The following is a 56,981-nucleotide window of genomic DNA, read 5'->3' as shown; positions in this document are numbered from 1 at the left end:
CCGGTTCTCAAGGTGCACGCTTTGCGGCTCATCCGGTCCGACCGGGCCGCGCGGCAAGGAGATATATTGCCAGACCGCGAAGCCCTGTGGGACGTCAATTCCACTCTTCACAAGTCCTACACAACATATTGCTTTCTATAGATAATAGAAAGACTGGTGCGGATCTTCCGCACGTATCAGATGATGACCCTTTGGTTCAGGAATATATAGAGATCGGTCACCTGTAAGTGTTTATCTACCCGCGCTTTTAGCAATGTAAACCGCGCTTCAGATAAAAAGAGGGAGCGCCGCGCACAACGCGACACTCCCCTAGCGATTCAAGAGAATCTATTAGGCCTCGAGAGCCTTCTTGGCGATGGTAGCCAGCTCGTTGAAGGACTCGATGTCCTCGTAAGCCATCTGAGCCAGGACCTTGCGGTCGAGCTCGATGCCGGCAACCTTCAGGCCGTGCATGAACTGAGAGTAAGAGATGTCGTTCAGGCGAGCAGCAGCGTTGATACGAGTGATCCAGAGAGAACGGATCTCGCGCTTCTTGTTGCGGCGATCACGATACTGATACTGCAGGGAGTGCTGGACCTGCTCTTTAGCATGCTTGTAAGTACGCGAAGCGGCACCGTAGTAACCCTTCGCACGGTGCATAACGGTACGGCGCTTCTTCTTGGCGGCAACAGCGCGCTTAATACGTGCCATGTTCTATCAACTCCTAGACGGTAAAACGAAAAACGGGAACGCGAACTTAGGCGAGACGCGACTTGATGACCTTGCGGTCGGCAGCGGCGATCTCGGTCTCCTGACGGAAGCCACGCTTACGCTTGGTGGACTTCTTGCTCAGGATGTGGCTCTTGAAAGCCTTGGCGCGCATAAGCTTGCCGGTACCAGTCTTGCGGAAACGCTTCTTGGTGCCGCTGTGGGACTTCATCTTAGGCATGAAATACTCCTTAATCGGTTACAGAACACTAGTTACTTGGTATCGCTTGCCGCTTTATCCTCATCGAAGGCGCCCTTAATCGGGGCGAGCAGCATAAGCATGTTACGGCCTTCCATCTTAGGCTTGGACTCGACCGTAGCGTAAGGCTTGAGATCCTCGGCGAGACGCTCGAGAACGTTAAGGCCCTGCTCCGGGTGAGCCATCTCACGGCCGCGGAACATGATGGTGATCTTAACGCGTGCGCCCTTCTTGAGGAAACGCAGAACGTGGCCCTTCTTGGTCTCGTAGTCGCCAACGTCGATCTTGGGTCGGAACTTCATTTCCTTGACCTCGACCTTGGACTGGTTCTTACGAGCAGCCTTGGCCTTCATGGCCTGCTGGTACTTGAACTTACCGTAGTCCATGACCTTGCAGACCGGCGGCTCCGCGTTGGGAGCGATCTCGACCAGGTCGAGACCCTGATCGTCGGCGACGCGCTGGGCATCGCGGATGGCGAACAGGCCGAGCTGAGAGCCATCGACGCCAATCAAACGGCACGAAGATGCAGTAATCTCGTCGTTGATGCGGGTGTCATCAGACTTAGCTATTTTCCCTACCTCCATTCATAAAAAAATAACCCGGCGCTTCTCAGCAACCAGGTCGTACACATAGACATCCTCGATTTGAGGATGAGAATCTAAGTTGTATGACCAGTCAGCTGCTCATTGGCGCCAAAAGGTGGGAACCCTCGGGTTCCTCTTTAGGGCATTGCGGGGACAACGCCTTGCGAATAATAACACGTACAGCGCGTTATCACATTACGTACACGAAAAAGGGGCCTTGACCCCCTTGAACGCTCGCTTGCATGTATGGTGCCCGAGGCGAGACTCGAAGGGCCTTCGCTTCGCGAAGCCCCGGGCTTCGGGCGCGTGGCGCCCTCGCCACGCTCCGCTACAGACAGGCCACAGGCCTGTTTGCTTAACGCTTCGCGCGCTCACGCGAGTTCGGCACGAAAAAGGGGGCCGCAACCCCCCCTGAACGCTCACTTGCATGTATGGTGCCCGAGGCGAGACTCGAACTCGCACGTTGTTGCCAACGGTGGATTTTGAGTCCACTGCGTCTGCCAATTCCGCCACTCGGGCACGCAATGCGTGAGTTAGTTTATCACAGCTTTCTACCGATTAGTCCGAAAATGGAACTTCGAGCATTTCGATGAGTTCGACCGTGCGGAGCATCTCGCGCTGACGGCATCCGCGACCGTCGACCGAAGCCTCACCCATCTGGTTATCGTAAGGGTCCTCGCGCATGCCGTCGAAAGAGGGCTCAAACTCTGCCTGGAATCGATTGTTGGCCACCATACGCCACGGGTCGAGATTGCCAAAGTAGTGACGGCGGCGCCACTCCTCCCCCATCCTGCGAGCAGAAGATCCAAATGACACGTCGGCGTTGAGCCAACCGGTCTGCGGCGTATAGAACTCTGCCCAGTCGTGCGACCCCACCGAATCGGGCGCAACGTACAGGCCGCTCTGCCAACGGGCAGGCACGCCCGCGATACGGCACATGGTGATAAACGTGAGCGCCATAACGCCGCAATCGCCGCGGAGCGAATGCGCGCAGTCATCGGCAATAGATCCCAAAAGCAAGTACGGCGGTTGATAGCGATAGTCGACATACTGCGTCAGATAATCATAGATAGCACGGGCGCGATCGAGCGGATCCTCGAGTCCGTCAACAACACCGGCCGTCAGCTGCTGCAGATACGGCGTAAATGCAATGTGCGGACGATCCTCGGAAATATCCTCGGGCAGAGGCGCGTCCATACGCGGATGAACCGGAAGTGTGCCACCGTAGACATCACAATAAGCAGCATCGATGTGATAACGATAGGTCACCGAGAATGAGCGTTCACTCGAAGAAGACCACGAGGCGGTACGCGCCGAAGCGTTCGCGGAAGCAACAGCACCCTCCGGCGTCATGTCGAGAATCTCGACCCGAGACTGCTGGTGGCAGGTGGCGGCAACGGGAAGCCAAGCGCGAACGGTCTCCCCCTCTAGAGCGCCGGGGACAGACACAGATGCTTTAAGCGTAATGACGCGAGCCAATCCATTTTGCAACTCCATCTCCTTGAGCATCTCGTTGCGCAGTGCAATTCCGTCCGTAGGATCGGGACGCATGCCGGGGACCTCTTTGGGATATACGCGAAGCGAATCGAGGAAGTTGTCGAGAACGAACAGCTCGCCATCGATAAAGCGCCAGTCAATACGCTTACGGTCAATCAGATCGTCAAACTGCCCCTCGGTAAACTCAGGCCACTCCTCGCGAATCATCGCAATAGCTCGATCGCGCGACACCGAAAAATGAAGCGGCGTCTCGATCATGCGATACCGCTCGGCACGAACGCAGGCAGCAAGCGAGGGATCGGGATTTTGGGCAAGTAGGCGGTCGCAAGCCTCAATAGCCTGCGAAAGATACCCCGCATCCTTTAAACGCAGGATCTCGGGTGGCAAGCCAACATCTAGAAAACGGAAGTCATCATTGCAAACATCAACAGAGCAACCAACAGGACCCTCGTCAATAACCTTCCCATCCGAAGGCAGCACATTAATAACAGCCATACCAAACTCCAAGTCATTAGAACTCTTGAAGCCCATTGTAGCGAGATAAAAAAGAAAGCCCCAATAAAGGAACCCTCAACACCGATAAACGGTACCTATAAAAAATGAATTCAGCCCAGTAACCCTGTAGCGAGTTAACAAAGGGGCCCCGTTTCCCCGGAGCTGATTCCGTCGCGCGACTCCTAGCGAAGCCAGTAGCCACCTTAATTCAGACTCGTAACCCTGCGGCGTTAAACGAAGGAAGCCCCGTCCCCCGGAACTGTTTCCTTGGCGCGACTTCTGGCGAAGCCAGGTGAGCGCAAAGGAAACAGTGTAGGGAGACGGGGCTTCCGGCGGGAAGTTTAGCGACGCTTACGCCTTGTTGACGGAGCCAAACTCCTCCATGAGCTCCTTGGTGCGGGCAACGATGTTCTCGCGACCAGGCTTGAGGAGCTTGCGGGGGTCAAAGCCCTTGCCCTGCTGATCCTTGCCAGCCTCGATATACTCGCGAACGCCCTTGGCGAAGACGAGCTGCAGATCGGTGTTGACGTTGATCTTGGAGATACCCAGGGAGATGGCCTTCTTGATCTGATCCTCGGGGATGCCGGTGCCACCGTGCAGGACGAGGGGCAGGTCGCCGGTCTGAGCCTTAATCTCGCCCAGGCGCTCGAAGGAAAGGCCAGCCCAGTCGGCAGGGTACACGCCGTGGATGTTGCCGATACCGCAGGCGAGGAAGTCGACGCCCAGGTCAGCAATCTGCTTGCACTCAGCAGGATCAGCGAGCTCGCCGCTGGAGGTCACGCCGTCCTCGGTGCCGCCGATGCCGCCGACCTCGGCCTCGATGGACATGCCCTTGGAGTGGGCAAGCTCAACGAGCTCCTTGGTGCGGTCGAGGTTAAGCTGGAAGGTCTCCTCGTGAGAGCCGTCATACATGATGGACGTGAAGCCGGCCTCGATGCACTTGAAGCAGTCCTCGTAAGAACCGTGATCGAGGTGAAGGGCGACGGGAACGGTAACGCCCGTGGCCTCGACGGCAGCCTTGACCATGTCGGCGCAGACCTTGAAACCGCCCATCCACTTAGCGGCACCAGCGGTGCACTGAAGGATCAGCGGAGACTTGGCCTCCTCGGCGGCCTGGAGAATAGCCAGGGTCCACTCGAGGTTGTTGGTGTTGAAGGCACCGAGACCGTACTTGCCGGCCTCGGCCTTCTTGAGCATGTCTGCTGCGTTGACGAGCATAAAAGAAACCTCCTGTAAGGTTGCTCCGATAACGCCTGAGATTTTACCACGACATACCCGAGCATAAACGTTCGTTTGTTCACGAATACCATCCGATTGGACAAATTTTGACCGTTTGCCCCACAGAATCGACCCACTGGGGAAAATAGCTTGACGATTGAGCGGTCTTCGTGGTTCGGACGACGGCTTCGAGCCTACATCTGCATAAACGGGTTCTGCATAAGTTCGCGCGCCATCGTGGTCGAATCGCCATGGCCCGTCAAGCAAACGGTATCGGGCGGAAGCATCTTGGCAAGTTTGGAGAGCGAGCGCATAATCGCCGCCTCGTCACCGCCGGAAAGATCGGTACGACCGTGGCTGCCCGGGAAAAGCGTGTCGCCCACAAAGGCGATGTTCCCCCGCTCGGTCGCGGCGAACAGGACGATGCCGCCCGGCGTATGCCCCGGCGTCTCGATCACCTGCAGGCAGACGTCGCCCACCTCGATTGTATCGCCCTCGGCAAGCAAACGCGTCGGCTCACCCGGATCGGGTGTCTCGATACCCCACATGGCGCGCTGCTCCTCGATATTTGCGCGAGGTACCGTCACGTCCTTAGCGCACAACTCATATAGCGCGCTGTCGCCAACGACAGCTCGAACCCCGGCAACCCCGCCAACATGGTCGGCATGACCGTGCGTGCAGACAGAGCCGAGTACGCGCACCTCAGGATGCGCGGTGCGGATATGCTCCACAAGACACTCGCCCTCCCACGCCGGATCGACGATTAAGCACTCGTCATTCGAAATCACGGCGTAACTGTTGGTCTGAATGGGGCCGTTGACGAGCGCCTCAATCGAAGCCGCACCTCGGGGTGTCAGGTCCAAAGTCATATCGCCCATGCGCATACCCTCCTTCTAAAATACGTTCGAGGCACCAAACGATGCCTCGAACGTAACCAATATCTATGATGCTGAGAGGCTCTCGCACCTACACACGGCGCTTGAGCTGAGCTCCGCCTTCGCCGGGCATAAGACGGCGAGCGTCGTAGACCGAATCGACACTGCTGATGGAAGCCAGCAGCGGATCCAGACCACTCGCGTCCGAGATCTCGACCATAAAGCGCAGGGTTGCAATACCCTCGCGGTTGGTCGACGTGGCGGCAGAAAGGATATTGCCGCCCGCATCGCCAATGGCAATGGTGACATCCTTGAGCAGGCCCATACGGTCCAAGCACTCGACCACGATCTCGACCTGGAAGAGGGTGTCGGCAGCGCCGTCCCACTCCACATCGATCATGCGCTCGGGATGTTCCATAAGACCCTTGACGTTGGGGCAGTTGGCGCGATGTACCGAAACGCCACGACCGCGCGTGATGAAGCCGACGATGTCGTCGCCCGTCACGGGGTTGCAGCAATGAGCCAGACGGACCAGCAGGCCGCTGTTGCTCTCGCCCTTGACGATAATGCCGTTACTTGCGCTCTTGCCGCGCTTTTGCGGCTTGCGGTTGGAGCCGCGAGCAGGCTGTTTCACGACCTCGGCGATAGCCTCGGCCTTGGTGAGCTGTTCCTCGGGCTTGGGGTCCAAGATTTGCTCGACCTTATTGCCCACAGCGCGCGGGGCAACCTTGCCGGCGCCGACGGCGGCAAACAGGTCCTCGAGCTGCTTGAAGTTAAACTGCTCCGCTACGGCGTTGAGCGCACGCGTTGATCGCGGCGTAGAGATGCCATACCCGCGCTTGCGCAGGTCCTTGGCCAGTATATCGCGGCCGGCAGCAGCGTCATCGTCTTTGGTCGCGGCGGCGAAGTAACGGCGAATCTTTGATTTGGCCGAAGGTGTCTTGACGATCTTAAGCCAATCGCGCGACGGCTTAGAGCTCTTGTTAGTCAGAATCTCGACACGGTCACCCGTCTTGATTTCGTGCGTGAGCGGCGCCACCGCACCGTTGATCTTGGCGCCGACGCAGTGGTTACCGACCTCGGTATGAACGGCGTAGGCAAAGTCGAGCGGTGTAGAGCCGGCACGAAGCGCCATGACCTCGCCTTTGGGCGTAAAGACAAAAATTTCCTGGTCGAACAAGTCGACCTTCAGTGAGTGCAGGTATTCCTTGGCATCGGTGATCTCGTCAGACGCCGCCCAGTCGAGTGAGTGCTTAAGCCAGTTGATCTGGTCGTCCAGACGCTGCGCATCGTTGGTCTTAGAGGCAGACGATCCGCCCGACTTCTTGTACAGCCAGTGGGCGGCGATGCCGTACTCTGCCTGCTCGTGCATCTCATAGGTTCGAATCTGAATCTCAAGCGGGCGGGCCGTGGGGCCGATAACCGTCGTATGGAGTGACTGGTAGTTATTGACCTTGGGCATGGCGATATAGTCTTTAAAGCGACCGGGCATGGGATGCCACAAGGTATGCACGGCACCAAGCGTGGAATAGCAATCGCGCACCGAATGAGTGATGACGCGCAGCGCCACCAGGTCGTAAATCTCGGAGAACTCCTTGCCCTTGCGCTTCATCTTTTGATAGATGGACCAATAGTGCTTGGAACGACCGTTGATCTGAAAGCCCTCAAGACCAATGCGATTGAGCTCATCGGTGAGCGTCTTGATGGTCTCGGCAAGATAGCGCTCGCGAACCTCGCGCGATTCGGCTACCATGCGCGCGATGCGCTGGTAGGCATCGGGCTCCAGGTAGAAGAAGGACAGGTCCTCGAGCTCCCACTTAATAGAGCTCATGCCCAGGCGGTCGGCCAAGGGCGCGTACACGTCCATGGTCTCGCGCGCCTTAAACAGACGGCGGTCCTCGCGCAGGGCGGCAAGCGTGCGCATGTTATGCAGGCGGTCGGCGAGCTTGACGATGATGACGCGAATGTCCTTGGACATGGCGAGGAACATCTTGCGCAGCGTGAGGGCCTGCTTCTCGTCCATGCTGTCGACTTCGATGTTGGTGAGCTTGGTCACGCCATCGACGAGCTCGGCCACCGTATCACCAAACAGACCCGAAACATCGGTAAGCGAGGTCTCGGTATCCTCGACGGTATCGTGCAGCAGCGCGGCGCACACCACATCGCAGTCCATCTTAAGATCGGCCAAAATGATGGCAACCTCGACGGGATGGTTAATGTACATCTCGCCCGAGCGCCGCTTTTGGTTGCAGTGCTTCTCGGCAGCAAAGCAGTAGGCCTGCTCCACCTTGGAGAAGTCATCCTCATTCATATATTTGAGGCACAGGCGCTCCAGCTTGTCGTAGCTGTCCGCCATAATCTCGGGCGGCAGCTCATCAGCATGCTTATAGTGCTCCATCTCCGAGAACGGCTGGAGGGTGGAATCATGGGCGGTACGGGCTGCGGCATCCATCGAGGTCCCCTTCCCCTAGGCCCGCGGTACGATCGGGCGGTTAACTTTGGCTAGCATATCAGAAGCGCACGAATCGAGCGCCCAGCTCCGGAAAGCCGAGAACTCCATGCGCGAGCGCAAGCCCTCCAAATAGCGAATTGACCTGCTTAATTGCACGCGACCGGGATTTTCGGCCATCGCGATGCGACGCGTATCGTCAAACCCCGAAACGCGACAGAAACCAAGCTCTTCGAAGATTCCCAGGCCGCTTTCCACCGAGCGCTCGTCGACCGGCGTGCGAGCATCGATGGCAAGACACATCTGAGCGATGTCGATATCGCTCGCGCAGAATGAATCGTCCCCCGTCTTGCCGCGGTTGGAGCGCCACATGGTCTGCAGCGCTCGATAGAGCGTGACAAGCTCATCGCGCTCGGGCGCGTAACAATCGAGCAGGCGCTCGTTAATTCGGGCGTCGCGCGACGAATAGAGCAGGTGAATCACGGCGGGCTGGCCATCGCGGCCGGCACGGCCACTCATCTGGTTAAACTCAATCGTACCAAACGGCATGTGGTAGAGCACGACATGGCGGATATCGGGCAGGTTGACGCCCTCACCAAAAGCCGAGGTTGAAACGATGCAGCTGAGACTTCCGTCTCTAAAGGCTTCTTCAACACGGCGGCGATCGGAGCGCGCAAGCCCGGCGTTATAGAACGCGATATGGGTCGCACAGTCAGGCACGCGTTTGCGCAACGTCTTGGCAAGCGCCACGGACTGGTCGCGCGAGTTCACGTAAATGACGGTCTTCTCCCCCGTCGCCACGATCGACACCAGGCGATTTTCGCGGCTCGCAAGGTCACGGTCGTCCTCGAGCTGCAGGTTCTCGCGAACGGTCTCGTCGACCACCGTCCTGGTAATCGGTAATACACGAGCAAGCTCCGCCACAACCGGAGCCGTCGCGGTAGCCGTTGCCGCCATGACAACGGGGTCGCCCAGGGCCTTGAGGATATCGGGCATGTCGAGATAGGCGCTGCGGTCGCCGCCCTTGGCAAGACCGGCATGATGCGCCTCATCGATAACGACAAAACCGATGCGCCCCGAACGCGCAAAGCGATCGCGGTGAATGGACAGAAACTCGGGCGTCGTGAGCACGATGCCGGTGCGGCCCGAAGCCAAGCCGGCAAACACGTCATCGCGCGCCGCTTCCACGGTCTCGCCGGTCAGCACGCCTACGCCAATGCCGAGCGCGGCCATCGTCGAGGAAAGGTGATAGGCCTGGTCGGCAACGAGCGCGCGCAGCGGATAGACAAAGATACTCGCACGCCCGCGAAGAACCGCCTCGCGCGCGGCATGCACATGGAAGATAAGAGACTTGCCGCGCCCCGTTCCCATAACGGCCAGAACACTTTGGTGATCGGCCAGGGCATCGAGCGCCTCGACCTGCGCGCGGTGCGGCTGGTTCGATCCGATAAAGCTGTGAATGAGCGAGCGCGTGAGCTCGGTATAGGAAAGCTGGGCAAGCGTCTCGCGTTTACGCGACTCCAGGCGCAGTCCAGAATCCGCCGGTTGTACGCCGCGGCGAAGCTCACATGCCGGGTCGTCAACGCTGGGTGCCGTGGTATCGCGGACCAAGACATCTTTGATCATGAGCTTGGGCTTCACACGTCCCTGCCAATGCTCGGCAACGGCCTCGAATACCAAGTCGACGGCGCTGTCGCAATTGATAAGCCTATCGATCTGCGGTACGCGGAACATAATGGCAGGCACACTCGCGGCTCCATCCGTCGCCACAAAGCGCATATGCTCGCCGGTCTTACCCACCACGGCACGATCACACATCGTCACGCCCTCGGCAGCCAGCAGCGGCACCTTATTACCCTGGCCAAACGGCTCAAGGCGGGAAATCTGCTCGATGGTCTCGATATTCAATTCGGAAAGGTCGACCGTGGCGGCAACCTCATCGGTGTCCTCAAAGTCCTCGGCGGGAAGCTCGGACAGCACAGCGGAAAGGCGACGACGGAACTCGTCGAGCTTGGACGCCTCGATGGTCACGCCCACCGCACCGGCATGCCCGCCGCGGCGAATCAGCAGGTCGGAACAGCGCTCGACGGCTTCGAACAGGTTGACCTTGCCCACCGAGCGGCCCGAGCCACGTGCTATACCGTCCTCGATAGAGAAGAGCAACGCCGGCACGTGATAGCGGTTGGTAAGGCGGCTCGCCACGATGCCTTTAACGCCCTCGTGCCAGCCCTCGCCACCCACGACGATTGCGCGACCGCCATCATAGGTCTCCTCGACCTTTGCCATGGCATCACGCGTGAGCTCCGCCTCAATCTCGCGACGCTGACGGTTGATCTCCTCGAGCTCGGCCGCCAGTGCACTTGCCTCGATAGGATCGCGGGCAAGCAGCAGGTCGAGCGCCAGCTTGGGATCGGCCATGCGGCCGGCGGCGTTTAAGCGGGGAATGAGCGAGAACGATAGACCGTCCGCCGTAATGGTAGCCAGATCGGCCTTGGCGAGCGCTGCAAGCGCGATGTAACCGGGACGAGCCGTCACGCGCATCTGCTGGATGCCCTCGGCGACCAGTGCGCGATTCTCGGGCGTGAGCGGCATCATGTCGGACACGGTGCCCAGTGCCGCGACCTCAATCAGCGAACGCCAATACGACGGCTTGCCCAGACGCTCGCCCAAAACCTGCACCAGCTTGAGCGCCACACCGGCACCGGCAAGTTCACGCGAGGGGCCCTTATCCTCGAGTTTAGGGTCGGTCAGGGGCACGCCCTGCGGCACCTGATCGGAGGGCTCGTGATGGTCCGTGACCACCAAATCGATCCCCAGGCTCTCCAGATAGGAAACCTCTTCTTTGGCGGCAATGCCGTTATCGACGGTCACGATCAGCTGGGGACGAGCGAGCTCGTTAACGCGGTCGAGCGCCGCGCGCGAAAGACCGTAGCCCTCGTCAAAGCGATGTGGAATAAACGGCGTAACATCGGCGCCAAACGTGCGCAGTGCCTCGGTCAACAGACAGGTCGATGTAATACCGTCGACGTCGAAATCACCAAAGACGGCGATGCGTTCGCGGTTGCGAATAGCACGCTCGACGCGGTCGGCAACGACCGACATGCCCGGGATAATGAGTGGATCGGCCCAATCACGGTCGAGCGAAGGCGTCAAAAATAGCTGGCCTTCCTCGATGGATGTAATGCCGTGCGCAACCATAATGCGCGCCACCAGCCCGGGTATGCCCAGACCAGCCGAAAGCTCCTTTTCGAGCTCGGGATTTTGCTGAGCGACCGCCCAGCGATGCGTCGTCTTAAGCGATGACATAGGCGCCCACCCCCGATAGGGGCAGGTCGCCGCAATACCTCTCACGGTTCATAGCGATGAGTCCTCTGTGTATGCCCGCTTCGGCAGGCAGATCTGTTGAACGGATTTATTATACCGTGCGGCGCGGACGCAAATCGCCGCAGCACGCCGCGGTTTCGGTAAACGATGCCGGTAATACCCTCGAAATAATCGAGCGTTTCTGACGCACGGACACATGTGAGCGTCTAGCATATCCAGTCAAAACGGATTCACGAGCAAAGGGAGTCACAAGAGCATATGAAGCAATGGGTTGGACTGGGCAAGTTTCTCGCGGGGCACATGCAAATCATCGTTCCGATTTGCGTGGCGCTCGGCGTGCTCTTTCCTCAACAGATCGGCGTTCTCAAGCCCATCGTTCCCACCTTGTTTGCCTTTATGACGTTCCAAGGTGCGCTCAGCAACACCTTTCACCAGGTAGCCGAGGTGTTCCACCGTCCGCTGCACCTGATTGTGGCATTGTTGGTCTCGGCGGCGCTTATTCCCATCGCGGCCTATGCCATGGGATCGTTGTTCTTTGGTTCCAACCCCAACCTTGTCTGCGGCATCGTGCTCGAATACAGTGTGCCCGTGGCAGTCACCGCTTTTATGTGGATCAGCATGTTCGGCGGCAACGGCCCGCTCGCGCTCACCATCATCCTGACGTCCTCGGTTATATCGCCCGTAACGATTCCGCTCACGCTCAAGCTCCTGTTGGGCGCCACCGTCGCAATCGATGTTCCGAGCATGATGCAGAACATGGCCTTTATGATTGCCATCCCCGCCGTGCTCGGCATCGTGATCAACGAGCTCACGCACGGCTGGGGACACGAGAAACTCTCCCCCGCGCTCTCGCCCGCCTGCAAGTTCATGATGATGGGCGTTATTGCCTCCAACTCCACCGCCATGAGCGAGTACGTGCTACACATGAACGCGGTGCGCCTGGAAGTCGCCCTCTTTATTCTGGCGTTCGCCATCAGCGGTTTTGTCGTGGGCATTCTGGTCGCCCGCGCGTTGCACCTGCCGTATAGCGAGACGACCACCATGTGCTTTACCTGCGGCATGCGCAATATCTCTTCGGGCGCCGTCATCGCCACGCAATACTTTCCGGGCGAAGTTGTGTTTCCCGTCATGTGTGGAACGTTGTTTCAGCAGGTGCTCGCCTCGCTTATCGGACATCTCTTTGAACGTCTGACCGGCGAGGAGCGCGCCGCCCAGCGCAAGCGGGTCGAGGCCGGCCGCGATGCAATGGCGCGCTAAACCGTCCGCAGTGTGCGGGCGCTCACTTTACGATGTGAGCGCCTCCAGATGTGCGCGGAGTCGCTCCGCATCGACATCGAGCGTGGTCTCAGCATTGACCTGAGCCAGCCGATACCCGACAAAGTAGGGTGAAACCACCCAACGTGGAAGCGCCTTGGCAATGGTCCGGCCGCTCATGTGATAGAAGAACAGGTTGTACGACTCTGCACGACCGCCATGGTGCTCGTGCAAGATATAGCGCAGAGCTACCTGGATTGCGTCGGCGAAGAGATCCGCCTCGGCTTGGTCTCTCGTGTCATCGCTGGCGGCGATTCCCTGCGGGGCTGAAACGTTGATCTCAAAGAACCCCATGATCGGTTCGGTTGAGATGTTGACCGCGATTCTCCCCTGTCGCCAGACATTGATGCCTTCGAAATTGGCAGAAGTCAGCGAAGCATAGCCGTCTTCCTGCTCCAAACCCACAATCTGCATGTGCGGATGGACGAGGCTGCCGCCCGAAAGCGGGCCTTTGTTCTTGTACATGAGCACACTGCAGTACTGTTGGGAATCGATCATCTGCTGCCAACAGCCCAGGGCAAACCGCATCACATGATGCAGCTCATCCGGTTCATAGGTCACCAGGTCGGCGTCGTGATTGGCAGACTCGATCAATACGGTCTGACGTGTGGCCCGCAATGTCTTGAACTTATTCTCGAGCCAGATGCAGTCACCATCGCGCTGGATGATGTTGGCAAGCCCCTCCGTGTCGCAAAAGGGGCACGCGGTGCCAGGGCGACGATTATCGTCGGGCTTACCGCTCGCCTGCTGAACGTCAAATACCAGCGCCACGGGTTATACCTCTAGCGGCACGATCTTGGTGCCATGGAGCTCGGAGACGCCTAGCGCCGCCGCGACCGCGTCGCGATTTGCCGTAGTGATGCCGCCGCCGGGAAGGATGGTCAAACGATCGCCCGCATACTCGATTAAACGAGTCAGGTGATCGAAATTATCCTCGATCGACGTACCGGCAGCGCCGCCATGCGTGAGGATGCGCGTAACGCCGCAGTCGGCAAGTGTATCAATCGCATCGAGCTGAGCCTCGGGCGAGAGCTGGTCAAATGCCATGTGGAAGGTGATGTCGATGGGCTCACGCTTACATTCCTCGGTCGCGCAGCCCGCAGCCATCACGAGGGCGCCAAGCGTAAGCTCGTCGAGCGCCCATCCGCCGGCAAAGGGCTTGCAGCAGCCAAAGACCAGGCCGTCAACGCCGGCGCTCACAGCAAGGCCCAGGTCCATCTCCATCATGCGCAGCTCGTCCTGGTTGTAATGAAAGTCGCCACCACGCGGACGGATCATGCACATCACTCGCGCGTCATGCTCGTGAGCGTAGCTGACTGTAGCGCTAATAACGCCGGCGGAAGGCGTGGTGCCACCGACGGCGAGGTTGTCACACAGCTCAATGCGCCCCGCACCGGCCTCGATAGCCGCCGGCACCCGCTCAAAGTTCTCGGCACAAAACTCGTACAGCATAGATAGACCCCCAAAGACAGCAGATGTTTTCCGACGGGCATTGTCACACATCCCCATGAAGTTGCGGTGGAATAGGGACTGTTTTGGCGTCTAGCGCCCCCATTTAGTCCCTATTTCACCGCAACTTAAAAGGGGGCGCTGACCGGGTTGGTCAGCGCCCCCTTTGTTGAATGGATTAACCGCCCAGATAGGCCTTGCGGACGTTATCGTCGTGCAGCAGCTCTTGACCGGTGCCGGTCATGGTGATCTTGCCGGTCTCGAGTACATAGCCGCGTGTAGCGATGGAAAGTGCCATCTGCGCGTTCTGCTCGACCAAAAGCACCGTGGTGCCGGCCTTGTGCAGGTCCTCGACGATCTGGAAGATCTGCTCAATCAGAATCGGCGCCAGACCCATGGAGGGCTCATCGAGCATGAGCAGCTTAGGGTTGCTCATAAGAGCGCGGCCCATAACGAGCATCTGCTGCTCGCCGCCCGAAAGGGTGCCGGCGACTTGGCGACGGCGCTCCTTAAGGCGCGGGAACTGCTCGTAGACGCGCTCGAGACCCGGAGCCACCGTTGACTTGGGCTGCGTATAGGCACCCATTTCCAGGTTCTCCTCGACCGTCATCTGCAAAAAGGCACGACGACCCTCGGGAACCTGAGCCAGGCCCTTGCCCACCAGTTTATCGGCAGGCGTATGGGTAATGTCCTCGCCCATAAACTTGATGGAGCCGGTCTTGGAACGTAGCAGGCCCGAGACGGTTTTAAGCGTCGTGGACTTGCCGGCGCCGTTGGCACCGATCAGAGCCACGATCTCGCCCTCGTTGACGTTAAAGGAGATGTCCTTGATGGCGTGGATAGCGCCGTACCAGACGTTGATGTTGTAGACGGAAAGCATCGACTCTGCCATTTAGTTCTCCCCCTTATCCTGCTTGCCCAGATACGCCTCGATAACGGCATCGTTGTTCTGGATTTCCTCGGCCGTGCCCTTGGCGATGACCTTACCAAAGTTAAGCACGCAGATGCCCTCGCAAATGTTCATGACGAGCGACATATCGTGCTCGATAAGCATGATGGCGATACCAAAAGTGTCGCGAATCTTAACGATGTTCTCCATGAGCTCTGCGGTCTCGGACGGGTTCATGCCGGCGGCAGGCTCGTCGAGCAGCAGCAACTTGGGGTTGGTGGCAAGAGCGCGAACGATCTCCAGACGACGCTGAGCGCCGTAAGGCAGCGAGCCGGCCTGCTCGTTTGCCAGGTGCTCCATATCAAAGATGGACAGCAACTCCATGGCGCGTTCATGGGCGGCCTTCTCGTGCTTCCAGTACGTCGGCAGGCGCAGCACGCCCTCAAAGCCGGAGTAGCGCTCCTGGTTGTGCAGGCCGACCTTAACGTTGTCCTCCACCGTCATGGTGTTGAACAGGCGGATGTTCTGGAACGTACGGGCAATACCCATGCGGTTGACCTGGTAGACCGACTTGCCCGAAGTGTCCTCACCGTCGAGCAGGATGGTGCCGTGCGTGGGCTGGTACACCTTGGTGAGCAGGTTGAAGACCGTAGTCTTGCCGGCGCCGTTGGGGCCGATGAGACCGGCGATCTCGGTCTTACCGATGGTCAGGCTAAAATCGTCGACTGCCTTAAGGCCGCCGAATTCAATGCCCAGGTGGATGCACTCGAGCGCCGGGCGCTCGCCCAGGTCGCGATCGGGAACGATGGCGCCAGAAGGATACGGGACCATCTTGCCCTTGTTGAATTCAAACTTACTGGGCATCGGCTGCCACCTCCTTCTTAGAAGTAAAGCGGTCCTTAATGCGGCCGAAGAACGCTTTAAGCTGCGGGTTGTTGGTAAAGACCATGACCAGAATCAGTACAATGGCGTAGATGAGCATACGGTAGTCCGAGAACTGGCGGAGCAGCTCGGGAAGCACCGTGAGCAGTGCCGCCGCGATGACGGAACCGCGCATGTTGCCCAGGCCACCCAAGACCACGAACACCAGAATGAGAATCGACGTGTTGAAGTCGAACTTAGTGGCGGAGAGCTGCGAGAAGTTACCGCCGAAGAGGGCTCCGGCAGCACCGGCGAGGGCAGCGGAAACCACGAAGGCGATCATGCGGTACTGGGTGACGGAGATGCCCACGGACTCGGCTGCAATCTTGTTGTCGCGCACGGCCATAATGGCACGACCGGTACGGCTGCGAACCAGGTTGAGCACGATCACGAGTGCGACCATGACCAGGATGGCACCGGCGAGGAAGGTCGAGTACGTCGACACACCCGATGCGCCCTGCGCGCCCTTGATGATGGCGGTGCCGTCCTCGAGCAGATGCAGGTCGTCGATCGTAGAGTTGCCCGTGATGTTAAAGATCACGTGCAGGCCGCGGGAGTCGACGCCCACGATAAGGCAGGTGACGATTTCTTTGATGATCTCGCCAAAAGCCAGGGTCACGATGGCCAGATAGTCGCCGCTCAGGCGCAAGACCGGGATACCAATCAAGAAGCCCAAGATGGCTGCGGCGATAGCGCCGACCACAATGCTGATGATCAGGCGCATCGGGTCGGACGGAACGGCGCTCTCCAGCGCGACGGCGATGACGATTCCCGTATAGGCGCCGACGCTCATAAAGCCCGCGTGGCCCAGCGACAGGTCGCCCGCGATGCCGACGACGAGGTTAAGGGAAATGGCCATGACGATATAGGCCGTGATGGGAACCAGCTGACCGGCGATCATGCGCGGAATCATGTGGTTAGACTGCATAAAGAACACGATGGCGAACGCCACAAGGCACATGGCGTACGTGACAAAGTCGTGACGCGTCTGCTTGTCTTTAAGAAACTTCATAACGCTCACCTACACCTTCTCGGGGACGTACTTGCCCAAGAGGCCGGCAGGCTTGACGAGCAGGACGATGATCAGAACACCAAAGACGATGGAGTTGGCAAGGCTCGTGGAAATGTAAGCCTGCGCCATCGCCTCGATGATACCGATGAGAATGCCACCGACAAAAGCGCCGGGGATGGAGCCGATGCCACCGAAGACTGCGGCGTCGAAGGCCTTGATGCCAGGCATGGCACCCGTCGTGGGTTGCAGCACCGGCGAGTAGGAGCACAGCAGCACGCCGGCGATGGCGGCAAGGGCAGAGCCGATGGCAAACGTCATCGAGATGGTGCGGTTGACGTTGATGCCCATGAGCTGAGCGGCGGCCTTGTCCTCGGACACGGCGCGCATGGCTTTGCCCATCTTGGTCTTTCCTGTAAAGAACATCAGGCCGGCCATGATAACCAGGCAGGCGACGATGGTGACGAGCGAGACGGCGCTTACGTTGAACTTGGCCAAGAACTCCGGCACCTGGAAGGTGACGAGCGAAGTGAAGTTCTTGGGCGTGGCGCCCCACAGAAGCTGCGCGGCGTTCTGCAGGAAGTAAGACACGCCGATAGCCGTGATCAGAACGGCCAGCGGGCCTGCTTGGCGCAGCGGCTTATAGGCCAGACCCTCAATGAGAACACCGAGAACCGTGCAGGCCACGCAAGAGAGAACTACAGATGCCCAGCCCGGGAGGCCGAGATACGACGTGGCGCAGAACGAGACATAGGCACCGACCATGATGACATCGCCGTGAGCGAAGTTCAGCATCTTGGCGATACCGTAGACCATGGTGTAGCCCAACGCGATGATGGCGTAGACGCTGCCCATGGACAGGCCGTTGACCAGGTATTGGATAAAGACCGTCATGTTCCACATCCCCCTTTCGAATAGGTTTCCAGTTGATGTATGAAACAGGGACGTTACATCGTCCCTAGATACCAAGCAAGCAGGGAAGGCCAAAACCTCCCCTGCTTGGGATCAAAACCGCTCTATGTAAGGCGGCCAATTAGGCCTGTACGTACTTGCCGTCGGTGATGACGTACGCCGTGGGCTCCTTCTGGACCTGGCCCTTGTCGTTCCAGGAGAGCTTGCCAGTCAGACCGTCAACAGTAATGTTGCGCATAGCCTCGGGAAGTTTCTCGGCAACCTCGGTGGGGTCGGCGTCGACACCCAGGCCGGCCTCCTTGAGAGCCTCGACCACCGTATGCACGCCGTCGTAGGCGTCGGCGGCAAACTGGTCGGGGGTATCGCCGTACTTATCTTTGTAAGCGTTGACGAAGTCGGCGTTCTTCTCGTCGTCGGCTGAGAACGGGGTCATGAGCAGCAGACCCTCGGCAAGAGAGGTGTCGAAGCCCTCAACGCCCAGGATGCCGTCCATGCCATCGCAGCCCATCATCTTGACATCGTAGCCCATGTCCTTGGCGTTCTTGAGCAGGACGGACGCCGGCGTGTAGTAGATCGGCGCGAAGATCATGGTGGCGCCGGCCTGCTTGGCCTTGGTCAGCTGGTTGGTAAAGCTCGTGGCGGAGTCGTCCTTAAAGGTCTCCTCGTCAACAATCTCGAGCTTAGACTCAGCGGCCTGGGCCTTAAAGGAATCTGCGATGCCCGAAGAATAGGCGTCGCCGGAGTTATAGAAGAGCACGAACTTCTCGTCCGCATACTTCTGCGCCAGGAACTTGGCAGCGTTGACACCCTGGTTGGGGTCGGTGAAGCAAACCTGGAAGACGCAATCCTTGCCCTTGGTAACGTCCTCGGAGGACGCGGACGGGGTGATCATGAACGTCTTGGGGTCGTTACCGCACTCTGCGGCAACGGCAACCGACGCACCCGTGGTGGTCGGACCGACGAGGGCCTGCATGCCCCAGTCGAGCAGGGTGTTGAAGGCGTTGACGGCCTTCTCGCCGTCAGCCTGGTCGTCCTCGGCCTTGCTGACAAGCGGCAGCTCCTTGGTCGAGAAATCCTTGCAGCCAAGCTCGACAGCCTGTGTAACGGACTTGCCGTAGGACGCGTTGGCGCCGGTCAGCGGGCCGATGGTGCCGATCTTAAACGAAGCGTCGCCCGACGCGGAACCGCTGTCGCCGCCGTTGGAGGAGCAGCCAGCTAGAATGGACATCGCCCCCAGACCTGCTGCGCTCGCGATAACGCTCCTGCGATTCATAACAGGGTTCAATGACTTACCGGTGAGGCTCGACATGCGGCTCTCCTCTCAAATCTCGTCGGGTTTCGGTTACCCGACAGGCCATCCTTCGCCGTGTTCGGCGTTCGCAAAATACTAGACGCTTTAGTTAAGGAAAGTGGCGATTATTTCAACTTTTCTTTTGATTTGTTCATTTATCCATAATCATGCGTATTTCTGTCGGTTTATGCAGTTTAGCCACTTTATTGTGTGAAAGTAATGTTTCCGTTCTGTTACAGGCGTCCCCGCCCTGAATAAAACGGCCCCACCGGTCTCGTTATATGCACTTAGGCGGCGATGTACTTGCCGTCCTGAATCACATAGGCCGTAGCGGGCTTTTCGACTTGGCCCTCATCGTTCCACGTCAGCTCGCCCGTCAGGCCCTCGATCTTGATCTTGCGCATGGCCTTGGTGAGCTGGTTGGTAAAGCTCGTGGAAGAATCGTCCTTAAAGGTCTCGGTATCAACGATATCAAGCTTGGACGCCTTGGCCTGCTCGGCAAAGGCGTCGGCAACGCCCGAGCTGTACGTATCGCCGGAGTTGTAGAACAGGGCGACCTTGGCGTCCGTATACTTCTCGGCCAAGAACTTCGCGGCGCTGGTGCCCATGGTGGGGTCGGTGAAGCAAACCTTATGGTGCAAACGTTGACAGTTTGTTACGGAGTTCCGTTTGTAGCGAGCGTGTTTCCAATGTTTCCGCAGCGTTTCGGGGGTGGCGTTTTGTGCTGCTCCCGCTGCCAGGCAAGCACGCGCCCGCACTTCACGCTAGAATGCACTCAACCTTTAAGCGGTTAATCCATCCATAAGATGCACGAAGGAGCTATCTATGAGCGAACCCATGCGCACCGTGAACGTCGGTCTGATCGGTCTGGGAACCGTCGGCGGCGGCGTGGCCCGTCTGATCAAGAGCCACCACGATGAGTACCTGGCAGCCTACGGCATCGACCTTAAGCTGACCCGCGCCTGCGCGCTTGCTTGGGAGCAGGCCGAGGCAGCAGGCATTGAGCGCGAGGCCTTTACGAGTGACTGGCACGATGTCGCAACCGACCCCGCCGTCGACATCGTCGTCGAGCTGATCGGCGGCGAGCATCCCGCAACCGAGATCTTCACCACTGCCTTTGAGCACGGCAAGCACGTCGTCTCTGCCAACAAGGCCCTGCTGGGCCGTCACGTCGAGACGCTTGCCGAGAAGGCGCGCGCGTGCGGCGTGCAGATTAAGTGCGAGGCCAGCTGCGGCGGCGGCATCCCCATCGTGAGCACGCTTGAGCACGACCTGGTAGGCAACAAGATCCTGACCATCGCCGGCATCCTCAACGGCACCACCAACTACATCCTGTCGCGCATGGACGCCGAGGGCGCCGATTACGCCGACGTACTTGCCGACGCACAGGCAAAGGGCTATGCCGAGGCCGACCCGTCCGCCGACGTCGACGGCTTCGATGCCGCCAGCAAGACAGCCATCCTCGCCTCCATCGGCTTTGGCACCCGCGTTACCACCGACGATGTGTACCAGCAGGGCATCCGCACCATCGGTGCCGAGGATATCGCCCAGGCCCGCGAGCTCGGCTACACCATCAAGCTGCTGGGCATCGCCCGCAACACCAACGCCGGCGTCGACGTTCGCGTGCATCCCACGCTCATCCCGGCAGACCATATGCTCGCCAAGGTCAACGGCGCCATGAACGCCGTCTACGTGGTAGGCGACGCCGTGGGCGAGACCATGTTCTACGGTGCCGGCGCAGGCTCCTTCCCCACCGCGAGCGCCGTCGTGGGCGATATCCTGTCGCTCTCCGAGCAGATCAGCCGCGGCGTGGCTCCGCTGCCCGAGATTGAGCCCTATGGTCACAACCTCGCCTTTAAGCCCATGGACGAGCTCCAGACTAAGTACTATGTGCGCCTGAAGGTCGCCGACCGCGTGGGTGCCCTGTCCGAGACGGTCGACATCTTTGCCAAGCACAACATCTCGATCTCGCTCATCAACCAGGTCGAGGACGGCAAGTCGGGCGCCAGCGATACTTGCTCGGTCATCTTCCTGACGCACCGCGCGCTCGAGAAGGACGTCCAGGCTGCCACCGCCGAGCTTGCCAACGTCGACTGCGTAGCCGAGGTCGCCAACGTCCTGCGCATCGAGGACGTTGAGGCTTGGACCGAAGGCGTCATGGCGAACTAGCTCAACGCTCGCCTAGCAATACACGCTTTGAGGGCTCCCGTCCGATGCGGGACGGGAGCCCTTTTGTCTCCTGCCCTAAGCACAACGGCAGAGCACATTTGCGCGAGCCGCTCATCGGTAACGCGGGCTACCGTTCACCGATATGCAAACACGGCCGATTCCAGTTACGGCTACGCTGTGCTGCGAATGTCCGCCCGCGATGAGAGGAAATACCATGTTGCTCGAGGGCAAGAAAGCAATCATCACCGGAGGCACGCGCGGTATCGGCTATGCCATCGCCTGCCGTTTTATCGAGGAAGGCGCCGCCGTCACCGTCTTTGGCTCGCGTCAGGAGACCGCCGATGCGGCCGTTGAGAAGCTGACAGCCGCCTATCCCGACGCCAAGGTCTGGGGCCGCTCCTGCGACCTCACCTCACTCGAAGCCGTGACCGAGGCCTTTACCCAGGCTGCAGCCGACATGGGCGGCTTGGACACGGTCGTCAACAATGCCGGTATCTCCCAGCGTTCACCCCTCTTGGACTACACGGCCGAGGAGTTCGCAAAGGTCATGGACCTTAACGTCGTCGCCGTCTTTAATGGCCACCAAGCTGCCGCCAAGATCATGACCGAGGCCGGCCACGGCGGCACCATCACCACCACGAGCTCGATGGTTGCCAAGTACGGCCAGCCCTCTGGCGTCGGCTATCCAACGTCCAAGTTTGCCGTCAACGGCATGGTCCAGTCGCTCTCGCGCGAGCTCGCCCCCATGGGCATTCGCGTCAATGCCGTAGCACCCGGTGTAACCAAAACCGACATGGTCGCCAACCTGCCTGAAGAGGTTATTAAGCCCATCGTCGCCACCATTCCGCTGGGTCGCATGGGCGAGCCCGAGGATGTCGCCAACGCCTTTGTTTTCCTGGCGAGCGACATGTCCTCCTACGTCACGGGCGCCGTGCTCCCCGTCGACGGAGCCGCCCGCTCTTAAGGGACCACAAGCCTCAGCTCCCAGCCTCAACATAGTCCAACAAAGAAGGCGCGCCGTCTGCATCAACTGCAGGCAGCGCGCCTTCTTCTGTTTGAAAGGGAAGCTGTGTCCCGGAATTCCGACTCAGACCGGGACGCAGCTTCCCTCAGGGCCATGTTTCGGAAAGAGCGCCCCGTTTTGAACGCCGATTCTGGGATACCGTTTCCGCAACGGATCTCTCGCGGAAACTGCATCCCACTCTGAGCGCCCATTCCGGGACACAGTTTCCCAACGGCCCCCGTTTCGGAAACCACATCCCGTTCCGAGCCTTCAAAGCGGGACGCGGCTTCCCCGAGAGAGTATCGACTACTTGCCGTCGTCGTCCTCGGCTTCTTCTCTTGCATAGAGCTCCAACATGCGGCGGCGGTATTCGCGCACGGCGAGCTTGGCGCGCTCCAGGCGGCGACGCTCGCGCGGGGTCAGCTCGGACGGGTCGACCTCATCACCATAGGTCTTATCGGCAAGAAGATGCGCCGCGTCCACGATGCGGGCATCGATGTGGCCGCTCGCCGCCTCGGCGGAAAGACGCTCGGCAATCGTATCGAGCGTAGGCAAGCCCTCGAATACGCGACCATGGCCATGCGAAGTCAGCAGCTCGTGCTCACGTGCGAGCAGGCTCGCCAAATCGTGATGGGCGCGCAGGATGTCGAGCGCATCGGATGGATGCTCGGCAACTTCTGCCACGGCGGCGACCGGCGCGGCGTCGACCACGCGGTAGAAGAGCTGCGCGAGCAACGGCATCAAGAACACCGTGATGGCACCGGCAGCGACCATGACCGACGCAATATCTTGCGACAGCGCGCCCGCGTTGACGGCAACGCTTGTCACGGCAACGATGATCGGCAGGGCCGTGGTGCAGTACAGGGCCACGGTAATGCGACCATACGCCGACACATCGCGCGTCGCAGGACAAATGCTCATAGAAATAAGAATGGGCACGGCACGAATAATCAACAACGCCACGATAAAGCCCACGAGCAGACCCGGGCGCGACGCCACGGCCGTCAGATCGATCTTTGCGCCCGATACGGTAAAGAATACCGGAATCAAAAAGCCGTAGGCCAGGCCATCGAGCTTGGTCTCGAGCGTATGGTTGCCCTCGGGGATGATATAGCGCAAGACAAAGCCGGCGGCAAAAGAACCCAACACGATGTCGAGATCAAAGACGGCCGAGAACGCCACGAGTGTGACCAGGATGAGCACCGTCAGGCGCACGAAGGTCTGCGACGTGGTATCGGCGCGTTCCTCGACAAACGCAAAGAAGCGGCTGCCGACACGCTTGGAGCGGCTTGGGACCACAGCCAGCAACACGCAAACCACCGCAAACAAGCCAAGGATTACGAGCGTTTGGATGCCAGTGCGGGCAGACAGCAGCACCGACATGGCGAGCACAGGGCCGAGCTCACCCCAGGTGCCATACGCGAGAATCGAGTCGCCCACACGCGTGCCAGTGAGCGAGCGCTCACGCATGATGGGCACGAGCGTGCCGAGCGCCGTCGAAGTGAGGGCAAGCGTCACGGCGATACCGTCGAAATGACTGACTGAGAACCACGGGGTAAAGCGCACGGCAAGCCAGGCGATACCAAACGTGACGACCCACGTCGCCAAGCCGTAGCGCCCCTCGACGCCCGTGATGCTCTTGGGGTCGATCTCAAAGCCGGCAAGCAGGAACAAGAAGGCCAGGCCCAGCTCGGACACAAGCGAGACCTCAGCATCTACATGGATGACGCCGAGCATATGGGGTCCCAGCACCGCGCCGAGCACGAGCAAAAAGACCGTCTCGGGAACGGGTTTTCCGGGAATCGCCGAGGCGATAAAAGGACTCGCAAAGGCCACGAGTGCGATGATGGCGAGCGAAACGAATGCCATGTGATGCCTTTCTCTTGTTTGCGCTTCACTGTAGCACCCTCGCCGTCCTCAACGCGCCGCGAGCTGTCGTATCATAGTGAGGTTTACAAACATGTGGCTCAAGGCGACCGCAGGGCAGACCCCGCAAACCGACCGCTGCCGCATACCGTACCGTACGCCCAACCGATCAGGAAGGCAGGAACCAATGGTCTCTCGTATCTACGTGGAGAAGAAACCCGGGTTCGACGTCGAGGCTCAGCAGCTCAAGGGCGAGCTGACCGAAATTCTCGGCATCAAGGGCATCGAGGCCCTGAGGATCATCAACCGCTACGACGTCGAGGGCATCGACGAGGAGCTTTTCCGCTCCTGCGTGCCGACCGTCTTTAGCGAGCCCCAGGTCGATGTGACCTACGACGAGCTCCCCGCAAGCGATGGCGCCGTCTTTGCCGTCGAATTCCTGCCTGGCCAGTTTGACCAGCGCGCCGACTCCGCCAGCGAGTGCGTGCAGCTCATCAGCCAGGGCGAGCGCCCCGCCGTGCGCTCCGCCAAGGTCTATATCATCTCGGGCGCTCTGGACGAAGCCGCCATCGAGGCCATCAAGCACTACGTGGTGAACCCCGTCGAGGCGCGCATCGCCTCGCTCGACCTGCCCGAGACGCTGTACATGGAGACCCCCGAGCCCCAGCCCGTCGAGGTGCTCGACGGCTTCCGCGAGCTCGACGAGGCCGGCCTTGCCGCCTTTATCGCCGATCGCGGCCTTGCCATGGACGAGGCGGACATCGCCTTCTGCCAGCAGTACTTCCGCGATGAGGACCGCGACCCCACCATCACCGAGATCCGCGTGATCGACACCTACTGGTCCGATCACTGCCGCCACACCACCTTCGGCACCGTCCTGGACGACGTGACGATCGACGACGCCGTGGTGCAGCAAGCCTTCGACCGCTACATGGAGATGCGCCACGAACTCGGCCGCGACGCCAAGCCCGTCTGCCTCATGGACATGGGCACCATCGGCGCCAAGTATCTTAAGAAGACCGGCGTCATGACCGATGTCGATGAGTCCGAGGAGATCAACGCCTGCACCGTCAAGGTGAAGGTCGATGTCGACGGCGAGGACCAGGACTGGCTGTTCCTGTTTAAGAACGAGACCCACAACCACCCGACCGAGATCGAGCCCTTCGGCGGTGCCGCCACCTGCGTGGGCGGCGCTATCCGCGACCCGCTCTCGGGCCGCAGCTATGTGTACCAGGCCATGCGCGTCACCGGCGCCGGCGACCCCACCGTCCCGGTTTCCGAGACGCTCGAGGGCAAGCTGCCGCAGCGCAAGCTCGTGACCACCGCTGCCGCCGGCTACTCCAGCTACGGCAACCAGATCGGCCTTGCCACCGGCCAGGTCAACGAACTCTATCACCCCGGCTACGTGGCCAAGCGCATGGAGGTCGGCGCCGTCGTGGGCGCTACCCCGGCAAACCACGTGCGCCGCGAGTGCCCCGCCCCCACCGACAAGATCATCCTGCTGGGCGGCCGCACCGGCCGCGATGGCATCGGTGGCGCCACCGGCTCCTCCAAGACCCAGAACACCGAGTCCATCGAGACCTCGGGTGCCGAGGTCCAGAAGGGCAACGCCCCGGTCGAGCGCAAGCTGCAGCGCCTGTTCCGCCGCGGCGACGCCTGCCGTCTGATCAAGCGCTGCAACGACTTTGGCGCCGGCGGCGTCTCAGTCGCCGTGGGCGAGCTTGCCGACGGCCTGTACGTGGACCTGGACACCGTGACCAAGAAGTACGACGGCCTGGACGGCACCGAGCTCGCTATCTCCGAGTCCCAGGAGCGCATGGCTTGCGCCGTCGCCGACGGTGACGTCGAGGAGTTCATGGGCTACGCCGCCGAGGAGAACCTGGAGGCGACCGTTATCGCCGAGGTTACCGCCGAGCCGCGCATGCGCATGGCATGGAACGGCGTCGCCATCGTCGATCTGTCCCGCGAGTTCCTCAACTCCAACGGTGCGCCCAAGCACCAGGTCGCCCACGTCTGTGCCCGCAGCGTGTGGCAGCCCAGCTGGGCCGGCACCACGCTCGCCGAGCGCATGACCTCGCTCGTCACCGACCTCAACGTCGCTTCCAACAAGGGCCTTTCCGAGCGCTTCGACTCCACCATCGGCGCCGCGACCGTGCTCATGCCCTTTGGCGGCAAGACGCAGCTCACCCCAAGCTCGGCCATGGTCGCCAAGTTCCCCGTGGACGGCGAGACCACCACGGCGAGCGCCATGGCATGGGGCTTCAACCCCTATCTGATGGAGGCCGACCAGTTTGCGGGCGCCTACCTGTCCGTGGTCGAGTCCATCGCCAAGCTCGTTGCCGCCGGCTTTGAGCACAAGCGCGCCTACCTCTCCTTCCAAGAGTACTTCGAGCGTCTGCGCACCGAGGCCGAGCGCTGGGGCAAGCCCACGGCAGCCGTCCTGGGCGCCCTCATGGCCCAAGTCGACCTGGGTGCCGGCGCCATCGGCGGCAAGGACTCCATGAGCGGTTCGTTTGAGGACGAGACCGGCGAGCTCAACGTTCCGCCGACCCTGATCAGCTTCGCCGTCGCCGTGGGCAAGGCCGCCCGCGCCGTCTCACCCGAGTTCAAGGGCCTCACGCACCGCGTCGTCCGCATCGCCCCCGCCACCTATGGCGAGGACTACCGTCCCGACGCCCAGCAGCTGCTCGCCGCGTTTGACGCCGTCGAGGCGCTCACTGCTACCGGCAACGCCCTGGCCATCTCCACGCCCGGCTACGGCTGCGGCGCCGAGAGCCTCTTTAAGATGTGCGTCGGTAACCAGATCGGTATCGAGCTTGCCGAGGATGTAGACGTGGAGAGCCTCTTCACCCCGCTCTACGGCAGCTTTATCGTCGAGCTCGCCGAGGACGCCGAGCTGCCCGAGGTCGCCGACGGCGTTGTCGTCGAGCCCCTGGGCACCACCGTCGAGGGCTATGTCATCGACACCGGCTCCGAGGTCATCGAGCTCGCCGAGCTCCAGGAGGCCTGGGAGAGCGGCATCGAGGGCGTCTTCACCTACCGCAGCGCCGGCGAGACCCCCGAGGTCGAGACCATCGACTTCCGCGCCAAGGATATCCACGTGTACGGCGGCGCCAAGATCGCCCGCCCGCGCGTGATCATCCCCGTGTTCCCCGGCAACAACTGCGAGTACGACAGCGCCCGCGCCTTCCGTGCCGCCGGTGCCGAGGCCGACACCTTCGTGATCAACAACCTCACGCCCGAGGCCGTCGCCGAGAGCACCCACGAGCTTGCCCGCCGCATCCGTGCAAGCCAGATCGTTATGATCCCCGGCGGCTTCTCGGGCGGCGACGAGCCCGACGGCTCTGCCAAGTTCATCACGGCGTTCTTCCGCGCTCCCGAGGTCACCGAGGCAGTCCGCGACCTGCTCAAGGCCCGCGATGGCCTGATGCTGGGCATCTGCAACGGCTTCCAGGCCCTGATCAAGCTCGGCCTGGTGCCCTACGGCGACATCGTCGACGCCACGCCCGATGCGCCCACGTTGACGTTCAACACCATCGGTCGCCACCAGAGCCGTCTGGTGCGCACCCGCATCTCGTCCAACTTGTCCCCGTGGCTGTCGCAGTGCAGCCTGGACGACCCCTACACCGTCGCCATCAGCCACGGCGAGGGCCGCTTTGTCGCCAATGACGAAGTGCTCGCCCAGCTGATCGCCAACGGCCAGGTCGCCACGCAGTACGTGGGCGAGGACGGCAAGCCCAGCATGGATCTCTCCGTCAACCCCAACGGCTCCGCACTCGCCATCGAGGGCATCACGAGCCCCGACGGCCGTGTCCTGGGCAAGATGGGCCATGCCGAGCGCCGCGGCGACAACCTGTACCGCAACGTGCCCGAGCATGTCCCCGGCGACAAGTTCATGCCGATCTTTGAGAGCGGCGTAGCCTACTTCGCTTAAACCTTTCCCATCGGGTACAATCCCCTCGGGTAACAACACCCGCCACCGGCACGCCCGGTGGCGGGTTCTTTTTTATTTGCGCGTATGGGAGAAGAACATCATGGAAAGCCGCAAGCCGTATCTCGCCACTCTGCCCGGACTCATCCTGGGTTGCCTCGTCTGCTGCGCGCTCTGGGGGTCGGCTTTCCCCTGCATCAAGATCGGTTACGAGCTGTTTGGTATCCCGGCGCACGATAGCGCCTCGCAGCTACTCTTTGCAGGTTTGCGCTTCACACTTGCCGGTATCCTGGTTATCGCCGGTATGAGTGCAGCCCAGCGCCGCCCGCTCGTCCCACAGGCACGCGATATCAAGCCCATCTTTATCTTGTCGCTCTTTCAGACCATCGGTCAGTACTTCTTTTTCTATCTGGGCCTCTCGCGCGCCAGCGCCATGTCGAGCTCCATCATCGAGGCCAGCGCCAACTTCCTCGCAATCCTCTTTGCCGCCCTGGCATTTCACACCGAGAAGCTCAGTACGGCCAAGGTGCTTGGCTGTGCGCTGGGCTTTGCCGGCGTCGCGCTCGTCAACCTTTCGGGCGCGGACGGCACCTTTGGCTTTACGCTCGACGGCGAGGGCTTTATCCTAGCCTCCACTGTCGCGGGTGCTCTTTCGACCTGCCTGATCGGCATCTTCTCGCGCAAGCACGACGGCGTCTTGCTTGCCGGGTGGCAGTTCTTGGTCGGCGGCCTGGTCCTCACCGCCATCGGCTTTTTGATGGGTGGCGCGCTCTCCCCCACAGCGATTGTCCCCGCCATCGCGCTCATCATCTACATGGCGCTTATCTCCGCGGTCGCCTACTCGCTGTGGTCGCGCCTGCTTGCCGTCAACCCCGTCAGCCGCGTCTCTGTCTTTGGATTTATGAACCCCGTCTTTGGTGTGGTGCTGAGCGCGCTGCTGCTCGGCGAGGGCGCTGGCACGAGCCTCGTTACCGTCATCGTTGCCCTGCTGTTGGTCTGCGGCGGCATCATCATCGTCAACAAACCCAAAAAAGCCTAGCGAGCTCACCTTTTTAGGGAGGGCATTCGCATACTTTAGCTTAATGGAGCACACTGGTTCTCGTTGATTTCGTACCGAGTCGCGGCGGCAGACGCCCGTCTTGCCGCACCGCGCCTGGGCATTATGGCCGGTGGCCCCCACAAACGCAAAAGGGGCGCACGACCATCGCAACGGTCGTGCGCCCCTTTTTTCTAGCGCATTTGTACGCCGGCTTTCTTTTTCTCGGCCTTGACGCGGTAGAGCTCCGCATCGGCAGCGCGAAGTAAGTCTTGCCAGGTGTCAACGCTATCGCCGACCCACGCGTAACCGATGGACATCCGCAATGCATACGGCACCTCGGCACGAGCGAGCTCGTCGTTAATCACCGAACACAGGTCTATGATGTCCTGCTCCGCCGTCGCCTTTTGAAGCACCACGAACTCATCGCCACCATAACGTGCGATAAAGCCACCAGACGCCGAGCAGACCTCTTTGAGCGTAGCAGATATGACCTGGAGGGCATGATCGCCCTCAACATGTCCATACCGGTCGTTAATCTGCTTAAAGCCGTCAGCGTCCATCATAAGCAGATACACACCCTCGGCCTGGTCAGTACCCGAGAACAGCGACAGCATATAGGTCTCAAAACGGTTGCGATTGTTAAGGCCAGTCAACGGGTCGGTCGAGATCAGCTGCTCCTGGCAGATGATGTAGAGCAGCAGGATGCTCAGCGTTATACCGACGCAAAGGCCCGGTACCGAAAACAAAACCTGGAAGGTACCGCCCACCAGAGCGGGAACCGCAAAAAAGGCGAGGGTGCGATAAATGGCCTTCTTTTGCAGGCTTTCGACTTTTCGAGCCTGAATAAAGGCTTGCAAGGACGTATATATGACGTAGCAGTAGCTCACGATGGGCTGGATCATATAAGCAAAGCCGCGACGATATACGCCCTGCGCATCGATATAGAACATAGCGTGCGTCCAGTAGCTGGTAAATGCCAGCACGACCACCAATGCGGTTGGCAACGTTAAAAGTACCACCCTGTAGGGCGTGGTCAGGAGCCGTGAGCCCTGCATCGTCTCGGAATAGAAAAACCAAATGAGGCACGCGATGGCGAACAGCGAAAACGAAACCGCGTTGGAAATCCAGTTGGCCGTGATGCCTACAGGAGTGCTCACGCCGTCCGAGAGCGTCCAGATCATATCGAAGAAAATGTAGGCAGCAGACGTGTAGCCCAGCATGCTAAACAAAAGCTGCTGGGTGCTCGAGAACAGGGAGCGACGGCTTCGCACGGCAAGCCCGATAAGAATAATCATGCACAGCAGGAATATCTCGATCTTGAGTGCCTTAACCACTAGACGCCCTCCCTTCAATATCCAAGTGGTCAGAATCGCCCGATTCGTGTCTGGGCAATAAACGCCCCTTACTCCGCAGGGGTAAAGGGAATAATAGCAGAGCGCCCGAACGTTGCTGTAAGACAGCTCTCGTTCGGGCGCTCTGACGGCGCGAATTGCACGCCGGAATCAATTATGGTTAACGGCCGTTACTCGCCGTCGATGTCGGTCGCGACGGCCTCCTCAATAGCCTCGACGCCTTCGACCGACAGATCTTCTTCGCCGTGGCAGAACTTCTTATCGACCCAGCCGGTCAGAATCGGGGCCATGATTGCCGTGATGATGACGGCGGTGGCGATCTGCGCATACGCGGTGGGCGCAAGCTCGGCATAGCGCGGAGCGACCTCGGCGAGGGCGACCGGCGTGGTCATGGCCGTGCCGGCAATGGTGGAACAAGCCACAGCCGCCTTACCGTTGCCGCCACACAGGCGCTCGAAGGCAAAGGTAATGGGACCGACGATAAAGAGCGTGATGAGGCCCAGCAGGATGCCCGAAATGCCACCGGCGATGAAGCTCGAAAGGCTCATGGACGCACCGAGCTGAAAACCAATTACAGCGATCGCGGGATTGGCGCCGGGAACCAGCAGGTTCTTGATAAACGGGAACAGGTTGCCCAGGACCATACCGATAACAAGCGGCAGGATGGATCCGATGATGGTGCCGACGGGGATATTGGCGAGACCCGAAACACCAAGGATGATCATCGTGACGGCGGGGCCGGCCGTAAAGAACAGGATACCGACAGCGCCCTGCTCGGACTCATCGCCGAACTCGCCCATGATGCCCGTATAGAGCGCCATGTTGCAAAACGTAATGCCGCCGATGATAGACACGGAGCTCAGACCCAGGAAGTTGTCGTTAAAGAAATATGCCACGCCTAGGCCGAGAGCCGCTGCGACGACCAGCTTGGGGATCAGCACGACGATACCGGTCTTGATGGCGCCCGGCGTGGACTTAAAGCTGATGCCGGCGCCCACAAACAGCAGGATCGCGGCGACGATGGTATTGGACCCACCGCGGCAGGCAGCCGTAAAGAAGCCGCCGATCTCAAAAACCTGCGGGCAGAAGGTGTTGAGCAAAAGACCGACGATCATCGGATAGATCATGATGTCGCCCGGGATGCGCGGAACCTTGAATTTCTTTTGCTCGTTGGCAGTCGCTTCCTGTGCCATGAAACCCCCATTTCCGCTGACGCGGAACAAAAGCCCACGTCATGCTTTGCTACAGTAAAGTTTGACCATGGTACCAGAAGAAATAGACCAGCTCGGTGAAAAATTCGACAAGTTGGGATGGAACGAGATTCGGCGCCCGCGACGCCACCCCTATATAAGGCTCAAGACAATATAGAGTACGATGCCCGAGACGCAGCACCACAGCATCGATTTTGTCTTGACCGCCACGACCACGACGCCGACGGCCGCAATCCAGGGAACCAAGGCAGGCCAGAGTCCCGCGTCGAACGCGCCGGAGCTCACCAAGTCGTTGGCGACCAGCGCGGCAAAGGCAGCGGGCGGGATATAGCCCAGGGCCTCGGTAATGCGGGGCGACAGGGTCCGCCCGCGCAAGGCGAACGCCGGCGCGATGCGAAAGAACGCGATAGCAGCCCACGACGACAGCCACAGAACCAAGAACTCGTTAACGGGCATCGCGGGCACCTCTTCCGTCAAATACAGCATCGCACGCCAACGCAATGGCAATGCCGGCCACGACGCTTGCCGGCACGGCAATATTCGTGAGGCCCAAAAACTTGCATACGGCGACGGACACCGCGCCCGAAACCGCCGCGACAACGTTGCCGCGCGACAGCCGCTGCGAAAAGAGCAGGCAGATAAAGAGTGAGGTGCAGACAAAGGCCGCAATGGCGGTGGGAACATCGACAACGGCGCCGACGATGGCGCCCGTCGTACACGAAACGCCCCATGTTGCGATAAGGATCACGTTGAGCACGAAGGACTCACGCGGGCCCCAATCCTCCCCTTCAACCAACTTGGCAAGCGAGATGCCGTATGCCTCCTCGGTAAGTGTCGCGGCAACAGCCAGCGTCTGACGCTTCGAGGCACCCGTCAGATGCGGCGCGATCGATGCCGAGTAAAGCGCAAAACGCGAGGAGATTGCGGCGACGCTCGCGACGATCGATACTGCAGGCACACCCGCCAGCCACAGGTTGCAGATCATAAACTGCCCGCTGCCCGTCACAAACGTGCTGCTCAGGGCAAAGACCATCCAGGGCTCCATTCCCGTCTGCCCCATGATCATTCCGCACGGCGCGCCTATTGCAACATAGGTAAGCATCACCGGCCAGACGATTCTAACGATTTTGAGCACCATACGCTTCTCATCCTGACAAGGTCTCCGAGCCGCATGTAGCGATACGGCAGAATCATCATCCGACAGCAATCGAGTTCACCTACAATTGCCACCGGATCGAAAGACACAACTTTTTAGGAAGTCATTATGACAGCTATCGATCGAGACCGGGCTCGCGCGGCCTTCAAAAGCTACACCGATGCCTACGACGCCACCAACCCACGCATCGCGCTCAAAATCGAGCATACGTACCACGTGGCCGAGGCATGCGATGCCGTAGCGCGCGAGCAGGGCTGGTCGTCAGAAGATATTGACCTGGCATGGCTTTGCGGCCTCCTACACGATATGGGCCGCTTTGAGCAGCTGCGACGCTGGGACACCTTTAAGGACGCCGAGAGCATGAGCCATGCGGCGCTGGGCATCGAGGTCCTCTTTGGCGAGAATCCCGCCGATGCACCCGCCGTAACGAGCATCCGCGACTTTATCGATGACCCGGCAGAAGATGAGCTCATCCGAGCGAGCATTGCCTATCACAGCGATTTCCGCCTACCCGCGCAGCTCGACGTGCGCACGCGGAGCTTCTGCGATATCGTGCGCGATGGTGACAAGATCGACATTATGCGCACCATCGCCGACAGCACCGTCGACACTATCCTCAAGGTGGACGAGAAGACGTTTCTCGGCAGCCGTTTCTCGTCGCCGACACTTGCCGCCTTTGACGAGCACCGCTGCGTCGCACGCGATGAGCGCGATGAGCCCGCCGACTTCTTGGTGGGGCTTATCTGCTTTATGTTTGAGCTCGTCTATCCAGCAAGCCGCGCGCTGGCGCGCGAACAGGGCGATATCCACCGCCTGCTCGACGCGCCCTTTGGCATTACGCGGCCCTTTACCGACCCCGCCACGCAGGCAACTTGGAGCCGCCTAAAGGACGAGATGCGCGACTGGCTGGCGCGCGCCTAGCGCTCAAGCTGGGCCAGCAGCTCCTCGACGACCTCGACGGCGTCCCCAACAACTTTGTACTGGGCAGCACCGAAAATGGGGGCATCCGGGTCCTCGTTGATGGCGATAATGCACTCCGCCCCACCGATGCCGGCAAGATGCTGGATGGCGCCCGAAACACCGATACTCACGAGAAGCTTGGGCGAAACCGATACGCCCGTCTGGCCAATCTGATGGCGATACTTCAACCAGCCGGCCTCCACGACGGGTCGCGTGCAGCCAAGCTCGGCTCCCAGAGCCCCGGCGAGCCTTCGCATCAACGGCAGGTTTTTCTTGGAACCAATGCCGCGACCCACCACGACCAGGCGCTCGGCATTGGCGATCGAGGGCTGCTGTCCCCACTCCTCGGCGGGAATCGAGATCTCGACACGAGCCTTAGCATCATCCGCAAGTGATATCTGGGTGATCGTGCCGGAGCGGCCGTAGTCGAAGTCGGGAGCCTTAAAGATACCGGAGCGCACCGTTGCCATCTGCGGACGGTGGTTGGGGCAAATGATGGTGGCCATCAAGTTGCCGCCAAACGCCGGGCGCGTCTGCTGCAGTAGGCCCGTCTCCGCATCCATCGAAAGCACGGTGCAGTCGGCCGTAAGACCCGTCTGCAAACGCACGGCAACGCCGGGTGCCAGTTCGCGACCAAAGGCGGTCGCGCCGTACAGAATTGCCTCGGGCTTGCGCTCGGCTACCAAATCACAGATCAGGCGAGCGTAGACTTCGGCATCGCTCTGACGCAAACGCTCGTCGCGACAGACTAGGACCTCGTCCGCGCCGGCGCAAACCAGATGCTCCAGGTCTCCGAGCGAGCCCTCGGGGCTCATGCCGACCAATGCCACCAGACGGCAGCCGCGAGCATCGGCAAGCTCGCGCCCCTTGCCCATGAGCTCGTAGGCCACGGGAGCCACGGCGTCGTGCTCGTCAGTCTGCACGAAGACCCAAATGTCTCGATATGCATCAAGGTCCACCGCACCAGCGGCCTCGTCACGCTCGATCGAGATAGCGTTGAAGGGGCAGGCGTCGACGCACCCACCGCACAGGATGCAGCCGTCGGTTACGTGGGCGCATCGGTTGGGTCGCTCGCCTTCCACTACGATGCCGCCCGAGGCACAGGCGCGAACGCAGCGACCGCAGCCGATACAGGCCTCGCTATCGATAATCAGTCCGCTCATCTATGCCATCCCCTCGATAATCTTGGCAAGCTTTGCCGCCTGCTCGGACGCCGTCCCCTCAACGGTCTCGCACGTTTGGTCACGGTCGGGCACAAACGAGCGCACGACCTGTGTCGGCGACCCGGCAAGGCCGCAACGCGCGGGGTCGGCGTTCACGTCGGCGGCACTGACCACGCGCACGTCCGCCTCCTCTGCCGCGCGAATACCGGCAATACTCGGCATACGCAACTGGCCAATCTCCTTGGCAGTCGTCATCGCGCACGGCATCTCCAGATACACCGTCTCCTCGCCGGCATCGCATCCGTGAATGAGCGCCAGCGAGCCACAGTTCGTAAAGCCCGCGCTCTGCACGCAACTCACGTCGGTCACGCAGGGAATCTCAAAGGCACCGGCAAGCTCGGGACCAATCTGGGCCGTATCGCCATCCACCGCCATCTTGCCGCAGATGAGCAGGTCGAAGTCCTCGTCGAGCGCCTCGATGCCGCATTTGAGAGCATAGGTGGTTGCCAGGGTATCGGCACCTGCAAAGGCGCGATCGGTCAGCAGCAGCGCGTCGTCGGCGCCTCGGGCGATGCAGTCGCGCAGCAGCGACTCGGTCGCGGGGATGCCCATCGACACCACCGTCACGCGCACATCCATGCCAAAGCCGATAAAGTCGTCCTTCAGCGCCAGCGCGCATTCCAAAGCGCTCGCATCAAAGGGATTAATGACCGCCTGCTTGCCATCGCGCACGATGGTATTGGTCTTGGGGTCCATCTTGACCTCGGTGCTGCCCGGCACCGCCTTGACGCACACCACCATATGGAAATCGCTCATCTTCACGCGCCCCCTTTCTGGACGAGCTCATCCAAGAGCTTCTCCGAAAACAGGTTACCGCGACCCAGCTGCCCATCAGGATCGAGCTGGAGCTTGAGTCGAGCCGATTCGACCATGGCCTCGTGACCGTACATCGTCTCCAAGAAGCCCGCCTTGATCTTGCCGACGCCGTGCTCGGCAGAAACGGCACCGCCCATAGCCGTTACCTCCGCAGCCCACTGGGCAAACAGCTCGCCACCGCGACGGTAGTCCTGCGCATCGCGCGGCAGGATGTTCACATGCAGATGGTTGTTACCGATGTGCCCCCAGGCAGCAGATTCAAGCCCGCTTTCGGCCAGTGTGCGGCGATAGAGGGCCACGACATCGGCAAGGCGTGCATTGGGCACCGACATGTCCGAACCCAGTTTGGTGATGGTGGGATCCGTGCGGCGACGCTCGTCGATAAGCATATTGACGCTCTCGGGGACCGCATGGCGGAAGAACCGCTGGCACTCGCGATCGACCTCGGTGCGCGCGACCCATGTCGCATCGTCACTGCCGCCCGCAAGCTCCAGTACCCACCCCAAGTGATACAGCTCCTCAGTCGCCTGGGCTTCGTCGTCGCAGTCGAGCTCCACGTAGACACAGACCTTGGCGTCTTTGTCGAGCGCAGGCAGCGAGGCAAACGCCGTCGACTGCTCGCGCTGGCGACGTAGAATATCCAGGGCGCCAGCATCGAAGTACTCGATGGCAGCCGCATGGGACAGGACGGGACGCACAGAATCGGTGAAGGACACGGCCTTGTCTTCGCTGTCGAAGAAGCAGCTCACGCCCCAAACGACCGCGGGTGCCACCTGCAGGGCAATCTCGAGTTCGGTGATGACGCCGATTGTGCCACACGCACCGATAAACAGATCGATGGCATCCATATCGTCAGCAACGAAATAGCCCGAAGCATTTTTTGTCTTGGGCATGGTATAGCCGGGAAGATCGAGCTCGAGTGTACGGCCCGCTGCCGTCACGAGCGACAGGTGGCGGCCCTGGGCAAAAGCCTCGCCGCGCCGAAGCTCAAGCAAATCGCCATCAGCCAACACGACGTGGAGTCCCGTGATATGTGGGCGCATGGGGCCGTAGGCGTAGCTGCGGGCACCGGAGGCGTTACATGCCGCCATGCCGCCCAGACAGGCAGACGCCTCGGTGGGATCGGTGGGAAAAAACTGCTCGGGAGCCTCTTGGAACTCCTCGTAGGCCTCAAGCGATGCCTGGTCCCAACCAGCGGTCGGCAGCACCTTCTTGCTCAGCTGCTTGCGCAGCTCCGAGAGCACAACGCCCGGCTCCACGCGCAGCAGAAATTGGCCTTGTTCATCGCGGCGAAGGCCCAAATAGCGATTCATACGGGAAGTATTGAGGATATGCCCGCCGTGGGGCACGGCGCCGGCGGCAAGGCCGGTTCGGGCGCCCTGAACCGTTACCGGAACACGCTCGGCATGGAGCTTTTCCAAAATGGCACGGACCTCGTTTTCCGTTGTCGGAAACGAGATGCTCGAGGCCTCGCCCGATGCGCGAGACTCATCGCGACCATACTCTTCGAACTCGTCGGTGAAGGGTTTGATGGTTGCAGACACGCGAACTCCCCCTTTAGCTAACTACAGTGTTTGCAGGGAGATGTTACCGCATCGTTTCGTCGACGTGTTCGAGACCGTCTCCATAATTGGCGATTTTTACGTTCGTGCAATTCGGCGAGCGGCTTGATTTCCTCGGCAGACGATGCTTTTGACACTTATGGCCCCGCCGTCGCCGACCGCGCGATTGACGCTCGAAAAAAGTTGGAGTATTTTTTGCCGCCTTCTACCTGCGGAGACGCCAATCCGTCAAGCATTTGGTCAGAAATTGGTCAAGTAGCGGCTGATACGGTCGGCGTCGACAGCCAAAACCGATAGAAGTTTTGGCCCAGAAGCAGGGAGGTTCCCATGGCATATTACTGGCCCCAGTACGGCATCGCCATCGAAGTCGACGACGATCCCCATCTCCTACCTTTCGACGAAGAGGCATTCCCCGATACGACGGTCTACCACGTTACCACCGATGTGATCTGCGACCCCGAGTCGTTCTCGGCGCTCGCCCACCACATCGCGCATATCCACGACATCGAGCTCCCTCCCGACTTCGACGAGCTCGTCTACTCGCGCCGTCTGATGCTTCACATGCTCTTTGGAGCGGACCCGTCCACCTTTGCGCGCGTCTATACCACCAAGGATGCCGCATGAGCGCGAAGAGGCCACCCCACTTTGTAGGCCTGGGTCGTCGCAAGAAGTTCATCGTTGCCTGTTTGGCCATCGTCTGCGCCCTTGTCGCCGTAGGACTATACGCTTGGCAGTCGCAGCCCGTACCCGAGGCGGGCGCTTCGGTTACGACGGCCGAGGGCAAAACGCGTCAGGAAATCCAAGATGAGCTCGACGCTATCGTCCGCGACAACATGATGACGATTTCGGTCGCGCCGGTCGCTCAGCTGCAGGAGGACGGCAAGCTGCGCGTCAACGTGCAAAACGTCCAAGACAATAAATTTCCCCAGCGATTCCGCGTCATCCAAAACGACGAGACCATGTACGAATCCGGTGTGGTCGAGACCGGCAAGACAATCGAGACGTGCCCCGCTGGCGACATCAAAGAAGGCGAGGCGTACATCGAGATCCAGGCACTCGATGCCAAGACCCTCGACAGCCACGGCAATCCGACACGTGTCAAGGTGCGGGTTGAGCAAGCCGAGAACTAGCTTTTCCGGCCGACGCGGCACCGCACGCAATTCACCAGCATTCGTCCAATCATCGCGGGGACGGCCCGCGGCGAATAGAAAGGAACGACCATGGACATCACCAGGAACATGAACGGAGCCAGAGCGCTCGTCGTGGGCGCAGGGCTCGCGCTCGCGCTCGCAATGGGCGCTGCCCCGACGCCAGCTATGGCGGCCGGGCGCGTTGGAACCACGAAAGTAATGGTCAGGACCGAGATCGACAACGTTGAGTTCAAAGTTCCGACGGTTATTCCCTTCGTCGCCAAGGCCGACGGCACGCTTCAGGGCCCCTCAGAAGACGCGACCACCATCGACAATCATTCGGCCTACGGCATCCATGTCACCAACATGAAGATCGACGCCATGAACACCTGGACCATTGCCGCCGACGCCAAGGCCGGAACCGCGCAGAACTCCATCGACTTTAAGGTCGGCCCCGACGGCGCGCTCCAGAACGCCAGCGCCGCAATGCAGGGGACGGGCCTCGATCTTTCCAAGAATGCAGCCTTCGACATGGGCTACCAGGGCATTGCCGGCGGCACGGACAAAATCAAGCTCAAGACAAGCGGAAACGTCGCCCGCGTCACGCGCGACATCTTCCACGTAACCGGCGAAGGCGATCAGGTTGCAACGATCACCTGGACGGTCGAGCCCGGTGCGCACACGGCATAAGGCCGTCGCCCTGGCCGCCGCCATCGGCATCTTGGCGTTTGGGCCAGCCATGGCCTTTGCCCAGCAAGAACAGGCGCAGGCCGCCACACAAGTGACGGTCGACCTCTCGGAGCTCGACCGCCGCGACCGCGAGGAACCGTTGGCGCAGACAGGCGACAGACGATGGCTCTTGGCAGCAGGCGCCACAGCAGCAGGCGCGGGAACCGCCGGCCTCGGTCTACACATCAAACGCAGCCAGAAACAAAACACGGACAGGCCGCACTAAATTAGCTAAGGAGACCCCATGGCATCGAAGAACCTTTTGCCCGTCGTCGCACTTTGCGGCGCGCTCGCAACCGGAACGCCTGTCGCCGCTTGGGCGACTCCCGTCATGGCAGACTCCTTACCAGCAGCCCTAAGTTCCGCCCCAAATCCGTCGAGTACCATTGCGTGCAAGCGTTTTTCGATCGCACAGGCTGCAATCTCAACCTCGGGATGCCTTCGTCGTAATACGGACGGTTCGATAGTCGTGGATATCAATCGTTCGAACAAGGCAAACGGCTCCCAGGCGGGGTACGCCGTCTGCACGTGGCGCTCGGTTGTGCTCGACGCAGATGGCGATCCATGCAATTTAGAGCTGCGCATCGACATCGCTTCGATCGATGACTCGGCGAACGGAGCGAAGGTCGCCTTCGACGGTACGTTTTTTGAGAAAGGAGGCGGTATATGTCTGGGCTGCGCCGCCGCGAATGCAGACGACACGCAGCCCACCCTCTCATTCACGGCATCGTTGCGGCTGACCAAAGCCGACACCGATGCCATCGCGGCGGGAGAAGCGTCCCTGCTGTTCTACGCCGTCAGCACCAAAGACACAGACGCTCATTTCGAGAAGCCAGCCGGATCACTCAGCCTTACACGAGGGATAGAGGCAGGCCCTATTGAAATCGATGTCCACGCGCAAAGCAGGCAACGCATTCTTGCCGACCCGGCGCTTCTCGAAATGGAGTGGAGCGGATCCGGAGCCATCGGAATTCTCCCCTCCGCGCTTGACGCCAAGACGCTCCCCTCAAACGACGAACCCATCAACGCAACCATACAAGAAGAGAGCGCGGACAAAGAAGCAGGTGCGGGCGACACGCCGTCGCCGACAAACAGCGTCCCAGCTTCTTTCGAAGCATCGAATGAGCCCGCTGCCGTTCCAAACGACCCCGAGCTCGCGGACAGTCTGGGGCTTGCTGATCCTCAAGAAATTGATGAGGGTAACTGCTGCGTGCTTGCCGCGCTCGACCACACAGAGGTCATCGACGCTGCGAACATCGAAGTTGCCGCCGCCAATCAGCCCGTCCGCAAGTCGGCCATCATCGCATTTCCCGAATCCATCGAAGTCGTCTTTTTGCCATCGGGCGAGGTCGTGGCCCCAACACTGCTCACCTTGTTGGGCGCCAAGAATACTCGAAACGAAATTAAAAAGGTCACGGTTGTCGAACCTGCAACCACCGCCAAGCTGCGTCTATACGCCGTTGCCCCAGACGGAGGCAAGACCTTGGAATTCGATGGCGACACACTCCTCGCCTGGCGACGTCTGGACATTATGCAAGACGTCTCGTATCAGATCGAACTCGTAGGGTTTGATCGTGCCCGCGATGCCAATATCATCGCCGCGGCTATTGAATCCCCACAGCGGCTTATGACGCTGCGCTTTGACTACTATCCCTATGTCCCGACAACCACCTGAGGCTTAAATGCTGCGCACCATTCCTAATACCACTTATATAACGTATTAGATGAGTCGCGATGTGCCTCGCATTTCGTTCTGCTACGATTGCCACGTTGGCATCAATACAGGAGGGCTCATGCCGGGCTTGGGAACAATCATCAACGTTGTGCTTTTAGTTGCGGGCGGTCTTTTGGGATTAGCGGGCGGCCGCTTCATTACACCGCGCATTCAAGACACGCTCATGAAAGCATCGGGGCTGTGCGTCCTGTTTATCGGCCTTGGCGGCACCATGCAAAAGATGCTCCTTATCGATGGAAAGGCGCTGGCGACCACTGGTACCACCATGCTCATTGTCTCGTTCGCCCTCGGCTCGCTCATCGGCGAGGCCGTCAACTTGGAGGCCGCCATTGAAAACCTTGGCGAATGGCTCAAGCGCAAGACTGGCAGTGAGGGCGATAACGAGTTCACCAACGCTTTCGTCTCGACTTCACTCACCGTGTGTATCGGCGCCATGGCCATTGTGGGATCGATCCAGGACGGCCTGCTCGGCGACTGGTCCACGCTTGCCCTCAAGGGCGCGCTGGACTGCATCATCGTCTGCACCATGACGGCGTCGCTTGGCCGCGGCTGCATTTTCTCCGCCCTGCCCGTCGCCGTGTTCCAGGGGACGATCACGCTGTTTGCCGGCGCACTCTCCCCCATCATGACTACGGCAGCCCTCGACAGCCTTTCGCTCGTAGGCTCCATGCTCATCTTCTGCGTCGGCGTCAACCTCATCCGTCCTCAGACCTTCCGCACGGCCAATATGCTCCCCTCCGTCGTCATCGCCGTCATCTACGCCCTCCTGTTCTAAATCTATCTACGCAGCAGTATCTCGAACACCTGTTTGATGCTGTGCTATGATATGAGGTCACCGAAGCTGCGTTAGGAGAGGAGAAGCGGTGGCCGACCAGGACATCAAGATGCTCATCGAGCGCATTATGGCCGAGGCCCGGACCCATCAGTCCGCCCGTTTCTCACATGAAGTCTACGCAGACGAGCCGATTCTCAAGACCGGCCGACAGATGCAGAACTTCCTCCCCGACCAGTACCGCAAAATGCGTGAGATATCGCGCTGGCAAGAAGACCCCAAGGGCGGCGCGGGCCGCTGGCTATCGGAGGCCGAGCTTTTCTACCGCCAAGGCTTGCTGATGGCCGATTTTGAGGACGACTGCCCCTACAACGGCACCTTTAAGTCGTACTTTCCCACCTACAACGCCATGAGCGACCGGCAGCTGCGCGGCTACTTTACCTGGCGTGCCCAAGTGCGCCGCGGAACCGTCGAGGAAACGTCTACGTCCTTTGCCTTTCTGTATCTCTATGAGCTGATTTGCGGCATTGGCGTAGATGACCCGCTCGATGGTTTTAACAAGATCAAGGCCTTTTGGGATGCCTACCGCGCCTTCGAGCCCGGCATCGACCGGTTTGCACGCGTGTGGTTGCAGGACTACGCCGTGTTCCACGGGCTTGACCCCAAGCTGCTTCGTGATTCTAAAACCGTCATGTTCGATAACGCCCTTATCGAGCTGCGGCGCGCGGCACGAGACCTTGTACCAGCACCGGCGCCGTCCGGCCAGACCCCCAAGCGTCGCAAAACCTCCGAGCCCACGCTCCCCCTTCCGCCCGATGAGGTGCGCGAGGAGCGACTCATGGCCGCCATCAACGCCCTCTCCACGTACAACCTAAGTAACTCGCGGCTCGACCACAGCCACCACCGCGATCTGCGCCACGTGGCATGCGCCGTGTATGTCCGCATGGCGCGCTACTATGACACGCACCGAAAGACCGGCATCGTGGCGAGTTTATTTGGGGAGGAGACGGCCATGCCCTACACCATGTTTGCCTCGGCCGTATTCTTTGCGCCCGAGCGCCACGAGGACTGCGAATACCGCCTGGATCCTATCCATATCTACCGTTGCCAAAACGGCTTTTGGGAATGCATGCGTATCCATGGCAGTAGGCAAAAGAGCAGCAAGCTCGGTGAAATGATGCGCGCCTGCGACCAACGCCTGCGCCTGGCGCTGGACCCCGCCCATCCCCTTAAGGAAGAAAAGGTCCCCAAATATCTGGCCAAGATTATCGATGACGAGATTGTGGCATGGCTTTCGTGGGACGCCGCACACCAGCCCGTCAAGATCGATATCGATCTGAGTCAGCTGGGGCACATTCGAAGCGCCGCCGCGCAAACGCGTGAAGCGCTTTTGATCGATGAAGAGCGCGAGGACGGCGCACCTGTGGAAGCCGAGGCGACGCTTATCGAGCAACCGAACACCGAGTCTGCGCCCGACATGACTGCCGAACCTGGCGAGATGACCATACAGCAAGACGAACCCGACGAGCCGACCGTCTCCACCGAAGAGTTTGGCGTCGTGGCACCGCTTCTCGCGCCGACGCCCGCGTTCGCAGCCGTTGCGCCCGCTGACGCCACGAACGAACTCACGCCTGCCGCAGACGCCTATCTCCGCGCGCTGCTCGAGCACAACGCAGTACAGGCGGAATCGGCGGTAGTGCAATCGGGGCAGAGCGAGGACATGCTCGTCGACAGCATCAACGAGGCGCTCTTTGACCTGGTGGGAGACACCGTTATCGAATTCGGCGCGGCAGGACCGCAAATTATCGAGGATTACGAAGCAGACGTGAGAGGATACCTAGACTATGAGTGATATCGCATCCGCAGCACCCCGCGTGCCCAAGCGCGTCGCCGCCGTCATTCTCAACTCACTCAAGGGCGGCGTGGTCCCGCGCATCGGCCTTCCCTACATCACCGTAGGGCGCGAGGTCGAGATCCGCGCCCTGCTCACCGATCTGAGTCTCATCGCCGACGGTGGCGCGAGCTTCCGCTTTCTGGTCGGTCGCTACGGCGCCGGCAAAAGCTTTTTGCTCCAGACCATCCGCACGCACGCCATGGGCGAGGGATTCGTCGTCGCTGATGCCGACCTGTCGCCCGAGCGCCGCCTGCAAGGCGGTCAGGGGCAGGGCCTTGCCACCTACCGCGAGCTCATCCGCAACATATCGACCAAGACGCGCCCCGAGGGCGGTGCGCTCAACCTTATTTTGGATCGCTGGGTCGCCTCGTGTGCCGACGTCGACGAGTCGGTCGTCAATGCCCAACTGGCCCCGCTCGAGGAGATGGTCCACGGCTTCGACTTCACCCGCATGCTCCGCCGCTATCGCATGGCCGTATCCGAGGGCGACGAAGAAGCTATGAGCCGCGTGACCAAATGGATTCGTGGCGAGTACCGCACCAAGAGTGAGGCACGCGCCGAACTGGGCTCCTCGACCATCATCAGCGATGACGACTGGTACGACTACATTAAGCTCATTGCGCGCTTTTTGGTCTGCAGCGGCTACAAGGGCATGCTGGTGCTCATCGACGAGCTCGTGAATCTGTATAAGATTCCCAACGCCATCACACGCCAATACAACTACGAGAAGATCCTGACCATGTACAACGACACGCTCCAGGGCAAGGCGCAGTACCTGGGCATGATCATGGGCGGCACGCCGACCTCCATCGAGGACCGCCGCCGAGGCGTGTTCTCCTACGAGGCCCTGCGCAGCCGACTCGCTCAGGGCCGCTTTGCGCGCGAGGACCTTAAGGACATGCTCGCGCCCATCATCCGCCTGCAGCCACTCACCTATGAGGAGTTGCTGGTGCTGATCGAAAAACTCATGCAAATTCACGCCGGCTACTTTGGCTGGACGCCCACGCTTACCGAGAACGACTTGGTGGACTTCCTCAAGATCGAGTTCGGTCGTGTGGGAGCCGACACGCATCTGACGCCGCGTGAAGTTATTCGTGACTTTATCGAGCTGCTCGACATCCTATGCCAGAACCCTGACGCCAACGTAGCCGAGCTGCTGCAAAGCGTCGGCGGTGACGCGCTGGCGCCAGCAACCGCAACAGGCGACACCGATACCGCAGGCGGCGACCGTAACTTCGCCGAATTCACCATCTAACCTGCCAAAAAGGGACAGGTTTATTTTGGCAGGTTTTATCTGGACAAACGTCGAGGCATTAATGCAGCAAGCCACTGCCCACCGCGTTGAGAGATTCGCTTTTGAAAGGAGGCCTCGTGAACGCCTTTGACCGCTACGCCCCGTTTATCCAAGACTTCATCTACTCCCACGATTGGGAGAGCCTGCGCTCCATTCAGGTTGCGGCGGCAGATGCCATCTTTAACACACAAGACAATGTACTCCTGACGGCATCCACAGCTTCCGGCAAAACCGAAGCGGCCTTCTTTCCCATCCTGACCGAGTTTTGGGAAAACCCGCCCGCAAGCGTGGGCGCCCTCTACATTGGCCCCCTCAAGGCGCTCATCAACGACCAATTCGTCCGCCTCAATGACCTGTGCGAAGAGGCCGACATCCCCGTCTGGCACTGGCATGGCGACGTCTCGCAATCGCACAAGGCCAAGCTTATCAAAAAGCCAAGTGGCATCCTACAGATTACGCCCGAGTCGCTCGAGGCGCTCCTGATCCATAAGCACATGGCGATCCCGCGCATGTTCTGCGACCTGCGCTACATCGTCATCGACGAGGTCCATTCGCTCATGCGCGGCGACCGCGGCGGGCAGACGCTCTGTCTTATCGAGCGCCTCTCGCGCATGGCAGGCGTGCAGCCCCGCCGCATTGGCCTTTCGGCCACCATCGGCGACCCCGAGCGCACGGGCGCCTTTCTCTCGCAGGGAACGGGACGCGACTGCGTTATCCCCCGTTTTGAGGAACCGCGTCGCGTGTGGCGCATCTCCATGGAGCACTTCTACAACTCGGGTCCCCAGGCACAGCAACGGGGATTCGAGAGCACGGGTCCTCAAGAGGCCGAAGTGCTTGCGTGCGAGCGCATCGAGGCGGCATCCGCGGCACTGCCCGCCGGCGCCCAAGACATGCGTCACAGCGGACAGCTCACGCAAGAGGAGCGCCGTCAACGTCGTGAGCGGGCACGGGGCAAAGCCGTTCCCAAAGACCGTCGCACTTCCTCGGCCCCCGAGGGCGAAGTCGACATCCCACGAGCGACCGAGCAGGCGCTTCTCAACCCCACCGACACGGCGCCCGACAACGCCGACCCCGGTATGGGCTATATCTTTGAGCATACGCGCGGCCGCAAGTGCCTGGTCTTTGCCAACTCGCGCGAGGAGGCAGAGGCCGTGTGCTCCATGCTGCGCAGCTACTGCGAAAGTCGACACGAGCCCGACCGCTTTCTCATCCACCACGGCAACCTTTCGGCATCGCTGCGCGAGACGGCCGAGGAGCTCATGCGCGACGAGGAGCAGGCGCAGACAACCGTCACCACCTCTACGCTGGAGCTCGGTATCGATATCGGCCGTCTGGAGCGCGCGTTTCAGATCGATGCGCCGTTTACCGTCAGTTCCTTTTTGCAGCGAATGGGCCGCACGGGACGCCGCGACCTTCCGCCCGAGATGTGGTTTGTCATGCGCGAGGAAGAGCCTGAGCCGCGCACGATGATGCCCGAGACCATTCCTTGGAAGCTCCTGCAGGGCATCGCGCTCGTACAACTCTATCGCGAGGAAAAATGGGTCGAGCCGCCTGAGCTCGATCGACTCCCCTACAGTCTGCTCTATCACCAGACCATGTCGACCCTCGCCAACACCGGAGAGCTCACGCCGGCCGAACTTGCCCAGCGCGTGCTCACACTGAGCTATTTCCATAGTATCTCGGCCGATGACTATCGCGTGCTGCTGCGTCACCTCATTAAGATCGACCATATCCAGGTCACCGAAGGCGGCGGGCTCATCGTGGGTCTCGCGGGCGAGCGCATCATCAACAACTTTAAGTTCTACGCCGTGTTCCAGGAAAACGAGGAGTTCACTGTTCGCAGCGAGTCGGCCGAGTTGGGCACGATCGTCAATCCCCCACCGCCCGGTGAGCGCATCGCCATCGCAGGCCATTGCTGGATTGTCGAGGAAGTGGACTGGAAGCGTCATACCGTCTTTGCCACGCAGGTCAAGGGCCGTGTGCCGGCCTACTTTGGCGACTGCCCCGGTGACATCAACACGCATGTACTCGAGCGCATGCGCAAGGCGCTCAACGAGCACGCGACATATCCGTACCTCATGGGTAACGCACGGGCCCGCTTAGCGCAGGCTCGTCATACGGCCAAGCTTTCGGGTGCGGGAACTAAACCGCTCATCAACCTGGGCGGCGATACCTGGGTGCTCTTCCCCTGGCTGGGCAGCTACGCCTTTTTGGCGCTCGAGCGCATGCTCAAGATTAAATGTGCCGCTGAGCTGGGCCTTCGCGGACTCGACCCATCACGCCCGTACTTTATGCAGTTCAAGATGAAGGCCGACGAGGAGACGTTCTTTGAGGTGCTCGCCGCCGAAGCCGAGAAAGACTTCGACCCCATCGACCTCGTCTATCCCGGCGAGGTGCCTTACTTTGATCGGTACGACGAATTCGTTCCAGAAGAGCTCGTGCGCAAGGGCTTTGCCGAAGGTGTGCTCGACATCGAGGGTATGAAGCAGCGCGTTCTCGGCTGGCGCGACCACGCCTAAGACCAGTCTTTTTGGGACGGGGAGACTTATTTGTCGTGAAGGACGGTGCCGAGGAAGTCGGTGTCGAAGGGCACGGCTTCGGCAAAGGCGTAGTTGCCGTCGCTGGCGATGAGCAGGTAGTTTTCCTCGCCGCCGAACTTCGCATCGCCACATGGGACCACCCAGGCGTGGGCGAATACCTCGAGTGCCGTGGCGGCGCAATCGCGCAGGAACGTCACATCGCTCCCCTCGCTTGCGCTCACGATATTGGCAACGTAGACGCCGCCGACATTTAGGCTGCCCCGCACCAAACGCAACGCTTCAACCGTCGCCAGCTCGCGTACGGGCTCGGCACCGCCAAAGCAATCGCTCACGACTACGTCGTAGCGACGATGGCCCACGCTCGTCACACCCAGATACGAGCGAGCCTCAGCGGTTATCACCCGCAGGCGATCGCCCGCCGCGCGCTCCAGCTCGTCTAGGTAGAACCATCGGCGCGCCAGGCGCGTAATCTCTCCGTCATACTCGATAACATCCATGCGCAAGTCCTCGTGCGACATCAGAGCGAACTTGGGATAGGCAAACCCGCCGCCGCCCAGCATGAGCATACGGTCGATACCATGCCCGTAAGCATCACGCATTGCGTCCTCAGCCTCAAACACGTCGTCAAACGCGCGATAGTACGCAAAGACGGGCTCCGCCCAGCGTTCGCCAACGTAACTCGCGCTTTGGTAGACGCCGCCTTGCACCAATACACGGACTTCGTCGCCGCCCTCATCGTGCACGCGTTTCACACGCGCCAACCCATTGCGGGTTCGCGCAACCTGCAGACAGGCAGCACGAACAGCGACAGCGGCCGCACCAAGCGCCGCGGCCCCCAGAGCAACGCCGGCAACGACGCCGGCAGAAACACTCGGCTTGTTCATCTAGAGCTCCTTTTGCAGATAAAGGCCATGGTCATAAAATCCAAGATGGCGATAGTACTCGCGTGTGCCAATCGCGCTAATCACGTTGATACGTGCATAACCAGCATCCCGGGCAATCTCGCACGCACGCTCTACGAGCAAACGTCCCAACCCGTGATGCTGCGCCGCCTGGCCTTGATCCCCCACGCGTGCCGCCATGCCATACACGTGTACCTCGCGAATCATCGCCTCGTCCGGCGTCGTCGGCAACTCGTCTGCATGCGCGGCAACAAACGAATGGTCGGGCAGCGACAACCGCAAAAAGCCCGCGATCTTGCCCTGCGGCGTCACCCACTGCAAAAAGCGCTCGTAAGTCACCGGCGTCTCGTATGCCACCTCCTCATCAAGAGATAGCTCATCCAAGTCGGCACCAGCCGTGCTGATCTCGCGATAGCGAATCTCGCGCACCGTCGCACCATCCCCCCGAGCAGTCAGGCGGTTCTCGACGAGCTGACGCAGGTTGGGCTTCTTGTTGCCCACCATGATGTCGTCGGAGCTAAAGTCGCGGATCATGCGACTGATGCGGCAGAACGTCGGCGTCACCACGATATCGTCGGCCAACACATCGAGCAGCTCTTCCTCGGTATAGGGGCGCCATTCGCCGCGCTCATAGCAGCCCACCAGACGCGAGCCCTCGATGAGCGCACACGGGTAGACCTTGACCTCGTCGGGCATAAAGGCCCCCTCGGTCATAAAGCACTCGTAGTCGCGCTTGTCCCCCTCGGGCGTGGCGCCCAGCAAGTTAAGCATAAAATGCGCGTGGATCTTAAAGCCAAACAGGCGCGCAAGCGAAAACGCCCGCTCGATCTGCGCCACCGAAATGCGACGCTCGTTGATATCGAGCAGGTGCTGGTCGAGACTCTGGATACCCATCTGGATCTTGGTGCAGCCCAGGCGGCGGATAAGCGTGAGGGCCTGCGGCGTTACAGCATCGGGGCGCGTCTCGATAACGAGCCCCACCACGCGATGCTTCGCCGTCTCATTGATGCGCTGCTGACGCTCAAGCTCCTCCATCGTGGCCGTCTGCCACTCGGCGACCTCGCCCCACGGCGTGCCGGGGCCGTACAGACGACGCACCGCGCGGTTATAGCCACCCACGGTAGCATCCACACGCCCCTGCTCGTCGGCAACGCCGCTCGCAAGCTCAACCTCATCGGTCGCAATACCGGCAGCGCGATAGCGTTCGCGTCGCTCCGCCACCACCGGCGGCAGCGCATTGGCAGGAGCATCGTCGAGCAGGCGCCCCGCCTCGGCACGGCTGATACCCGGACGCGCCAACATGGGGTTGGCCGCCACGCCGGCCACGGCATCGTCATTGAGCGCGCGGAAGAGCTCCGACATAAACCATGTCTGATAGCCTTCCGGATAGTCGCTCCAGGTACCGCCGAGCACAATGAGCTCGATCTTATCGGTCGCATGCCCCATTTGCGAAAGCGCCGTCAAACGGGCACTCACCTGCAGATACGGATCGAAGCAGTTTTGCTCCGCACGGGCACACGCCGGCTCAGCATGCAGATAGCTCTTGGGCATGCGCAGGTCGTTGGGGCAAAACAGGCAATCGCCCGAGCACGGCCAGGGCTTGGTGATGACGGTAATGGTCGCCACGCCCGAGGCCGTTCGGCGCGGCTTCATACGCAGCACCTGCAGCAGTTGACGTTCCAGATCGGAATCGACATTCCACGCAGCCCACCGAGCCGGCTCCTCACGTTTAACCCGCTGGTAGAACGGCAGCAGACGGCGCTTGGCCAAATCGCGTTTGTCGGCACCCTCGCGGCGCGCCTCGGCATGTATCAATTTGACGAGCGCTTTGTCGTCCACGGTCTCGCCGCGACGCAGAGCCTCGAGTATGTTCAAGATAATCTGTTCCATGCCCCCATTGTAAAGGCAAAGGCGCCGAAGCCAATCTCGGCTTCGGCGCCTTCATCAAACAGCATGCCTATATGTACCGATCTCCGAAAACCTCATGTCACTCCGGATCAAACGACATGTCGCCCGAACCGACCTCAAAACGATACGTGGCAGACTTATCGCCGTTATCGAATTCAAGATTCAAAACGGTCTCGCCGTCGTAGCCAAGCGGAAGGAAATCGCTCTCGAAGTCGCCGCTGCCCAAGGTGAGGCTCGCCTTAAAGCCCGTCGAGTTCGGAACAGTTATCTCCACGTCGCCCGAGCCCACACTCACGTCCATCGACTTCGCGGGGGCCTGATAGAGCTCGAACGTCACATCGCCCGAACCGACCTCGGCATTCAGGGTATCGGTCACGGTGCCAGTAAACTCAACATCTCCCGAGTCCAAAGTCAGGTTGAGGTCATGGCACGCAATGCCCGCGGCCGTCAGATCACCCGATCCCACCTTCGCCGTAATGCCGACCAGGTTATCGGCAACTTCGCGCGGCAGTTCGACGGTAACCGTGCGGTCAATGGCGCGCTCGTCATCGCAATCGAACTGGCGAATCTTGAGCGTAGAGCCCTTGATTTCGGCCAGGTTCTGGGTTGCCGCATCGAAGGCAACGGTCCCCGTTGCCACGCGACCGCTTTCAATTACGCGCACCGGCCCGCCGGAGACGTGTTTGACCTCGACCGTGCCCGACGTCACATCCAGGTCAAGCGATGTGAACGCGTCGGCATCAAACGTTTCGCTCGAAAGTTGCTGAGGCCGAGCGGAATAGCTGCCGTCGTCCAAGAGATTGTCCTCGTCAACCGCATCGTCCATACCAGACAAGCCGGATACAACATCGTCGAGATCCCACGGGCCATCAAAATGAATCAAAGTCCATGAAATGCCAAAAACAAGCCCGATAATGAGCACAAACGCTCCGATGCCAATGCCCAGGCGTAGCTTGGATTCATGCGAAAGCTTCATCATTCGTCACCCTCTTTGGCACACGGCTCAGCGGTGGCTGCGGTAGCCACGTCAGCATCAGGTTCCGCAGAAGTATCCTTCCCCTGGGCCTTGACCGCCACCGGCGCCGGACCAACCTGGATATCCCCGCGCGCCCAATCGCCATCGAGCGCACGCGCCACCCAGTGATAGATGGGAATCGTAAAGAAGATCAGTGCGGGAAAAGGGCTGGCACCAACCAGGAACATCAGCAAAAAGAACAGCAGCCAGCACACGGCCCAATACGGGAACGACTGGAAGGGGCCCTTCACCGGAGTCGAGCCAACTGCGTGGCCACTCGTCGCCTGCGCCGTAGCAGCGTTGGCGGCCTGTGCACTCCAGCTTGCCGCCTGTGCCGCCTTAGCCGCGGCATCACTCGCCTGCGTTGCCGCTTCGGTGGCGCGCACCGCCGCCTCATGGGTGCGAGCGCGCTCTGCCGCCTCGGCCTCGCGCTGGCGGGCGCGGTCCTCGTTCTCAAACTCGATATCGTCCTCGATCTCGTCGCTCGGATTGAGCAGCTCGTCCAGACTCACGCCATAAAGCTTGGCGAGCGAGATCAGGTTCTCGGTATCGGGCGAGCTCTCCGCGCGCTCCCATTTGCTGACCGCCTGGCGCGACAGCCCCAGCTTTCGCGCCAGTCCTTCTTGGCTAAAGCCTTTGCTGCGGCGAAGGTCGGCGAGCCGCTGCGCAGTTTCTACATTCATGGTTCCTCCTATGCTTTTGCCAGCCGTGCCGCCGGACCGCTTTTGTTCTTAAGGCGCCTTGCACAGTTAAAATCTATCCGCCACCGCCAAAAACATGCCACCTATTTTAGTGGGATTTTTGACAACCGGCGGTTGCGGGCGCGCATGAGCTGCGAAAATGTGTCCAAACCAAGCAATGACCCGCAGCCCGGTTGTCCCCGTTGCGGCGTTTAACGGTAGTATGGTCGTACCGTTTATTCCGCACCGCCAACGGAGGGAGTCCCGCGCCGTGAACCGCGATTTCGCCTCATCGCTCATCCAGCTCAACAACACGTTCTATCGCGAGCACTCCGCCTCCTTCTCCGATACGCGCCAGGCCCCGTGGCCGGGCTGGGTCCGCACCATGGACATCGCACTCGAACAGCTCGACGTCGCCACCATCGAGCATCCCGTCCGCGTCTTCGATCTTGCCTGCGGCAATATGCGATTCGAGAACTTTGCCGCCGGCGGCGCACTTGCCGCCAAGGGCGTCGACGGCGCAAACCCCTCGGCAGATGCCAGCTGCCCGTTTGAGTTCTATGGTGTCGACTCGTGTCAAGATTTGGCTATCGATGCACATGGCCACGCCCTGCGCATTCCCAACCTGCACTTCCAGGAACTCGATGTGCTCGACGCCCTCATGAAGCTCAACCCCGCCGAGACGCCCGATGTGCTTTTCGACGCCCCGCTCGCCGACATCTCGGTCTGCTTTGGCTTTATGCACCACGTGCCATCGTGCGAGTACCGCGTACGCGTGCTCGACGCCCTGGTGCGTCAGACGCGCCCAGGCGGCATCATCGCCATCAGCTTTTGGGAGTTTATGAACGACGAGCGCATGGCGCGCAAGGCCGTTCGAGCCGAGGCTCGCGCCGAGCTCACCCCGCCGTTTGAGGGTTACGCTTCCGCGCAGTTTGAAGCCGGCGACCACCTCATTGGCTGGCAAAACGACCGCCACGCCTACCGCTATTGTCATCACTTTGACGATCAGCAGATCACCGACCTGGTGCGCGGCGTCCGTACGTTCTACAAGAGCGGCGAGGTCCCCGTGCGCGAGCTTGAGCGCTTCCATGCTGACGGTCGCAGCGGCGATCTCAACCGCTATGTGATTCTCAAGCGCCTGTAGGCACCGACGACTCGCCGTCGAGCCGCACCGCGTCTTTCGGGCAAACTATGCCCACCCCTTTTTCAACCCATTGACGAAACGCACAGCTATGCGTTCCATAATTTTGACCAAGGAGCCTCATGGGAGCCGTCCACGTTCGCACGCCTAAGAACTTTGTGCTCGAGGAGCGCTTGGAACGCTACGCCGATGCGATTGAGACGAACCCCGAGGCATATGCCGGAGATTGGCGCAAGGTTTGCGCGCCGGCTGGCGGCAAGCCTTTCGGACACCTTCACCTTGATCTTGGTTGTGGCAAGGGAACGTACCTTGTAGAGCGTGCGGCCCACGAGCCAAACACCCTCTTTATCGGCATGGACCAGGAGCCCATCTGCATCGCCTATGCCGCGCAGAAAATCTGCGAGCAAGAGCTATCCAACGCACTTGTCCTGCCCCGAGGTGCCGCATCGCTGCCGCAGCTGTTTGCCGCAGGCGAGCTCGATGCCATCACCATCAACTTTCCCACGCCGCAGCCCAAGGCCAAGTACGCCAAAAAACGACTCGTCCATGTCGACCATCTGATGCTCTACCGCCCGCTCTTTTCGGCCGGTGCCACCGTCACGTTGCGAACCGACAGCAAGCCATTGCGCGATTACGCCCTGGGACAGTTTGCCGCGGCAGGCTACGACACGCTTTGGGTAAGTGACGACGTCCGCCGCGACCATCCCGAGCATCCCGAGACCGAATATGAATGCCGCACGCGCGAGATGGGCGCCGCCGTCTATGGCATTTGCGCCACACCCGGTGCGCAGCCAACCGACGAACAGCTCACAGCGGGCCGCGTGCAGGAGCAGAGTCTTGCCTGTTACCTGCCCGATAACCTCGATGAGCTCACCTATGTACCTCTGGGCATGGAAGAGGCCGTCGAGAACTTTAAGAACCGCGCCCGTAAAGGCAAGAAACGCCTGCCTCAGGAACGCTAGCACCGCGCGCCCATTTCCTGCATTTTCTCGCCCGCTGGCACCCCGCGCCGCCGCTACGCCATAATAGTTGGCGGACAAACGGCGAGAGAAAGCAACCACATGGCACAGACCACGACAGATATCACCGCCAGCACCGTTTCCGGCGCCGGCGCCGCCAGCTCATTCTCGGGCGGCACGGGAACCGAAGCCGAGTTCGGCTCGCTCGGCGCGCTCTCCCCCACCTGGGGGGAGCCCGAGGACGGCAGTGAGCCCGAACCATGGCTCACGCCCGATCAGGCCTTCGAACACTTCTTTGAATGGACGAGCGACCGCGGCATTGAGCTGTGGGATCACCAAGAAGAGGCCCTCATGGACCTGGCGGCCGGAGATCACGTCATTTTAGGCACACCGACCGGATCGGGTAAATCGCTCGTCGCGCTGGGCATGCTCTTTATGGGCATGGCGCAGGGCAAGCGCTGCTACTACACGGCTCCTATCAAGGCTCTGGTCAGCGAGAAGTTTTTCGACCTTGTGCAGGTGCTCGGCCGCGATAACGTCGGCATGATCACCGGCGATACGCATATCAACACCAAGGCGCCCGTCATCTGCTGCACGGCAGAAATCCTTGCCAACGACGCACTGCGCGAGGGCGAAGATGCCGATGTTGGCTGCGTCGCCATGGACGAGTTCCACTACTTTGCCGACCCCGATCGTGGTTGGGCCTGGCAGGTGCCGCTGCTCACCCTGCCTCACACGCAATTCATGCTCATGAGCGCCACGCTCGGCGATGTCACTGCCATCGCCGCCTCACTCGAGGAGCACACCGGCGCTGCTTGCGACTTGGTTGTCGACGCCCCGCGTCCTGTTCCGCTGAGCTACGACTACGTGACGACCTCCCTCGAGGGCACGGTCGAGCTCGCCATGCGCCGCGGCGAGGCCCCGCTCTATATCGTGCACTTTAGCCAGGATGCCGCCCTTGCGACGGCACAGTCGCTCGCCAATTTTGGCATCGCCAGCAAGGAGCAGCGCGAAGCCATCAAAGAAGCGGCAAAGGGAACGAGCTTCTCGACGGCCTTCGGCAAGATCCTCAAGCGCTTGCTCGGCTGCGGCGTCGGCGTGCACCACGCCGGTATGCTGCCGCGCTATCGCCTCCTGGTCGAGCGCCTGGCGCAGCAGGGCCTACTGCCCGTCATTTGCGGCACCGACACACTCGGTGTCGGCATCAACGTGCCCATCCACACCGTGGTCCTCACCGCGCTCACCAAGTTCGACGGCTACAAAATGCGTCGCCTGCGCGCCCGCGAGTTCCATCAGATTGCTGGACGCGCCGGCCGTTCGGGCTTCGATACCGAGGGCATGGTCATCGCCGAGGCCCCGGAGCACGAGATCGAGAACGCCAAGCTCATGGCCAAGGCGGGCGACGACCCCAAGAAGCTCCGCAAGATTAAAAAGAAGAAGGCCCCCGAGGGCTTTGTCACCTGGAACAAGCAGACCTTTGAGCGCCTGATCGAGACGCAGCCCGAGACGCTCAAGCCGCGCCTGCGCATCACACACTCCATGGTGATTAGCGTGGTCGAGCAGGGCGGCGATGCCCGAGCCCGCGTACACGACCTCATCGAGACGAGCTTGCAGACCCCCGAGGAAAAGGCCAAGCTCGAGGTTCGCGCCGACGAAATCTTCGCCACGCTCATCGATTCCGGCGTCGTCGTTCGCACCGAGGTGCCGACCGCGCCCGACGCCCCGACTGACGCCGCACCAGACATCGACTATGCGCTGACGGTCGATCTGCCCGAGGACTTTGCGCTCGACCAGCCGCTCTCGCCATTTTTGCTTGCCGCGTTGGAGCTGCTCGACCCCGAGAGCGAGACCTATACCATGGATCTGATCTCGATGGTCGAGGCTACGCTCGAGGACCCCAAGCAGGTATTGCGCGCACAGGAGCGCGCTGCGCGCGACCGCGCGATGGCCGAAATGAAGGCTGACGGCGTCGAATACGAGGAACGCCTGGAGCGCATCCAGGATGTCACCTACGAAAAGCCGCTCGAGGACTTGCTCGATGCCGCCTTCGACAAGTACTGCCAGGAAGTACCCTGGGCCAACGACTACCAGCTCTCGCCCAAGAGCGTGCTGCGCGACATGCTGGAAAGCGCGAGCGATTTTAAGGGCTACATTCAAAAACTCGGCATCGCCCGCTCCGAGGGCATTTTGCTGCGCTACCTGGCAGAGGCCTATCGTTCGCTCGACCGCACCGTGCCCATCGAGAAGCGCGACGAACGCCTGCGCGACATTATCTCGTGGCTGGGCTTTGTGGTGCGCTCGGTGGACTCGAGCCTGGTGGACGAGTGGGAGAACGCCGGCAACCCGGCGGCCCTCAATGCCGCACCGCCACAGGGCATCGACGAGGTCGTGGCGGACCGCCGAGGCTGCACGTTGCTGGTGCGCAACGCACTCTTCCGCCGCGTGACCCTTGCCGCCCGCGAGCACGTTCGCGACCTGGGCGAGCTCGACGACGACTGGGGCATGAGCGAGATCCGCTGGCAAAAGGCACTCGACGCTTACCACGAGCAGCACGAGGAGATCCTCACCGACGGAGATGCCCGCAGCGCCGCGATGTTTTCCATCGACGAGTCTGACGAGAAGACCGCACACGTATGGCACGTGCACCAGATCTTTGCCGACGAGGATGGCGACCACGACTTTGGCATCATGGGCGATGTCGATCTGGACGCCACGCAGGACGGCGGCGAGGTCATCTTTAAGAACTACCGCGTCGGCTTTATCGAGGACCTGCTCGAGGACTAGCCGAATCAGCCAAGTAAACGAAGCGGGGCCGCTGGCA

General features: G+C 60.6%; 46 protein-coding genes and 1 tRNA gene. 18 read left to right on the top strand and 29 right to left on the bottom strand.

The window, feature by feature from the left end; translation table 11 throughout:
- Nucleotides 1–330 precede the first annotated feature (330 nt).
- From rplT to recJ, 9 genes are all read right to left on the bottom strand, one after another.
- Nucleotides 331–690, bottom strand: a complete 360-nt coding sequence (gene rplT / locus ABCP74_RS07355) for a 50S ribosomal protein L20 (RefSeq protein WP_006234421.1) — start codon at nt 688–690, stop codon at nt 331–333.
- Nucleotides 691–736: 46 nt separating this feature from the next.
- Complete coding sequence (gene rpmI, locus ABCP74_RS07350; protein WP_006234422.1) at nt 737–928, bottom strand: 50S ribosomal protein L35; 192 nt, start codon at nt 926–928, stop codon at nt 737–739.
- A gap of 32 nt (nt 929–960) precedes the next feature.
- Complete coding sequence (gene infC / locus ABCP74_RS07345) at nt 961–1,530, bottom strand: translation initiation factor IF-3 (RefSeq protein ID WP_006234423.1); 570 nt, start codon at nt 1,528–1,530, stop codon at nt 961–963.
- 432 nt (nt 1,531–1,962) lie between these two features.
- Nucleotides 1,963–2,049, bottom strand: a tRNA-Leu gene (locus ABCP74_RS07340).
- Between the two features lie 39 nt (nt 2,050–2,088).
- Nucleotides 2,089–3,522: a transglutaminase-like domain-containing protein gene (locus tag ABCP74_RS07335; RefSeq protein ID WP_343001335.1), complete on the bottom strand. Its 1,434-nt coding sequence runs from the start codon at nt 3,520–3,522 to the stop codon at nt 2,089–2,091.
- 351 nt (nt 3,523–3,873) lie between these two features.
- Nucleotides 3,874–4,740: a class II fructose-1,6-bisphosphate aldolase gene (fba, locus tag ABCP74_RS07330; protein ID WP_217107712.1), complete on the bottom strand. Its 867-nt coding sequence runs from the start codon at nt 4,738–4,740 to the stop codon at nt 3,874–3,876.
- A gap of 194 nt (nt 4,741–4,934) precedes the next feature.
- A complete protein-coding gene (locus tag ABCP74_RS07325) occupies nt 4,935–5,618 on the bottom strand; it encodes an MBL fold metallo-hydrolase (RefSeq protein ID WP_334203716.1) in 684 nt (227 codons plus the stop codon).
- A gap of 88 nt (nt 5,619–5,706) precedes the next feature.
- Nucleotides 5,707–8,067 (bottom strand): RelA/SpoT family protein, encoded by a 2,361-nt coding sequence (locus ABCP74_RS07320; RefSeq protein ID WP_217107710.1) that lies wholly within the window; start codon nt 8,065–8,067, stop codon nt 5,707–5,709.
- A gap of 15 nt (nt 8,068–8,082) precedes the next feature.
- Nucleotides 8,083–11,370, bottom strand: a complete 3,288-nt coding sequence (gene recJ / locus ABCP74_RS07315; protein ID WP_343001332.1) for a single-stranded-DNA-specific exonuclease RecJ — start codon at nt 11,368–11,370, stop codon at nt 8,083–8,085.
- A 276-nt stretch (nt 11,371–11,646) separates the two neighbouring features.
- On the opposite strand from recJ, the gene ABCP74_RS07310 reads away from it, so the two are divergent.
- Nucleotides 11,647–12,645: a bile acid:sodium symporter family protein gene (locus ABCP74_RS07310; RefSeq protein ID WP_217107708.1), complete on the top strand. Its 999-nt coding sequence runs from the start codon at nt 11,647–11,649 to the stop codon at nt 12,643–12,645.
- A gap of 27 nt (nt 12,646–12,672) precedes the next feature.
- Here the strand turns inward: ABCP74_RS07310 and ABCP74_RS07305 are convergent, their stop codons facing one another.
- The 8 genes from ABCP74_RS07305 to ABCP74_RS07270 all read right to left on the bottom strand — a co-directional run bounded on the left by ABCP74_RS07305 (nt 12,673) and on the right by ABCP74_RS07270 (nt 19,814).
- Complete coding sequence (locus tag ABCP74_RS07305) at nt 12,673–13,473, bottom strand: DUF4931 domain-containing protein (RefSeq protein WP_343001331.1); 801 nt, start codon at nt 13,471–13,473, stop codon at nt 12,673–12,675.
- Nucleotides 13,474–13,476: 3 nt separating this feature from the next.
- Complete coding sequence (locus ABCP74_RS07300; RefSeq protein ID WP_217107706.1) at nt 13,477–14,154, bottom strand: copper homeostasis protein CutC; 678 nt, start codon at nt 14,152–14,154, stop codon at nt 13,477–13,479.
- Nucleotides 14,155–14,329: 175 nt separating this feature from the next.
- Nucleotides 14,330–15,043, bottom strand: coding sequence for an ABC transporter ATP-binding protein (locus ABCP74_RS07295; protein ID WP_199579824.1), 714 nt, complete (start codon nt 15,041–15,043; stop codon nt 14,330–14,332).
- Nucleotides 15,044–15,904, bottom strand: coding sequence for an ABC transporter ATP-binding protein (locus ABCP74_RS07290; RefSeq protein ID WP_055287178.1), 861 nt, complete (start codon nt 15,902–15,904; stop codon nt 15,044–15,046).
- A complete protein-coding gene (locus tag ABCP74_RS07285; RefSeq protein ID WP_217107705.1) occupies nt 15,894–16,973 on the bottom strand; it encodes a branched-chain amino acid ABC transporter permease in 1,080 nt (359 codons plus the stop codon). The genes ABCP74_RS07290 and ABCP74_RS07285 overlap by 11 nt, the downstream gene beginning before the upstream one ends.
- 9 nt (nt 16,974–16,982) lie before the next feature.
- Nucleotides 16,983–17,864, bottom strand: a complete 882-nt coding sequence (locus ABCP74_RS07280) for a branched-chain amino acid ABC transporter permease (protein WP_022095035.1) — start codon at nt 17,862–17,864, stop codon at nt 16,983–16,985.
- A gap of 139 nt (nt 17,865–18,003) precedes the next feature.
- Nucleotides 18,004–19,191, bottom strand: coding sequence for an ABC transporter substrate-binding protein (locus ABCP74_RS07275; RefSeq protein ID WP_343001330.1), 1,188 nt, complete (start codon nt 19,189–19,191; stop codon nt 18,004–18,006).
- A gap of 269 nt (nt 19,192–19,460) precedes the next feature.
- A complete protein-coding gene (locus tag ABCP74_RS07270) occupies nt 19,461–19,814 on the bottom strand; it encodes a type 1 periplasmic-binding domain-containing protein (protein ID WP_226790394.1) in 354 nt (117 codons plus the stop codon).
- A 184-nt stretch (nt 19,815–19,998) separates the two neighbouring features.
- Here ABCP74_RS07270 and ABCP74_RS07265 point away from each other — a divergent pair, with 184 nt between their 5' ends.
- Both ABCP74_RS07265 and ABCP74_RS07260 read left to right on the top strand, forming a co-directional pair.
- Nucleotides 19,999–21,342: a homoserine dehydrogenase gene (locus ABCP74_RS07265; RefSeq protein ID WP_343001329.1), complete on the top strand. Its 1,344-nt coding sequence runs from the start codon at nt 19,999–20,001 to the stop codon at nt 21,340–21,342.
- Between the two features lie 214 nt (nt 21,343–21,556).
- Nucleotides 21,557–22,306 carry an SDR family NAD(P)-dependent oxidoreductase gene (locus ABCP74_RS07260; protein WP_138340724.1) on the top strand — a complete coding sequence of 250 codons (750 nt, stop codon included), beginning with the start codon at nt 21,557–21,559 and terminating at the stop codon, nt 22,304–22,306.
- Nucleotides 22,307–22,651: 345 nt separating this feature from the next.
- Here the strand turns inward: ABCP74_RS07260 and ABCP74_RS07255 are convergent, their stop codons facing one another.
- Entirely contained in the window at nt 22,652–24,214 is a 1,563-nt protein-coding gene (locus ABCP74_RS07255; protein ID WP_006234446.1) for a cation:proton antiporter domain-containing protein, read from the bottom strand.
- 184 nt (nt 24,215–24,398) lie between these two features.
- Between ABCP74_RS07255 and ABCP74_RS07250 the strand changes: the two genes are divergently transcribed.
- Nucleotides 24,399–28,145 (top strand): phosphoribosylformylglycinamidine synthase, encoded by a 3,747-nt coding sequence (locus ABCP74_RS07250; protein ID WP_343001328.1) that lies wholly within the window; start codon nt 24,399–24,401, stop codon nt 28,143–28,145.
- Between the two features lie 100 nt (nt 28,146–28,245).
- Complete coding sequence (locus ABCP74_RS07245; protein ID WP_343001327.1) at nt 28,246–29,181, top strand: DMT family transporter; 936 nt, start codon at nt 28,246–28,248, stop codon at nt 29,179–29,181.
- A gap of 191 nt (nt 29,182–29,372) precedes the next feature.
- Here ABCP74_RS07245 and ABCP74_RS07240 read toward each other — a convergent pair whose 3' ends face one another.
- The 4 genes from ABCP74_RS07240 to ABCP74_RS07225 form a co-directional block, all read right to left on the bottom strand.
- Nucleotides 29,373–30,515 (bottom strand): GGDEF domain-containing protein, encoded by a 1,143-nt coding sequence (locus tag ABCP74_RS07240; RefSeq protein ID WP_343001326.1) that lies wholly within the window; start codon nt 30,513–30,515, stop codon nt 29,373–29,375.
- Between the two features lie 188 nt (nt 30,516–30,703).
- The gene (locus tag ABCP74_RS07235) at nt 30,704–31,726 is read right to left on the bottom strand and encodes a 2-keto-3-deoxygluconate permease (protein ID WP_343001325.1); all 1,023 of its coding nucleotides are present in this window, start codon (nt 31,724–31,726) and stop codon (nt 30,704–30,706) included.
- A gap of 150 nt (nt 31,727–31,876) precedes the next feature.
- Nucleotides 31,877–32,200: an AzlD domain-containing protein gene (locus ABCP74_RS07230; RefSeq protein WP_343001324.1), complete on the bottom strand. Its 324-nt coding sequence runs from the start codon at nt 32,198–32,200 to the stop codon at nt 31,877–31,879.
- Nucleotides 32,190–32,846 carry an AzlC family ABC transporter permease gene (locus ABCP74_RS07225; RefSeq protein WP_343001336.1) on the bottom strand — a complete coding sequence of 219 codons (657 nt, stop codon included), beginning with the start codon at nt 32,844–32,846 and terminating at the stop codon, nt 32,190–32,192. Before ABCP74_RS07225 ends, ABCP74_RS07230 begins: the two co-directional genes overlap by 11 nt.
- Before the next feature lie 162 nt (nt 32,847–33,008).
- On the opposite strand from ABCP74_RS07225, the gene ABCP74_RS07220 reads away from it, so the two are divergent.
- Complete coding sequence (locus ABCP74_RS07220) at nt 33,009–33,821, top strand: HD domain-containing protein (RefSeq protein ID WP_343001323.1); 813 nt, start codon at nt 33,009–33,011, stop codon at nt 33,819–33,821.
- Here ABCP74_RS07220 and ABCP74_RS07215 read toward each other — a convergent pair.
- From ABCP74_RS07215 to ABCP74_RS07205, 3 genes are read right to left on the bottom strand one after another with little or no spacing between them, the layout of a single operon-like run.
- Nucleotides 33,818–35,023: an FAD-binding protein gene (locus ABCP74_RS07215; protein WP_343001322.1), complete on the bottom strand. Its 1,206-nt coding sequence runs from the start codon at nt 35,021–35,023 to the stop codon at nt 33,818–33,820. The genes ABCP74_RS07220 and ABCP74_RS07215 overlap by 4 nt on opposite strands.
- Nucleotides 35,024–35,839, bottom strand: coding sequence for an electron transfer flavoprotein subunit beta/FixA family protein (locus ABCP74_RS07210; protein ID WP_343001320.1), 816 nt, complete (start codon nt 35,837–35,839; stop codon nt 35,024–35,026).
- Between the two features lie 2 nt (nt 35,840–35,841).
- Nucleotides 35,842–37,443 (bottom strand): FAD-binding oxidoreductase, encoded by a 1,602-nt coding sequence (locus ABCP74_RS07205; RefSeq protein WP_343001319.1) that lies wholly within the window; start codon nt 37,441–37,443, stop codon nt 35,842–35,844.
- Between the two features lie 345 nt (nt 37,444–37,788).
- Between ABCP74_RS07205 and ABCP74_RS07200 the strand changes: the two genes are divergently transcribed.
- The 9 genes from ABCP74_RS07200 to ABCP74_RS07160 all read left to right on the top strand — a co-directional run bounded on the left by ABCP74_RS07200 (nt 37,789) and on the right by ABCP74_RS07160 (nt 47,534).
- Nucleotides 37,789–38,085 carry a hypothetical protein gene (locus tag ABCP74_RS07200; protein ID WP_152068378.1) on the top strand — a complete coding sequence of 99 codons (297 nt, stop codon included), beginning with the start codon at nt 37,789–37,791 and terminating at the stop codon, nt 38,083–38,085.
- On the top strand, nt 38,082–38,591 hold the full coding sequence (locus tag ABCP74_RS07195; RefSeq protein ID WP_343001317.1) for a hypothetical protein: 510 nt from the start codon (nt 38,082–38,084) through the stop codon (nt 38,589–38,591). The genes ABCP74_RS07200 and ABCP74_RS07195 overlap by 4 nt, the downstream gene beginning before the upstream one ends.
- Nucleotides 38,592–38,681: 90 nt before the next feature.
- Entirely contained in the window at nt 38,682–39,281 is a 600-nt protein-coding gene (locus tag ABCP74_RS07190; protein ID WP_343001316.1) for a hypothetical protein, read from the top strand.
- Nucleotides 39,265–39,546 carry a hypothetical protein gene (locus ABCP74_RS07185; protein WP_343001315.1) on the top strand — a complete coding sequence of 94 codons (282 nt, stop codon included), beginning with the start codon at nt 39,265–39,267 and terminating at the stop codon, nt 39,544–39,546. Before ABCP74_RS07190 ends, ABCP74_RS07185 begins: the two co-directional genes overlap by 17 nt.
- A gap of 18 nt (nt 39,547–39,564) precedes the next feature.
- Nucleotides 39,565–40,995, top strand: a complete 1,431-nt coding sequence (locus tag ABCP74_RS07180; RefSeq protein WP_343001314.1) for a hypothetical protein — start codon at nt 39,565–39,567, stop codon at nt 40,993–40,995.
- Between the two features lie 118 nt (nt 40,996–41,113).
- Nucleotides 41,114–41,830: a DUF554 family protein gene (locus ABCP74_RS07175; RefSeq protein WP_195240685.1), complete on the top strand. Its 717-nt coding sequence runs from the start codon at nt 41,114–41,116 to the stop codon at nt 41,828–41,830.
- 88 nt (nt 41,831–41,918) lie between these two features.
- The gene (locus ABCP74_RS07170; RefSeq protein WP_343001312.1) at nt 41,919–43,679 is read left to right on the top strand and encodes a TerB N-terminal domain-containing protein; all 1,761 of its coding nucleotides are present in this window, start codon (nt 41,919–41,921) and stop codon (nt 43,677–43,679) included.
- A complete protein-coding gene (locus ABCP74_RS07165) occupies nt 43,672–44,976 on the top strand; it encodes an ATP-binding protein (RefSeq protein ID WP_343001311.1) in 1,305 nt (434 codons plus the stop codon). The genes ABCP74_RS07170 and ABCP74_RS07165 overlap by 8 nt, the downstream gene beginning before the upstream one ends.
- A gap of 116 nt (nt 44,977–45,092) precedes the next feature.
- A complete protein-coding gene (locus ABCP74_RS07160; protein ID WP_343001310.1) occupies nt 45,093–47,534 on the top strand; it encodes a DEAD/DEAH box helicase in 2,442 nt (813 codons plus the stop codon).
- Nucleotides 47,535–47,560: 26 nt separating this feature from the next.
- On the opposite strand, the gene ABCP74_RS07155 is transcribed toward ABCP74_RS07160, so the two are convergent.
- The 4 genes from ABCP74_RS07155 to ABCP74_RS07140 form a co-directional block, all read right to left on the bottom strand.
- On the bottom strand, nt 47,561–48,439 hold the full coding sequence (locus ABCP74_RS07155) for a spermidine synthase (RefSeq protein ID WP_343001309.1): 879 nt from the start codon (nt 48,437–48,439) through the stop codon (nt 47,561–47,563).
- A complete protein-coding gene (locus ABCP74_RS07150) occupies nt 48,440–50,347 on the bottom strand; it encodes an elongator complex protein 3 (RefSeq protein ID WP_343001308.1) in 1,908 nt (635 codons plus the stop codon).
- 97 nt (nt 50,348–50,444) lie between these two features.
- Nucleotides 50,445–51,341 (bottom strand): DUF4097 family beta strand repeat-containing protein, encoded by an 897-nt coding sequence (locus tag ABCP74_RS07145; RefSeq protein ID WP_343001307.1) that lies wholly within the window; start codon nt 51,339–51,341, stop codon nt 50,445–50,447.
- A complete protein-coding gene (locus ABCP74_RS07140) occupies nt 51,341–52,063 on the bottom strand; it encodes a helix-turn-helix domain-containing protein (RefSeq protein ID WP_195535219.1) in 723 nt (240 codons plus the stop codon). Before ABCP74_RS07140 ends, ABCP74_RS07145 begins: the two co-directional genes overlap by 1 nt.
- A 268-nt stretch (nt 52,064–52,331) precedes the next feature.
- Between ABCP74_RS07140 and ABCP74_RS07135 the strand changes: the two genes are divergently transcribed.
- From ABCP74_RS07135 to ABCP74_RS07125, 3 genes are all read left to right on the top strand, one after another.
- Nucleotides 52,332–53,204, top strand: a complete 873-nt coding sequence (locus ABCP74_RS07135; protein WP_343001304.1) for a class I SAM-dependent methyltransferase — start codon at nt 52,332–52,334, stop codon at nt 53,202–53,204.
- A 119-nt stretch (nt 53,205–53,323) separates the two neighbouring features.
- Entirely contained in the window at nt 53,324–54,163 is an 840-nt protein-coding gene (gene trmB, locus ABCP74_RS07130) for a tRNA (guanine(46)-N(7))-methyltransferase TrmB (RefSeq protein ID WP_343001303.1), read from the top strand.
- Between the two features lie 99 nt (nt 54,164–54,262).
- Complete coding sequence (locus ABCP74_RS07125; RefSeq protein WP_343001302.1) at nt 54,263–56,944, top strand: DEAD/DEAH box helicase; 2,682 nt, start codon at nt 54,263–54,265, stop codon at nt 56,942–56,944.
- Nucleotides 56,945–56,981: the final 37 nt, after the last annotated feature.

This window comes from Collinsella aerofaciens, from assembly GCF_039062315.1.
Classification (GTDB): Bacteria; Actinomycetota; Coriobacteriia; order Coriobacteriales; family Coriobacteriaceae; genus Collinsella; species Collinsella aerofaciens_BG.
The sequence above is the reverse complement of the archived record's forward strand: the minus strand, read 5'-3'. Positions and strand labels throughout refer to the sequence as shown.

Excerpts from the sequence above, each read along its gene's own strand:
- rplT (WP_006234421.1), bottom strand. The coding sequence starts at position 690 with ATGGCACGTATTAAGCGCGCTGTTGCCGCCAAGAAGAAGCGCCGTACC.
- rpmI (WP_006234422.1), bottom strand. The coding sequence starts at position 928 with ATGCCTAAGATGAAGTCCCACAGCGGCACCAAGAAGCGTTTCCGCAAG.
- infC (WP_006234423.1), bottom strand. The coding sequence starts at position 1,530 with ATGGAGGTAGGGAAAATAGCTAAGTCTGATGACACCCGCATCAACGAC.
- ABCP74_RS07335 (WP_343001335.1), bottom strand. The coding sequence starts at position 3,522 with ATGGCTGTTATTAATGTGCTGCCTTCGGATGGGAAGGTTATTGACGAG.
- fba (WP_217107712.1), bottom strand. The coding sequence starts at position 4,740 with ATGCTCGTCAACGCAGCAGACATGCTCAAGAAGGCCGAGGCCGGCAAG.
- ABCP74_RS07325 (WP_334203716.1), bottom strand. The coding sequence starts at position 5,618 with ATGGGCGATATGACTTTGGACCTGACACCCCGAGGTGCGGCTTCGATT.
- ABCP74_RS07320 (WP_217107710.1), bottom strand. The coding sequence starts at position 8,067 with ATGGATGCCGCAGCCCGTACCGCCCATGATTCCACCCTCCAGCCGTTC.
- recJ (WP_343001332.1), bottom strand. The coding sequence starts at position 11,370 with ATGTCATCGCTTAAGACGACGCATCGCTGGGCGGTCGCTCAGCAAAAT.
- ABCP74_RS07310 (WP_217107708.1), top strand. The coding sequence starts at position 11,647 with ATGAAGCAATGGGTTGGACTGGGCAAGTTTCTCGCGGGGCACATGCAA.
- ABCP74_RS07300 (WP_217107706.1), bottom strand. The coding sequence starts at position 14,154 with ATGCTGTACGAGTTTTGTGCCGAGAACTTTGAGCGGGTGCCGGCGGCT.
- ABCP74_RS07295 (WP_199579824.1), bottom strand. The coding sequence starts at position 15,043 with ATGGCAGAGTCGATGCTTTCCGTCTACAACATCAACGTCTGGTACGGC.
- ABCP74_RS07290 (WP_055287178.1), bottom strand. The coding sequence starts at position 15,904 with ATGCCCAGTAAGTTTGAATTCAACAAGGGCAAGATGGTCCCGTATCCT.
- ABCP74_RS07285 (WP_217107705.1), bottom strand. The coding sequence starts at position 16,973 with ATGAAGTTTCTTAAAGACAAGCAGACGCGTCACGACTTTGTCACGTAC.
- ABCP74_RS07280 (WP_022095035.1), bottom strand. The coding sequence starts at position 17,864 with ATGACGGTCTTTATCCAATACCTGGTCAACGGCCTGTCCATGGGCAGC.
- ABCP74_RS07275 (WP_343001330.1), bottom strand. The coding sequence starts at position 19,191 with ATGTCGAGCCTCACCGGTAAGTCATTGAACCCTGTTATGAATCGCAGG.
- ABCP74_RS07265 (WP_343001329.1), top strand. The coding sequence starts at position 19,999 with ATGAGCGAACCCATGCGCACCGTGAACGTCGGTCTGATCGGTCTGGGA.
- ABCP74_RS07260 (WP_138340724.1), top strand. The coding sequence starts at position 21,557 with ATGTTGCTCGAGGGCAAGAAAGCAATCATCACCGGAGGCACGCGCGGT.
- ABCP74_RS07255 (WP_006234446.1), bottom strand. The coding sequence starts at position 24,214 with ATGGCATTCGTTTCGCTCGCCATCATCGCACTCGTGGCCTTTGCGAGT.
- ABCP74_RS07250 (WP_343001328.1), top strand. The coding sequence starts at position 24,399 with ATGGTCTCTCGTATCTACGTGGAGAAGAAACCCGGGTTCGACGTCGAG.
- ABCP74_RS07245 (WP_343001327.1), top strand. The coding sequence starts at position 28,246 with ATGGAAAGCCGCAAGCCGTATCTCGCCACTCTGCCCGGACTCATCCTG.
- ABCP74_RS07235 (WP_343001325.1), bottom strand. The coding sequence starts at position 31,726 with ATGGCACAGGAAGCGACTGCCAACGAGCAAAAGAAATTCAAGGTTCCG.
- ABCP74_RS07230 (WP_343001324.1), bottom strand. The coding sequence starts at position 32,200 with ATGCCCGTTAACGAGTTCTTGGTTCTGTGGCTGTCGTCGTGGGCTGCT.
- ABCP74_RS07225 (WP_343001336.1), bottom strand. The coding sequence starts at position 32,846 with ATGCTTACCTATGTTGCAATAGGCGCGCCGTGCGGAATGATCATGGGG.
- ABCP74_RS07220 (WP_343001323.1), top strand. The coding sequence starts at position 33,009 with ATGACAGCTATCGATCGAGACCGGGCTCGCGCGGCCTTCAAAAGCTAC.
- ABCP74_RS07215 (WP_343001322.1), bottom strand. The coding sequence starts at position 35,023 with ATGAGCGGACTGATTATCGATAGCGAGGCCTGTATCGGCTGCGGTCGC.
- ABCP74_RS07210 (WP_343001320.1), bottom strand. The coding sequence starts at position 35,839 with ATGAGCGATTTCCATATGGTGGTGTGCGTCAAGGCGGTGCCGGGCAGC.
- ABCP74_RS07200 (WP_152068378.1), top strand. The coding sequence starts at position 37,789 with ATGGCATATTACTGGCCCCAGTACGGCATCGCCATCGAAGTCGACGAC.
- ABCP74_RS07195 (WP_343001317.1), top strand. The coding sequence starts at position 38,082 with ATGAGCGCGAAGAGGCCACCCCACTTTGTAGGCCTGGGTCGTCGCAAG.
- ABCP74_RS07190 (WP_343001316.1), top strand. The coding sequence starts at position 38,682 with ATGGACATCACCAGGAACATGAACGGAGCCAGAGCGCTCGTCGTGGGC.
- ABCP74_RS07180 (WP_343001314.1), top strand. The coding sequence starts at position 39,565 with ATGGCATCGAAGAACCTTTTGCCCGTCGTCGCACTTTGCGGCGCGCTC.
- ABCP74_RS07175 (WP_195240685.1), top strand. The coding sequence starts at position 41,114 with ATGCCGGGCTTGGGAACAATCATCAACGTTGTGCTTTTAGTTGCGGGC.
- ABCP74_RS07165 (WP_343001311.1), top strand. The coding sequence starts at position 43,672 with ATGAGTGATATCGCATCCGCAGCACCCCGCGTGCCCAAGCGCGTCGCC.
- ABCP74_RS07155 (WP_343001309.1), bottom strand. The coding sequence starts at position 48,439 with ATGAACAAGCCGAGTGTTTCTGCCGGCGTCGTTGCCGGCGTTGCTCTG.
- ABCP74_RS07150 (WP_343001308.1), bottom strand. The coding sequence starts at position 50,347 with ATGGAACAGATTATCTTGAACATACTCGAGGCTCTGCGTCGCGGCGAG.
- ABCP74_RS07145 (WP_343001307.1), bottom strand. The coding sequence starts at position 51,341 with ATGAAGCTTTCGCATGAATCCAAGCTACGCCTGGGCATTGGCATCGGA.
- ABCP74_RS07140 (WP_195535219.1), bottom strand. The coding sequence starts at position 52,063 with ATGAATGTAGAAACTGCGCAGCGGCTCGCCGACCTTCGCCGCAGCAAA.
- trmB (WP_343001303.1), top strand. The coding sequence starts at position 53,324 with ATGGGAGCCGTCCACGTTCGCACGCCTAAGAACTTTGTGCTCGAGGAG.
- ABCP74_RS07125 (WP_343001302.1), top strand. The coding sequence starts at position 54,263 with ATGGCACAGACCACGACAGATATCACCGCCAGCACCGTTTCCGGCGCC.